Source organism: Paracoccus sediminicola, from assembly GCF_027912835.1.
Taxonomy (GTDB): Bacteria; Pseudomonadota; Alphaproteobacteria; order Rhodobacterales; family Rhodobacteraceae; genus Paracoccus; species Paracoccus sediminicola.
In genome coordinates this window covers 1,681,160-1,735,085 of record NZ_CP115768.1, presented here as the reverse complement: position 1 = coordinate 1,735,085, position 53,926 = coordinate 1,681,160, and the positions used below count along the sequence as shown (strand labels likewise).

At 65.0% G+C, this 53,926-nt stretch carries 58 protein-coding genes (2 of these 58 cut by a window edge); 25 read left to right on the top strand and 33 right to left on the bottom strand.

What is annotated here, in order from left to right; translation table 11 throughout:
- From PAF18_RS08580 to PAF18_RS08570, 3 genes are all read left to right on the top strand, one after another.
- On the top strand, positions 1–973 hold the 3' portion of the coding sequence (locus tag PAF18_RS08580) for an adenosine deaminase (RefSeq protein WP_271115343.1). Its footprint begins 8 nt before the window's first position; 973 of the gene's 981 nt are visible here — the last part of the coding sequence; the start codon falls outside the window, past its left edge; its stop codon occupies positions 971–973.
- 16 nt (positions 974–989) lie between these two features.
- Complete coding sequence (upp, locus tag PAF18_RS08575) at positions 990–1,625, top strand: uracil phosphoribosyltransferase (RefSeq protein WP_271115342.1); 636 nt, start codon at positions 990–992, stop codon at positions 1,623–1,625.
- 64 nt (positions 1,626–1,689) lie between these two features.
- Positions 1,690–2,784 (top strand): SPOR domain-containing protein, encoded by a 1,095-nt coding sequence (locus PAF18_RS08570; RefSeq protein ID WP_271115341.1) that lies wholly within the window; start codon positions 1,690–1,692, stop codon positions 2,782–2,784.
- A 90-nt stretch (positions 2,785–2,874) separates the two neighbouring features.
- Here PAF18_RS08570 and PAF18_RS08565 read toward each other — a convergent pair whose 3' ends face one another.
- The 3 genes from PAF18_RS08565 to PAF18_RS08555 form a co-directional block, all read right to left on the bottom strand.
- The gene (locus PAF18_RS08565) at positions 2,875–3,837 is read right to left on the bottom strand and encodes a hypothetical protein (RefSeq protein WP_271115340.1); all 963 of its coding nucleotides are present in this window, start codon (positions 3,835–3,837) and stop codon (positions 2,875–2,877) included.
- A 135-nt stretch (positions 3,838–3,972) separates the two neighbouring features.
- Entirely contained in the window at positions 3,973–4,878 is a 906-nt protein-coding gene (gene rpoH, locus PAF18_RS08560) for an RNA polymerase sigma factor RpoH (protein ID WP_271115339.1), read from the bottom strand.
- A 19-nt stretch (positions 4,879–4,897) separates the two neighbouring features.
- Complete coding sequence (locus tag PAF18_RS08555) at positions 4,898–5,941, bottom strand: RluA family pseudouridine synthase (RefSeq protein ID WP_434802208.1); 1,044 nt, start codon at positions 5,939–5,941, stop codon at positions 4,898–4,900.
- Between PAF18_RS08555 and PAF18_RS08550 the strand changes: the two genes are divergently transcribed.
- Complete coding sequence (locus PAF18_RS08550; protein WP_271115337.1) at positions 5,940–6,275, top strand: DUF6476 family protein; 336 nt, start codon at positions 5,940–5,942, stop codon at positions 6,273–6,275. The two genes, PAF18_RS08555 and PAF18_RS08550, sit on opposite strands and share 2 nt — an antisense overlap.
- Here the strand turns inward: PAF18_RS08550 and PAF18_RS08545 are convergent.
- Positions 6,272–6,541: an accessory factor UbiK family protein gene (locus tag PAF18_RS08545; RefSeq protein ID WP_271115336.1), complete on the bottom strand. Its 270-nt coding sequence runs from the start codon at positions 6,539–6,541 to the stop codon at positions 6,272–6,274. The genes PAF18_RS08550 and PAF18_RS08545 overlap by 4 nt on opposite strands.
- A 109-nt stretch (positions 6,542–6,650) precedes the next feature.
- On the opposite strand from PAF18_RS08545, the gene lgt reads away from it, so the two are divergent.
- Genes lgt through pgeF form a run of 3 tightly spaced genes read left to right on the top strand, consistent with a single transcriptional unit; the run spans position 6,651 to position 9,336 of the window.
- Entirely contained in the window at positions 6,651–7,514 is an 864-nt protein-coding gene (lgt, locus tag PAF18_RS08540; protein WP_271115335.1) for a prolipoprotein diacylglyceryl transferase, read from the top strand.
- The gene (locus PAF18_RS08535) at positions 7,511–8,575 is read left to right on the top strand and encodes a class I SAM-dependent methyltransferase (RefSeq protein ID WP_271115334.1); all 1,065 of its coding nucleotides are present in this window, start codon (positions 7,511–7,513) and stop codon (positions 8,573–8,575) included. Before lgt ends, PAF18_RS08535 begins: the two co-directional genes overlap by 4 nt.
- Positions 8,572–9,336: a peptidoglycan editing factor PgeF gene (gene pgeF, locus PAF18_RS08530; RefSeq protein WP_271115333.1), complete on the top strand. Its 765-nt coding sequence runs from the start codon at positions 8,572–8,574 to the stop codon at positions 9,334–9,336. The genes PAF18_RS08535 and pgeF overlap by 4 nt, the downstream gene beginning before the upstream one ends.
- A 171-nt stretch (positions 9,337–9,507) precedes the next feature.
- Here the strand turns inward: pgeF and PAF18_RS08525 are convergent, their stop codons facing one another.
- Positions 9,508–9,993, bottom strand: a complete 486-nt coding sequence (locus tag PAF18_RS08525) for an Lrp/AsnC family transcriptional regulator (RefSeq protein WP_271115332.1) — start codon at positions 9,991–9,993, stop codon at positions 9,508–9,510.
- A gap of 151 nt (positions 9,994–10,144) precedes the next feature.
- On the opposite strand from PAF18_RS08525, the gene trxB reads away from it, so the two are divergent.
- Positions 10,145–11,134, top strand: coding sequence for a thioredoxin-disulfide reductase (trxB, locus tag PAF18_RS08520; RefSeq protein ID WP_271115331.1), 990 nt, complete (start codon positions 10,145–10,147; stop codon positions 11,132–11,134).
- Positions 11,135–11,138: 4 nt separating this feature from the next.
- Complete coding sequence (locus tag PAF18_RS08515) at positions 11,139–11,642, top strand: hypothetical protein (RefSeq protein ID WP_271115330.1); 504 nt, start codon at positions 11,139–11,141, stop codon at positions 11,640–11,642.
- Between the two features lie 18 nt (positions 11,643–11,660).
- Here the strand turns inward: PAF18_RS08515 and PAF18_RS08510 are convergent, their stop codons facing one another.
- Both PAF18_RS08510 and PAF18_RS08505 read right to left on the bottom strand, forming a co-directional pair.
- On the bottom strand, positions 11,661–11,960 hold the full coding sequence (locus PAF18_RS08510; protein WP_271115329.1) for a hypothetical protein: 300 nt from the start codon (positions 11,958–11,960) through the stop codon (positions 11,661–11,663).
- The gene (locus tag PAF18_RS08505; protein WP_271115328.1) at positions 11,957–13,066 is read right to left on the bottom strand and encodes a zinc metalloprotease; all 1,110 of its coding nucleotides are present in this window, start codon (positions 13,064–13,066) and stop codon (positions 11,957–11,959) included. Before PAF18_RS08505 ends, PAF18_RS08510 begins: the two co-directional genes overlap by 4 nt.
- A gap of 346 nt (positions 13,067–13,412) precedes the next feature.
- Here PAF18_RS08505 and PAF18_RS08500 point away from each other — a divergent pair, with 346 nt between their 5' ends.
- From PAF18_RS08500 to PAF18_RS08490, 3 genes are all read left to right on the top strand, one after another.
- The gene (locus tag PAF18_RS08500) at positions 13,413–15,122 is read left to right on the top strand and encodes a bifunctional sulfate adenylyltransferase/adenylylsulfate kinase (RefSeq protein ID WP_271115327.1); all 1,710 of its coding nucleotides are present in this window, start codon (positions 13,413–13,415) and stop codon (positions 15,120–15,122) included.
- Positions 15,123–15,191: 69 nt separating this feature from the next.
- Positions 15,192–15,971: a hypothetical protein gene (locus tag PAF18_RS08495; protein WP_271115326.1), complete on the top strand. Its 780-nt coding sequence runs from the start codon at positions 15,192–15,194 to the stop codon at positions 15,969–15,971.
- Positions 15,968–16,783 (top strand): glycosyltransferase, encoded by an 816-nt coding sequence (locus PAF18_RS08490; RefSeq protein ID WP_271115325.1) that lies wholly within the window; start codon positions 15,968–15,970, stop codon positions 16,781–16,783. The genes PAF18_RS08495 and PAF18_RS08490 overlap by 4 nt, the downstream gene beginning before the upstream one ends.
- 60 nt (positions 16,784–16,843) lie before the next feature.
- Here PAF18_RS08490 and PAF18_RS08485 read toward each other — a convergent pair whose 3' ends face one another.
- Together PAF18_RS08485 and PAF18_RS08480 are read right to left on the bottom strand one after the other, a co-directional pair.
- Positions 16,844–17,071 carry a DUF1150 family protein gene (locus PAF18_RS08485; RefSeq protein WP_271115324.1) on the bottom strand — a complete coding sequence of 76 codons (228 nt, stop codon included), beginning with the start codon at positions 17,069–17,071 and terminating at the stop codon, positions 16,844–16,846.
- Positions 17,072–17,084: 13 nt separating this feature from the next.
- A complete protein-coding gene (locus tag PAF18_RS08480) occupies positions 17,085–17,495 on the bottom strand; it encodes an Hsp20 family protein (RefSeq protein WP_271115323.1) in 411 nt (136 codons plus the stop codon).
- 178 nt (positions 17,496–17,673) lie between these two features.
- Between PAF18_RS08480 and PAF18_RS08475 the strand changes: the two genes are divergently transcribed.
- From PAF18_RS08475 to PAF18_RS08460, 4 genes are all read left to right on the top strand, one after another.
- Positions 17,674–17,892: a YdcH family protein gene (locus PAF18_RS08475; protein ID WP_271115322.1), complete on the top strand. Its 219-nt coding sequence runs from the start codon at positions 17,674–17,676 to the stop codon at positions 17,890–17,892.
- Positions 17,893–17,983: 91 nt separating this feature from the next.
- Complete coding sequence (purE, locus tag PAF18_RS08470) at positions 17,984–18,487, top strand: 5-(carboxyamino)imidazole ribonucleotide mutase (RefSeq protein WP_271115321.1); 504 nt, start codon at positions 17,984–17,986, stop codon at positions 18,485–18,487.
- Positions 18,480–19,529 carry a 5-(carboxyamino)imidazole ribonucleotide synthase gene (locus tag PAF18_RS08465; RefSeq protein ID WP_271115320.1) on the top strand — a complete coding sequence of 350 codons (1,050 nt, stop codon included), beginning with the start codon at positions 18,480–18,482 and terminating at the stop codon, positions 19,527–19,529. The genes purE and PAF18_RS08465 overlap by 8 nt, the downstream gene beginning before the upstream one ends.
- Before the next feature lie 2 nt (positions 19,530–19,531).
- Complete coding sequence (locus PAF18_RS08460) at positions 19,532–19,981, top strand: NUDIX domain-containing protein (protein ID WP_271115319.1); 450 nt, start codon at positions 19,532–19,534, stop codon at positions 19,979–19,981.
- Between the two features lie 72 nt (positions 19,982–20,053).
- Here the strand turns inward: PAF18_RS08460 and PAF18_RS08455 are convergent, their stop codons facing one another.
- From PAF18_RS08455 to PAF18_RS08435, 5 genes are all read right to left on the bottom strand, one after another.
- Positions 20,054–21,229 carry a dipeptidase gene (locus tag PAF18_RS08455; protein WP_271115318.1) on the bottom strand — a complete coding sequence of 392 codons (1,176 nt, stop codon included), beginning with the start codon at positions 21,227–21,229 and terminating at the stop codon, positions 20,054–20,056.
- The gene (locus PAF18_RS08450) at positions 21,193–21,717 is read right to left on the bottom strand and encodes a GNAT family N-acetyltransferase (protein WP_271115317.1); all 525 of its coding nucleotides are present in this window, start codon (positions 21,715–21,717) and stop codon (positions 21,193–21,195) included. Before PAF18_RS08450 ends, PAF18_RS08455 begins: the two co-directional genes overlap by 37 nt.
- 68 nt (positions 21,718–21,785) lie before the next feature.
- Positions 21,786–23,612, bottom strand: a complete 1,827-nt coding sequence (locus tag PAF18_RS08445) for a M3 family oligoendopeptidase (protein ID WP_271115316.1) — start codon at positions 23,610–23,612, stop codon at positions 21,786–21,788.
- 50 nt (positions 23,613–23,662) lie between these two features.
- Entirely contained in the window at positions 23,663–24,667 is a 1,005-nt protein-coding gene (locus PAF18_RS08440) for an alpha/beta fold hydrolase (protein WP_271115315.1), read from the bottom strand.
- Positions 24,668–24,717: 50 nt separating this feature from the next.
- On the bottom strand, positions 24,718–25,011 hold the full coding sequence (locus PAF18_RS08435; protein ID WP_271115314.1) for an SCP2 sterol-binding domain-containing protein: 294 nt from the start codon (positions 25,009–25,011) through the stop codon (positions 24,718–24,720).
- A 57-nt stretch (positions 25,012–25,068) separates the two neighbouring features.
- On the opposite strand from PAF18_RS08435, the gene PAF18_RS08430 reads away from it, so the two are divergent.
- Positions 25,069–25,623 carry a tetratricopeptide repeat protein gene (locus tag PAF18_RS08430; RefSeq protein ID WP_271115313.1) on the top strand — a complete coding sequence of 185 codons (555 nt, stop codon included), beginning with the start codon at positions 25,069–25,071 and terminating at the stop codon, positions 25,621–25,623.
- A gap of 22 nt (positions 25,624–25,645) precedes the next feature.
- Entirely contained in the window at positions 25,646–28,543 is a 2,898-nt protein-coding gene (locus PAF18_RS08425) for a helicase-related protein (RefSeq protein WP_271115312.1), read from the top strand.
- Between the two features lie 192 nt (positions 28,544–28,735).
- Here the strand turns inward: PAF18_RS08425 and rpsD are convergent, their stop codons facing one another.
- Positions 28,736–29,356 (bottom strand): 30S ribosomal protein S4, encoded by a 621-nt coding sequence (gene rpsD / locus PAF18_RS08420; protein WP_271115311.1) that lies wholly within the window; start codon positions 29,354–29,356, stop codon positions 28,736–28,738.
- Between the two features lie 167 nt (positions 29,357–29,523).
- On the opposite strand from rpsD, the gene PAF18_RS08415 reads away from it, so the two are divergent.
- Complete coding sequence (locus tag PAF18_RS08415; RefSeq protein WP_271115310.1) at positions 29,524–30,321, top strand: glycosyl transferase; 798 nt, start codon at positions 29,524–29,526, stop codon at positions 30,319–30,321.
- A 1-nt stretch (position 30,322) separates the two neighbouring features.
- Here the strand turns inward: PAF18_RS08415 and PAF18_RS08410 are convergent, their stop codons facing one another.
- Positions 30,323–31,288: a glycosyltransferase family 8 protein gene (locus PAF18_RS08410; protein WP_271115309.1), complete on the bottom strand. Its 966-nt coding sequence runs from the start codon at positions 31,286–31,288 to the stop codon at positions 30,323–30,325.
- Between the two features lie 78 nt (positions 31,289–31,366).
- Here PAF18_RS08410 and PAF18_RS08405 point away from each other — a divergent pair, with 78 nt between their 5' ends.
- A complete protein-coding gene (locus tag PAF18_RS08405) occupies positions 31,367–31,738 on the top strand; it encodes a DUF4260 domain-containing protein (RefSeq protein WP_271115308.1) in 372 nt (123 codons plus the stop codon).
- A gap of 79 nt (positions 31,739–31,817) precedes the next feature.
- Positions 31,818–33,170, top strand: a complete 1,353-nt coding sequence (gene proS, locus PAF18_RS08400; RefSeq protein ID WP_271115307.1) for a proline--tRNA ligase — start codon at positions 31,818–31,820, stop codon at positions 33,168–33,170.
- A gap of 43 nt (positions 33,171–33,213) precedes the next feature.
- On the opposite strand, the gene hisG is transcribed toward proS, so the two are convergent.
- From hisG to hisS, 3 genes are read right to left on the bottom strand one after another with little or no spacing between them, the layout of a single operon-like run.
- Positions 33,214–33,900 carry an ATP phosphoribosyltransferase gene (gene hisG / locus PAF18_RS08395; RefSeq protein ID WP_271115306.1) on the bottom strand — a complete coding sequence of 229 codons (687 nt, stop codon included), beginning with the start codon at positions 33,898–33,900 and terminating at the stop codon, positions 33,214–33,216.
- A complete protein-coding gene (locus tag PAF18_RS08390) occupies positions 33,894–34,955 on the bottom strand; it encodes an ATP phosphoribosyltransferase regulatory subunit (protein ID WP_271115305.1) in 1,062 nt (353 codons plus the stop codon). The genes hisG and PAF18_RS08390 overlap by 7 nt, the downstream gene beginning before the upstream one ends.
- Complete coding sequence (gene hisS / locus PAF18_RS08385) at positions 34,949–36,439, bottom strand: histidine--tRNA ligase (protein WP_271115304.1); 1,491 nt, start codon at positions 36,437–36,439, stop codon at positions 34,949–34,951. Before hisS ends, PAF18_RS08390 begins: the two co-directional genes overlap by 7 nt.
- Before the next feature lie 46 nt (positions 36,440–36,485).
- On the opposite strand from hisS, the gene PAF18_RS08380 reads away from it, so the two are divergent.
- Positions 36,486–36,689 carry a SlyX family protein gene (locus PAF18_RS08380; protein WP_434802207.1) on the top strand — a complete coding sequence of 68 codons (204 nt, stop codon included), beginning with the start codon at positions 36,486–36,488 and terminating at the stop codon, positions 36,687–36,689.
- A gap of 67 nt (positions 36,690–36,756) precedes the next feature.
- Here the strand turns inward: PAF18_RS08380 and PAF18_RS08375 are convergent, their stop codons facing one another.
- Positions 36,757–37,113 carry an SUF system Fe-S cluster assembly protein gene (locus PAF18_RS08375; protein WP_271118084.1) on the bottom strand — a complete coding sequence of 119 codons (357 nt, stop codon included), beginning with the start codon at positions 37,111–37,113 and terminating at the stop codon, positions 36,757–36,759.
- Between the two features lie 81 nt (positions 37,114–37,194).
- On the opposite strand from PAF18_RS08375, the gene arsC reads away from it, so the two are divergent.
- Positions 37,195–37,542, top strand: coding sequence for an arsenate reductase (glutaredoxin) (gene arsC, locus PAF18_RS08370; protein WP_271115302.1), 348 nt, complete (start codon positions 37,195–37,197; stop codon positions 37,540–37,542).
- A gap of 214 nt (positions 37,543–37,756) precedes the next feature.
- Here the strand turns inward: arsC and PAF18_RS08365 are convergent, their stop codons facing one another.
- The 4 genes from PAF18_RS08365 to PAF18_RS08350 are packed head-to-tail and all read right to left on the bottom strand — an operon-like array spanning position 37,757 to position 42,237.
- Positions 37,757–39,112 (bottom strand): mechanosensitive ion channel family protein, encoded by a 1,356-nt coding sequence (locus PAF18_RS08365; RefSeq protein ID WP_271115301.1) that lies wholly within the window; start codon positions 39,110–39,112, stop codon positions 37,757–37,759.
- Positions 39,109–39,945: a 3-deoxy-8-phosphooctulonate synthase gene (gene kdsA, locus PAF18_RS08360; protein ID WP_271115300.1), complete on the bottom strand. Its 837-nt coding sequence runs from the start codon at positions 39,943–39,945 to the stop codon at positions 39,109–39,111. Before kdsA ends, PAF18_RS08365 begins: the two co-directional genes overlap by 4 nt.
- Positions 39,942–41,600, bottom strand: coding sequence for a KpsE/RkpR family capsule polysaccharide export protein (locus PAF18_RS08355; protein ID WP_271115299.1), 1,659 nt, complete (start codon positions 41,598–41,600; stop codon positions 39,942–39,944). Before PAF18_RS08355 ends, kdsA begins: the two co-directional genes overlap by 4 nt.
- Complete coding sequence (locus PAF18_RS08350; RefSeq protein ID WP_271115298.1) at positions 41,584–42,237, bottom strand: ABC transporter ATP-binding protein; 654 nt, start codon at positions 42,235–42,237, stop codon at positions 41,584–41,586. The genes PAF18_RS08355 and PAF18_RS08350 overlap by 17 nt, the downstream gene beginning before the upstream one ends.
- A 182-nt stretch (positions 42,238–42,419) precedes the next feature.
- Here PAF18_RS08350 and PAF18_RS08345 point away from each other — a divergent pair, with 182 nt between their 5' ends.
- Together PAF18_RS08345 and PAF18_RS08340 are read left to right on the top strand one after the other, a co-directional pair.
- The gene (locus tag PAF18_RS08345) at positions 42,420–43,019 is read left to right on the top strand and encodes a uracil-DNA glycosylase family protein (RefSeq protein ID WP_271115297.1); all 600 of its coding nucleotides are present in this window, start codon (positions 42,420–42,422) and stop codon (positions 43,017–43,019) included.
- Positions 43,006–43,770: an SseB family protein gene (locus tag PAF18_RS08340; protein WP_271115296.1), complete on the top strand. Its 765-nt coding sequence runs from the start codon at positions 43,006–43,008 to the stop codon at positions 43,768–43,770. The genes PAF18_RS08345 and PAF18_RS08340 overlap by 14 nt, the downstream gene beginning before the upstream one ends.
- Here PAF18_RS08340 and PAF18_RS08335 read toward each other — a convergent pair.
- From PAF18_RS08335 to PAF18_RS08295, 9 genes are all read right to left on the bottom strand, one after another.
- On the bottom strand, positions 43,767–44,669 hold the full coding sequence (locus PAF18_RS08335) for a 2-hydroxyacid dehydrogenase (protein ID WP_271115295.1): 903 nt from the start codon (positions 44,667–44,669) through the stop codon (positions 43,767–43,769). The genes PAF18_RS08340 and PAF18_RS08335 overlap by 4 nt on opposite strands.
- A gap of 87 nt (positions 44,670–44,756) precedes the next feature.
- Positions 44,757–45,896, bottom strand: a complete 1,140-nt coding sequence (rodA, locus tag PAF18_RS08330) for a rod shape-determining protein RodA (RefSeq protein WP_271115294.1) — start codon at positions 45,894–45,896, stop codon at positions 44,757–44,759.
- The gene (gene mrdA / locus PAF18_RS08325) at positions 45,896–47,842 is read right to left on the bottom strand and encodes a penicillin-binding protein 2 (RefSeq protein ID WP_271115293.1); all 1,947 of its coding nucleotides are present in this window, start codon (positions 47,840–47,842) and stop codon (positions 45,896–45,898) included. The genes rodA and mrdA overlap by 1 nt, the downstream gene beginning before the upstream one ends.
- Positions 47,842–48,372, bottom strand: coding sequence for a rod shape-determining protein MreD (locus PAF18_RS08320; protein ID WP_271115292.1), 531 nt, complete (start codon positions 48,370–48,372; stop codon positions 47,842–47,844). Before PAF18_RS08320 ends, mrdA begins: the two co-directional genes overlap by 1 nt.
- Positions 48,369–49,385, bottom strand: coding sequence for a rod shape-determining protein MreC (mreC, locus tag PAF18_RS08315; RefSeq protein ID WP_271115291.1), 1,017 nt, complete (start codon positions 49,383–49,385; stop codon positions 48,369–48,371). The genes PAF18_RS08320 and mreC overlap by 4 nt, the downstream gene beginning before the upstream one ends.
- A 15-nt stretch (positions 49,386–49,400) precedes the next feature.
- A complete protein-coding gene (locus PAF18_RS08310; protein ID WP_271115290.1) occupies positions 49,401–50,435 on the bottom strand; it encodes a rod shape-determining protein in 1,035 nt (344 codons plus the stop codon).
- 285 nt (positions 50,436–50,720) lie between these two features.
- On the bottom strand, positions 50,721–52,283 hold the full coding sequence (locus tag PAF18_RS08305) for a 2-isopropylmalate synthase (RefSeq protein WP_271115289.1): 1,563 nt from the start codon (positions 52,281–52,283) through the stop codon (positions 50,721–50,723).
- Positions 52,284–52,492: 209 nt separating this feature from the next.
- Positions 52,493–53,188 (bottom strand): DUF2062 domain-containing protein, encoded by a 696-nt coding sequence (locus PAF18_RS08300; RefSeq protein WP_271115288.1) that lies wholly within the window; start codon positions 53,186–53,188, stop codon positions 52,493–52,495.
- A 41-nt stretch (positions 53,189–53,229) separates the two neighbouring features.
- Positions 53,230–53,926 carry the final stretch of a RelA/SpoT family protein gene (locus PAF18_RS08295; RefSeq protein WP_271115287.1) on the bottom strand. Its footprint extends 1,430 nt past the window's final position, so the window shows 697 of its 2,127 coding nt (coding positions 1,431–2,127); the start codon falls outside the window, past its right edge; its stop codon occupies positions 53,230–53,232.

The following is a 53,926-nucleotide window of genomic DNA, read 5'->3' as shown; positions in this document are numbered from 1 at the left end:
GCTAAAGAAGATTGAACTTCACCTGCATCTCGAAGGTGCCGCGCCCCCCGGTTTCATCCGCGGTCTCGCCGCCGAGAAGCGGGTCGATCTGCCCGCCATCTTCGACGGGCGCGGGCACTATGATTATCGCGATTTCAAGGAATTCCTGAAGGTTTACGAAGCGGCGAGCTCTGTCATCCGCACGCCGCAGGATTACGCCCGGCTGCTGCGGGAAGTGTTGCAGAACTGCGCCGATCAGGGCGCGATCTATGCCGAACTCTTCGTATCTCCAGAATTCTGCGGCGGCGGAGACCTCGCGGCCTGGCGCGACTATCTTGCCGCCATGACCGAAACCGCCAGCGAGATGCGCAGCGCCGGGATAGACAGCCGCGCCATCGTCACTCCGATCCGCCATTTCGGCCCCGAGCGTGCCCGCGCCAGCGCCATCTGTGCCGCCGAAACCGGCAGCGCTGAAGGCTCGGGCTGGGTGACCGGGCTTGGGATGGGCGGTGCCGAGGATGTCGGTCGTGCACAGGATTTCGCCTGGAGCTTCGATTGCGCGCGCGAGGCCGGGCTCGGGCAGACCTGCCATGCCGGGGAATGGGGCGGACCGCAATCCATCCGCGATGCGCTGAGCCTCGGGGTCAGCCGCATCGGCCACGGCGTGCGCGCGACCGAAGACCCAGCATTGCTGAACGAACTCGCGCAGCGGGGCATCACGCTGGAAGTCTGTCCAGGCTCGAATATCGCGCTTGGCATCTATCCCGACTGGGCCGCCCATCCTATCGCGCGGATTGCCGATTCCGGCGTGAAAGTGACTATATCGACCGACGATCCGCCATTTTTCCACACCACGCTCAGCCACGAATATGAACGCCTTGCCGATGCGTTCGGCTGGGGAAAGGCGGAATTTGCGGCGCTGAATCTGAACGCCGCCGAGGCTGCCTTCTGCGACGATGCCACCCGCGCCCGGCTGCGCGAAAACTTCTCGTGACCCGAACGGAGCCTCCATGTCTGATCCGCATCTGACCGTCGTCGAGCACCCGCTGGTCCAGCACAAGCTGACCATCATGCGCGACAAGACCACTTCGACCGGCGCGTTCCGCCAGCTCCTGCGCGAGATCAGCCTGCTGCTTGCCTATGAGGTGACGCGCGAACTGCCGGTGACCACGCAGCGTATCGAGACGCCGATCCAGCCGATGGATGCGCCGGTGCTCGAGGGCAAGAAGCTGGCGCTCGTCTCGATCTTGCGGGCGGGGAACGGGCTGATGGACGGAATACTCGAACTGATCCCCTCGGCGCGCGTGGGGTTTGTCGGACTGTATCGCGACCCCGAGACGCTTCAGCCGGTTCAGTATTATGCCAAGCTGCCGAAGGGTCTGGATGCGCGGATGACCATCGTGGTCGATCCGATGCTGGCGACGGGGAATTCTTCGGCGGCGGCGATCGACCTCATCAAGGCCGAGGGGGCCACGAATATCCGGTTTCTCTGCCTTCTGGCCGCGCCGGAGGGGGTGGCGCGGATGAAGGAGGCGCATCCCGATGTGCCGATTGTCACGGCGGCGCTTGACGAACGGCTCGACGATCATGGCTATATCCTGCCGGGGCTGGGCGATGCCGGAGACCGGATGTTCGGCACAAAATAGCCAGATTAACCTGCCGCTAAGTAGAGCCGGATAGAAAGGTCGAAACGACTGATTCGGCGGGCAGATGCGGTTCTCGGCTTGGATTCTTCTTGCGCTGACATGCGCTTTGGCGGCGCGGGCCGGGACCATCGGCCCGGCGGAACTGCCGCCGGGGGATTTCTCGGGCGCGCAATATATCGACAGCAAAGGCTGTGTCTTCATCCGCGATGGCACGGTCTGGACGCCTCGTCTCGCGGATGACGGCACACCCTATTGCGGCTTTCCGCCGACCAATCCCGATTGGGCTGCCGCGCCTGTGCCGCTCGACCCGGCGGCGGTGGAACGCGACCTGATGATGCGCGTCGTGACAGAGGAGGGCGGGCAGGTGCAACTGGCGTCGCCTGAGACAGGGCAGCCCGGTGAGACCGCTCAGCGCAAAGGGGCCGCCGCGCCGGATATGGATGCGCGCCGCACCGGCCCGCAGCGTGAGCTGGCGCCGGATCGCAGCATCGGCGCACGCATCAAGCGTGAACTGGCAGTCGCCCCGGCGATGCTTTCGGCAGAGGTGCCGCTGCGCCGACGCGATGCGCAGATCTGCGCCCTCATCGGGATGCGGCCCGGTGCCGGCACGCCGAGCCCGGACGACCCGACCGGGGGGTTATGCCATGGCACGCCGTCCCGTGTGGGCATGGCGCGTTCCGGCGTTGACGCAGGGCGGCTCCGCAAGGATAGGGATGCGGAGAAGCCCGTAGATCATGACGACAAGCGGCATGCAGCGACCGGGGCAGATCCCATGCCTCGGGGAACCGTGGCGAAGGCAAAGCGCGCCGGCTCAGGGAAACCGATTGCTGGCAAGGGATCGAGCGGTACAGCCAAATCCGATGCTCAGAAAGGTGAGGCTGCAACCCCGACGGCTCGGCCCAGACAGCCACCCAAATCGCAGGAAGAGATGATCCCGGCCGGTGCCCGCTTCGTTCAGCTTGGCCGTTTCGATGCCGCCGAGGCAGAGGCGGTTATGGCGGCGCTCCGTGTGCTCGGCTATCCGGTCGCCCGCGAGCGCAAGGCCGAAGCCGATGCGCGGCGGCTCGTGCTGGCCGGACCGTTCTCCAGCCGTGAGCGGCTCGTGGCGGCGCTGAACCGGCTGCGCGAGGCGGGCTACACGAGTTCGGTTGCGCGCTGAGTCAGGCGATCTGGACATCTCGGTCCCCAGACGCTCGCGCTTGGCTTTGCTGAGCCGACGGGAGAGGCTCGGGCCGGCGATGCGGTGCGATCAACCCGGCGGCAGACAGATCTGTTGCAGTGAGACCCAGTCCCGCTCGCTCATGATCGGGGGGTAGGGCGCGCTGCGAAACGGATCAGACTCCGTCAGCGCCACCGGAGGCAGGGCGCGGTTCGGCAGGGATGTGGCGAAGGGCGTGGTCGGCACCCGCTTGTCGCGAAACCCGGACAGCAGCGCCTGATCGGCGGCGCGGGGCGGAGACGCGTCCAGAAGTGCCGCGCCATAGCCATCAAGCGCCTCGCGTGGCAGGCTGCCGCTGGTCAGCAGGCGCAATAACTCGGGGAAGCTGACGTAATCGATCACGTCGGCCAGCGGATCGGCCGCATCGGCGCGGATCCGCGCGGCCAGCACATGGCCCGCCAGCGGCTCGGGCCCGCTCTGTCCGGCGATCAGCCCTTCTGCGGCCACCGCAATCCTGCCGGGCAGCATCACCGCACCTTCCAGCCCTTGCGGCAAGATCTCGATGCGGCTGTCATCGGGCAGGCCAAGCCGCTGGGTCAGCCGCATAATCCCCTGCCGTCCCACCGGGTTCCGACAGGGCGCGCCGCCCGAGACAGCCGCCATCTCGGCCAGGATCGTCTCGCCGATCTCGGCCCGCTCGGCGGGCGGGGTAATGCGCACCGCATGGGCCCGCAGCGCAGGGGGCAGCCAGATCACCGCTGCCAGCAACATCGCCGCCAGAGCCGCGAGCGTCAGACCGCCGCGCACCCGGCCCGGGCGGCTGCGGCGCTGTTCGATGGCCAACTGCACCTTGCCGATGGCCTCGACCATCCACTCATCGTTGATTTCCAGTATGTCCAGCCGATCTTCGTCATCGGCACCGGCCGGCGAATAGCGCGCCGGGGTTTCTCCGGGGTTCAGCCGTTCGACGGCGGGCAGGGACCAATGCGCCAGCGGCGCGTCGGATTTCGGGTCGGTCAGCACCAGCGTCGCCTCGCCGATAGAGACGACCACGTCCCGACGCTGCGCGTCAGGCGCAGGGCGCCATCTGCCCGGCGCCTCAAGCCGTTGGAATTGCTTCAGCGCAGTCGAACGCATCTCAGCCTGCCGGTGTGCCCGGCATCAGCGTGACCCCGAAGGCGGACGAGATCAATCGTCATTCTCCACGGTCATGCCCTTTTCGCTGGCCAGATTCCGCATCCGCTCCTGAAGCTTTTCGAAGGCGCGGACCTCGATCTGGCGGATACGCTCGCGGCTGACATCATATCGGCCCGAGAGCTCTTCGAGGGTCAGCGGATCGTCGCGCAGGCGGCGCTCCATCAGGATGTCCTTCTCGCGGTCGTTCAGAACATCCATCGCCTTGACCAGCATCTCGCGGCGCAGGTTCAACTCATCCGCCTCGGCATAGGCTTCGGCCTGATTGGCGTCCTCGTCTTCCAGCCAGTCCTGCCACTGCGCCGTCGAATCGCCATCCGCCGAGCCGACCGTCGCGTTCAGCGACGCATCCGACCCCGCCATGCGGCGGTTCATGTCGATGACCTCTTGCTCGGTCACGTTCAGGTCATTGGCGATCTGGGCGACGTTTTCGGGGCGCAGATCGCCCTCCTCCATCGCGCCGATGCGGTTCTTGGCCTTGCGCAGGTTGAAGAACAGCTTTTTCTGGCCCGATGTCGTGCCCATCTTCACCAGCGACCACGACCGCAGGATATATTCCTGGATCGAGGCGCGGATCCACCACATCGCATAGGTCGCCAGCCGGAAACCGCGCTCGGGATCGAACCGCTTCACCGCCTGCATCAGCCCGACATTCGCCTCGGAGATCACCTCGGCCTGCGGCAGGCCATAGCCGCGATAGCCCATGGCGATCTTGGCCGCGAGGCGCAGGTGAGAGGTGACAAGCTTATGCGCTGCCTCGCTGTCCTCGTGATCGGTCCAGGCCTTGGCGAGCATGTATTCCTCTTCCGGTTCCAGAAGCGGGAACTTCCGGATTTCCTGAAGATAGCGGTTCATCCCCTGTTCGGGGCTCGGGGCGGGAAGATTCGTGTAATTTGCCATGTCCTGTCCTCTCGCCAGATCAACGCGGTTGTGAAATGCCGGTTCCGCGCAGGCTGGTCAGCAGAGCCTGCATATCGGCAGGCAGGTGTGAAGTGAATTCCAGATGGGCGCCGGTGAGCGGGTGGTCGAAGCCCAGCCGGGCCGCGTGAAGCGCCTGGCGCGGGAATTGCGCCGCCTTCTCTGCCGCCGCGCCGAGCGCCCGGGCCGAGGCCTTCCGCGCCCCGCCATAGACCGGATCGCCGATCAGCCCGAGCCCGGCATGGGCCATATGCACCCGGATCTGATGGGTGCGGCCGGTTTCCAGCCGGCATTCGACCAGCATCGCGGCGGGTGGAGTGCCGAAACGTTCCAGCATCTTCGCCCGCGTCACCGCGTGGCGGCCCCGTGCGCCGTCGAAGAACACCGCTTGTTTCTGCCGATCACTCGGGTGGCGGTCGAGGCGCGAGGTGATCTTCAGCACGCCCCCCGGCTCGAACCCGATCCCGCGCGTGCCGCGCAGCCGCGCATCGGCGGCGTCGATCACCCCGTGTGCGAGCGCGAGATAGGCACGGTCGGCGCTGTGGGCCTCGAACTGCGCAGCCAGCCCGTGATGGGCGCGATCCGATTTCGCAGCGACCAGCAGACCCGAGGTGTCCTTGTCGATCCGGTGCACGATGCCGGGCCGCGCCTCGCCGCCGATCCCGGAAAGGCTGCCAGCGCAGTGATGCAGCAACGCGTTGACCAGCGTGCCATCCGGGCTGCCGGGCGCGGGGTGGACGACCATCCCGGCGGGCTTGTCGATCACGATCAGATCGTCATCTTCATAGGCGATGTTCAGCGGGATGGCCTGCGGCAGCGTCTCGACCGGGGCGGGCTCGGGCAGGGCGATGACATAGCACTCGCCCGGCGCGACTTTCAGTTTCGGCGTCGAGACCAACCCACCGGGCCCGCTGACCGCGCCATCGGCGATCAGCTTCGACAGGCGAGAGCGTGACAGCGCCGCCTCCTCTGGCACAAGCTCGGCAAGCGCCTTATCAATGCGGTCGGCAACGCCGTCGGGAATGGTCAGGATCAGCTCAGGCATGACACGCGACATAAAGGATGCGCCCGCGCGGCGCGAGGACCAATCGCCGGAGCAGGATGCGGTGCCGCATCTGATGTTCCTCAAGGCGATGGTGGGCGGGCTGGCCGTTGCGATGGTGCTGGGGCTCGGCGTCATCGCCGCGATCCTGTGGATCCGGCTCAGCGCGCCGCCGCTGCCCGCACTGCCCGAGGCGGTGACGCTGCCAGAAGACGCCACCGCAGAGGCTGTGACCTTCGCCGATGACCGGTTGATCGTCGTCACCGATCAGGGCGAGGTGCTGGTCTATGACCCGGACGGAGCCCTGCGGCAGCGGGTGACGCTGGAGACGCCTTAACCGTTCTCGGGCGCGGCGCCGCCGCTGCGGCCCTTCTCCAGCTCGGCGATACGCGCCTTCAGCTCGGCATTCTCGGTCCGGGCCTTGATCGCCATGTCGCGCACCGCGTCGAACTCCTCGCGCGTGACCAGATTACGTTCGGCCAAAAACCGATCGACCCAGGATTTGACGGCATTCTCGGCCTCGTCCTTGGCACCCTGCGCGACACCCATGGCGTTCGTCATCATCTTCGACATGTCGTCGAAAAACTTGTTCTGCGTGGACATCATGTCCTCCTCAAAATTCTTTGAGCCTATATGGGACGGCCGCGGGCCGGGTTCAATATTGACACGCGGGGCCGGGTGGCTAGCGTGCGCGCGACAGTGAAGGACCACCATGATCCCGTTTCCCGACATCTCGCCCGAAATCTTCACCATCTCGCTGGGCAGCTTCCAGTTTTCGCTGCGCTGGTATGCGCTCGCCTATCTTGCCGGGCTGGTGCTGGGCGCCTGGGGCGTCTGGCGGCTGATGAAATCCGACCGGCTCTGGGGCGGCGCCGCGCCGATGGAGCCGGGTCGCGTCGAAGAACTGCTCACCTGGATCGTGGGCGGCGTGGTGATCGGCGGCCGGCTTGGCTTCGTGCTGTTCTATCAGCCGGGCTATTACCTCGCGAACCCGGTCGAGATCATCAAGGTCTGGCAGGGCGGCATGGCCTTTCATGGCGGCTTCGCGGGTGTGGTGATCGCCGCTTGGTGGTGGGCGCGGCGCAATGCGGTGCCTGCGCTGCGTCTGGCCGATGCGCTTGCCGTGGTCGCGCCTGCGGGGCTGTTCTTCGGGCGGATCGCGAATTTCATCAATGCCGAGCTTTGGGGCCGCCCGACCGATCTGCCCTGGGGGGTGATCTTCCCCGGCGAGGCGGCGCAGATCTGCCCCGGCATCGAGGGCCCCTGCGCCCGCCACCCCAGCCAGCTTTACGAGGCCGGGCTGGAGGGGCTGCTGCTGGGGCTGATCCTGCTGATCCTGGTCTGGCGCGGCGGGCTGCGCCGTCCGGGGCTGGCGCTTGGCGTGTTCCTCGCGGGCTATGCGGCGGCGCGGATCTTCGTCGAGTTCTTCCGCGTCGCTGACGCGCAATTCATCACCCCCGACAACCCGCTGGGCCGGGTGGCGTTGGGGATCAGCATGGGTCAGCTTCTGTCGCTGCCGATGCTGGCGCTCGGGCTGCTCTTCATCTTTCGCGCCATGTCGCGCCCGCCGGCGTGACGCCGCTGCATGATCTGATCGCGGATGAGATCCGCCGGTCGGGCCCGATCTCGGTCGCGCGCTATATGGAGCTGTGCCTGCTGCATCCCGAACATGGCTATTACGCGACACGGGATCCGTTCGGGGCGGCTGGCGATTTCATCACCGCGCCGGAAATCAGCCAGATCTTCGGCGAGCTGCTGGGGCTTTGGCTGGGTCAGTGCTGGCTGGATCAGGGCGCGCCGTCGCCTTTTACCCTGGCCGAGATCGGTCCGGGGCGCGGCACGCTGATGGCCGATGCGCGGCGCGCGATGCGGGTCGTGCCCGGCATGGGCGAAGCCGCGCTTCTGCATCTTATCGAAGCATCGCCGCATCTGCGCGCCATGCAGCGAAAGACGCTCGGCGATGTGACGCATCTGACGGATGTGTCGGCGCTGCCCGAGGCCCCGCTGTTTCTTGTCGCGAACGAGTTCTTCGACGCGCTGCCGATCCGGCAATTCCAGCGCGGCGCGAAAGGCTGGGCCGAGCGGTTGATCGGGTTGGAGGACGGCCGGCTTTCCTTCGGTCTCGGCCCGTTCATGGATCTGGACCTTCCCGGCGGGGAGGGCGAGGTCATCGAGCGCTGCCCGGCAGCATCCGCGATCATGGCCGAGCTGGCCCGCCGCATCGCCGCGCATGGCGGGGCGGCGCTGATCGTCGATTACGGCGGCTGGAACGGGCGCGGCGATACATTTCAGGCGCTTTCGGGGCATCGTCCCGTCGATCCGCTGGAGGCGCCGGGCGAGGCCGATCTGACCGCCCATGTCGATTTCGCTCCGCTTGCTGCAGTGGCCGACGCAGAGGGTTGTGCGGTCGGTTATATCACGCAGGGCCAGCTATTGCTGGGTCTGGGGATCGAGATGCGGGCAGAGAAATTGGCGGCATCGGGCGATGAGACGGCGATCGGTGCGGCACGACGCTTGACCCACGGCGATGAAATGGGTGAGTTGTTCAAGGCACTTGCAATCTGGCCACGAAACGCTCCGCCGCCGGCCGGATTCCAGCCCGCTCCGCGCGGAGCCGTTGCAGATACGGAACGATGAAATTGACCCTGGAAATACTGACGCATCCTCTGCTGGACGGGGTCCGGCATGGTTTCTTTACGCGCAAAGGCGGGGCGAGTTCGGGACTATATGCGGGGCTGAATTGCGCGCGGGGCTCGACGGATCAGCGAGATGCGGTGGCGACGAACCGGGCGCGGGTGGCCGAGGCGATGGGGGTTCCGGCGGCGCGGCTGGCCGGGGTCCATCAGGTGCATTCTGCGGATGTGGTGACCGTAACGGCGTCAGATGATCTGGAAAATATCAGGGAAACACATGCGGATGCGCTGGTGACCTCAATACCAGGGCTGGCATTGTCGGTGCTGACGGCAGACTGTCAGCCGGTGCTGTTTGCCGATCGCGAGGCCGGGGTGATCGGCGCGGCTCATGCCGGGTGGAAAGGCGCGCTGAACGGCGTGCTGGAGGCGACGACAGAGGCGATGCGCGCAATCGGGGCCAAGGATATCTGCGCCGTGATCGGGCCGACCATTTCGCAGCGCGCCTATGAGGTCGGCTGGGATTTCATGGAAAAATTCGTTGCGAAAGATCCTGACTATCAAAGATTTTTCTCCGGCGGACAAAATGACAAACCGATGTTCGATCTGCCTGGATACGGGCTGTTCCGGCTGCGCGGCGCCGGCGTCGAGGCGGAGTGGACCGGACATTGCACCTATTCGGACCCCGAGCGATTCTTCTCGTATCGGCGGAGCACTCATGAGAAGGAACCGGATTACGGGCGGCTGATCTCGGCCATCTCGCTTTAGGGTCCGGGCGGGCCGGAAAATGGCGGTGCCGGGCGTAGACAGGCTGTGCACCGGATACGCCGGGACCGTGTCGCTGCGATAACGCGCGTTGTCGCGCGGCGGCGCAGCTTAATCGCCTTCCCATGCCCGGATTTTCGTCCGCGAGGCTGACCGAGTGACGCGGGACGTCGCTCAGAGCGCCTCGACTTCCGAAAAAGGCACGCCGGGCTCGTCCTTGGCCACGCGGATGACCAGCGAGGTCTTGACCGATGCGACATTCGGGGCGGCGGTCAGCTGGTCGGTGAGAAAGCGCTGAAAGCTGGACAGATCGGCGGCGACGCATTTCAGGATAAAGTCGATCTCGCCATTCAGCATGTGGCATTCGCGGACCTGCGGCCAGGCGCGGGCACGTTCCTCAAACGCGGCGAGATCGCGCTCGGACTGGCTTTGCAGTCGGACCATGGCGAAGACCTTGACCTCGAAGCCAAGGGATCTGGCATCGACTGTGGCGTGATAGCCGCGAATATAGCCGGCTTCCTCGAGCACGCGGACACGGCGGAGGCAGGGCGGGGCCGAGATGCCGACACGGCGCGCAAGTTCCACATTGGTCATCCGCCCGTCGCCCTGTAACTCGGCCAGGATCTTGCGGTCGATCTCGTCGAGCTTTGTTCCCACCATGTACGGTCCCCGTCTGAATAATGCGTAAAGCTACAACCTGAGTGCTGTTTGAGCAATTATCTTTCGTGATAATCTGGCATGGCGCGGGGTGATTGAAGCGGCGGTGTTGCTGCACTAGCTGTAAGGCGAGCATAGACACAGGAGGCCCGGAATGGCCGAAGAACATCGCAAGCTTCTCATCATCGGTTCCGGCCCGGCAGGCTATACGGCGGGCGTCTATGGCGCGCGCGCCATGCTGGAGCCGCTGCTGATCCAGGGGATGCAGCCGGGCGGGCAGCTGACCATCACCACCGAAGTCGAGAACTGGCCGGGCGAGACCGAGATCCAGGGGCCGGATCTGATGGTGAAGATGGAAGAACATGCCAAGGCGATGGGCACCGAGATCAAGTTCGACACGGTGACGAAGCTGGATCTGGGCGTGCGCCCGTTCCGCGCCACCTGCGATTCGGGCGATGTTGTGACGGCGGATGCGGTGATCCTTGCCACCGGGGCGCAGGCGAAATGGCTGGGCCTGCCCAGCGAAGAGAAGTTCAAGGGCTTCGGCGTCTCGGCCTGCGCGACCTGCGACGGGTTTTTCTATCGCGGCAAGGAGGTGATCGTGGTCGGCGGCGGCAACACCGCCGTGGAAGAGGCGCTGTTCCTGACCAATTTCGCATCCAAGGTGACGCTGATCCATCGCCGCGACGAGCTGCGGGCCGAAAAGATCCTGCAACAGCGGCTGCTGAAGAATCCCAAGATCGAATGCGTCTGGGATCACGAGCTGGTCGAGGTTCTGGGCGAGGAGGATCCGCTGGGCGTGACCGGGGTGAGGATCCGCCATGTAAACACCGGCGAGGAGCGTGTGATCGACGCCTCCGGCGCCTTCATCGCCATCGGCCACGCCCCGGCTTCCGAGCTGGTCGCCGATCAGCTCGAGCTGCATAACGGCAAATATGTGAAGGTGAAGCCGGGCACGACGCTGACCTCGATCCCCGGTGTGTTCGCGGCGGGCGATCTGACCGACCATGTCTATCGCCAGGCCGTCACCAGCGCCGGGATGGGCTGCATGGCGGCGCTGGATGCGGAACGCTATCTGGCCGAGCGGGAGGATGCGGGCGAGCCCGCCCCCGACGCCGCCCAGATCGCCGAGCCGGCGGAATAGGGTCGTGGCGCGCCGGGTCGAGGTCGATGACAAGATGCAGCAGGGCTACAGCTATGAGCTGACGGCCCGCTCGGGTCAGGATTACGCTAAGGATTTCGCCCCGGATCTGACCCCGAAAGAGATGCTTGAGATGGGCGTTTTCGGCGGCTGCTACATGACCGATTGCCGGGATGAGTTCCCCAAATCCTGGTTCGAATCGGCCAAGCTTTCGCCGGGCAAGCCTGACAAGACGCTGAATTATTATGGCATCCATGCCAGCCAGCCTTTGTCGGAATGGCGCAAGAAGGGCTGGATCCACGAGGATGATCCGCGCGGCTGGTTCCAGTGGTATTGCCGTTATTACATGGGCCGCCGCCACGAGGATGACGCCCGCCAGATCGGCCGCTGGCGGGCCATGCGCCGCCATGTCGGGCAGGTCCGCAAGGGCTGCGACGAGGGCGACCTGTCCTGCCGCCCGCGCCAGCGTCAGGCGCTGCTGCACTGGGCCTATGACAGCCGGAAGCTGTAAGCGGGGCGCGCGCCGCGCTCATGGACAGTCGAAGTCGCCGGCGTCCCAGTTTTCGCCGTCACCGGCGCGGTCCTTGTCCTGACGCCGCGAGAACCAGGCATTCGCGAACAGGCTGTCACCGACCGAAAGCGCGGCGCGGATCTCTTGCAGATCCTCGGGCGAGCGGAGAATGCGCGCGCCTTCGGGATCGGTCAGGGTTTCGGGGGGCACAACGTAAAGATGCCCCCCAGACGACTGGTGCGCGGCGCTGATTGCCTGCCGCAGCGCCGGAGAGTCCGGCGTCGGGTCTGTGACATAGATCAGCACGTCATCGCTCATGAGGTCAGCGCCTGCGGCCGGCCCGGCAACCCCTCATAGCCGAGATGCAGGCGGGTATGGTCGCACATCGCCCAGTCATTCGACTGCATGATGCATTTCACCCCGCCGCCCGGCGCGCAGGCGGCGCAGTTGGCGTTGGGTTCGGCGAAATAGCCCCAGGCGCCGCCGCAATCGCAATTGGACTGGGCATATTCGTCAGGAGCATTGAAGATATGGCCGGTCTCATGGGCGAAGACACGGTCGATCTGGTCGGGTCCCCAGCCGTCATTGTCGAAATGCATCACCAGACGCGGTCCTCCGAGCCCGGCATAGGCAAAGTGCCAGAGCCGGTATTTGGTGAAAAACGCGATATAGGCCCAGTCCGTTCCGTGCCGGTCGCGCAGGGCGCGCGCGAGGGCGTCGCATCCGGCGATGCCCGGACCATGACCGAGCTGAGCGAGGGCCGCATCGCGCCACGGCGCTTCGAAATCATCGAAATGGCGCGCCTCCGGCCCGGCTTCGGGGGCGTTGACGGTCAGCACAGAAATGTCGTGCACGAAGGTGACATCCTTGCGCGGTGCCTCATTGGCGAGGAAGGACAGACCGTTCTGCACCTCGGACACGACCAGCGTCTGATCCTCGGTGCTGAATTGCAGCCGGGGGTCGGTGCCGCTGACGATGACCAGCCCAAGCGCCACGCGACCCGTGAGCCGCGCCGAGAGCGGGGCCTGCGCATCGGGCGACGGGGCGCGAAACAGGCCGGGGTCCACCGGCTGTGTCCAGGCCGCGCCATCGGGATGGAGCGGGGCCGGCCCGCCATTGCCCGATCCCTCCCATGACAGGCCCTGATGCGGGCGGTTCGCCTTGGCTGCCTGCATGTTTTCGGAATTCCGGCGCTGGAAGGCACGCTGGCCGAGCGTCTCGGTCAGGGACAGATCGGCCTCGGGCGTGGCTGCCGGCGCGCTGCCGGCAGGGGCGCTTTCAAACGCATCGCCATCGGCGATCTCGATCCGGCCATATTCGTGGAACACCGGCAGCGAGCGGCGCTGCGTGTTCATTTCCAGCCCGCGGGACTGGGTTTCATCGGAAAAGAGCATAAATTCCTTGGTATTGAGATCGGCGGTCATAACGTTCCTTCCTCGCTCGGAATAGAAGGACCATCTTAGCACGAACAAAAATGGAACATAAGCCGGGCTCATGCCCGGGGCGGGCGGCTCGGCGGGTTCCCGCACGACGAGGCAATGCAGGGCGGCGGTTGCTCTCCTGCGCCGCACGGGGCGGGCGGAGGGGACCCGGCGTGGCCATTCCGCAACCTTTGGAAGAAAGTGGAGATATTTCTCCGCTGCATGGCGGCCAACCGCATCATATTGTTGAAACCCGGCCCGTTTTGGCGCTAATGCGGCCCGAGCCTGCGTGCGATCCCTGCGACCGCGCGCGTTTCGCCGTTTTTGCAAATCCGACCGAGCACCCGATATGACCGAAGCCAACCAGTCCCCGATCCCCGAACTTTATGTCTCGCCCGATGCGGCGCAGAAACTCAAGGACGATGCCGGCAATATGCCGAGCTGGGATCTCACCCCGCGCCAGATCTGCGATCTGGAATTGCTGATGAATGGCGGGTTCAACCCGCTGAAGGGTTTCCTGACCGAAGCCGATTACGACAGCGTGGTGAACGAGATGCGGCTGGGCGACGGCTCGCTTTGGCCGATGCCGGTGACGCTCGACGTGTCCGAGAAATTCGCCGACGGGCTGGAGCCGGGCACCGATATCGCGCTGCGCGACCAGGAGGGCGTGATCCTCGCCGTCATGTCGGTCACGGATAAATGGGTGCCCAACAAGGCGCATGAGGCCGAGAAGGTCTTCGGCGCCGACGATCTGGCGCATCCGGCGGTGAACTATCTGCACAACGTGGCCGGCCCGGTCTATCTGGGCGGTCCGGTGAAGGGGCTGCAAGTCCCGACGCATTACGATTTCCGCGGTCGCCGCAACACCCCGAACGAGCTGCGCGCGCAGTTCAAGAAGCTGGGCTGGCGCAAGATCGTGGCGTTCCAGACCCGCAACCCGCTGCACCGCGCCCATCAGGAGCTGACCTTCCGCGCCGCGCGTGAGGCGCAGGCCAACCTGCTGATCCATCCTGTGGTCGGCATGACCAAGCCGGGCGATGTGGACCACTTCACCCGCGTGCGCTGCTATGAGGCGGTGCTGGACAAATACCCGTCCTCGACCACGGCGCTGTCGCTGCTGAACCTGGCCATGCGCATGGCAGGTCCGCGCGAGGCGGTGTGGCACGGGCTGATCCGCAAGAATCACGGCGTCACCCATTTCATCGTCGGCCGCGACCATGCCGGTCCCGGCAAGAACTCCGCCGGCGAGGATTTCTATGGCCCCTATGACGCGCAGGAGCTGTTCCGCAAGCACGAAGACGAAATCGGCGTGAAGATGGTCGATTTCAAGCATATGGTCTATGTGCAGGAGCGTGCCCAATACGAGCCCGCCGACGAAATCGAAGAGGGTGTGACCGTTCTGAACATTTCGGGCACCGAGCTTCGCCGCCGTCTGCGCGAGGGGCTGGAGATCCCGGAATGGTTCAGCTTCCCCGAGGTGGTCGAGCAGCTTCGCCGCACCTCGCCGCCGCGCGCGCAGCAGGGCTTTACCGTGTTCTTCACCGGGCTGTCGGGAAGCGGCAAATCCACCGTCGCCAACGCGCTGATGGTCAAGCTGATGGAGATGGGCGGCCGTCCGGTCACGCTTCTGGACGGCGATGTGGTCCGCAAGCATCTGTCGTCCGAGCTGGGCTTCAGCAAGGAGCATCGTGACATCAACATCAAGCGGATCGGCTATGTTGCCTCGGAAATCACGAAGAATGGCGGCATCGCCATCTGCGCGCCGATCGCGCCCTATACCGCGACCCGCCGTTCGGTCCGCGAGATGATCGAGCAATATGGCGCTTTCGCCGAGGTTCATGTCGCCACCCCGCTGGAAGAATGCGAGCGCCGCGACCGGAAGGGGCTCTACAAGCTGGCGCGCGAGGGCAAGATCCAGGAATTCACGGGCATCTCGGACCCTTACGAGGAACCGCAGGCGCCCGAGCTGCGGGTGGACACGACCGATATCGACGTGGACAACGCCGCCCATCAGGTGCTGCTGAAGCTGGAACAGATGGGGCTGATCGGGCTGCAATAAGCCCTCGATCTTGAACCAGATCATGCGCCGGGCCATAGTCGCCCGGCGTTTTTCATTGCGCGGGGCTGCATGACCGAGACCGTCAACATCATCTGCATGAAATGGGGCTCGGTCTATGGCGCCGAGGATGTGAACCGGCTGTATCGGCAGGTGCGGCGGCATCTGTCGCGGGCGCATCGCTTCGTTTGTTTTACCGATGATGCGGAAGGGATCGATCCGGGGGTCGATTGCCAGCCTCTGCCCGAGCTGGGGCTGCCCGAGGGGCACGGAGACACGCGCTGGCGCAAGCTGGCGTTGTTCCGGCGCGATCTGGGCGGGATGACCGGGCAGGTGGCGCTGTTTCTGGATCTGGATCTGGTGGTGGTTGACGATCTGTCGCCCTTCTTCGATCTGGAGGGCGATTTCTTCATCATCCGCGACGACGACCTGTTTCGCGCCAAGCCGCTGCGCAAGGTGAACCCGGAACGAGACCGTTTCCTGCATTCGGTGGGAAATTCGTCGGTCTTCCGCTTTATCGTCGGCGGTCACGCCTATATTCTGGACGCCTATCTGGCCGATCCGAAGGCGGCGACCTCGAATTACGAAATCAGCCAACAGTTCCAGTCCGCGCAACTGGCAAAGCATGGGCATCTGAATTACTGGCCCAAGGGCTGGGTGGTCAGCTTCAAGAATGATTGCGTCCCGCGGAATTTCCGCAGCTATTTCGCCGATCCGTCGCTGCCCGAAGGCGCGAAGATCGTGGCCTTTGCCGGCAATCCGAAAATGGAGGATGTTTTCGCCGGGCGGGGCGGCAAATGGTATCGGCGCATCGGCAATATCGACTGGCTGCGAAAGGCCTGGCAGGGATGATCGCGGATGTATTCCGGCGCTGGAAACACGCGCGCCGTATCGTGCGCGCGAAGGCCGAAATTGCCGGGCGTGACCCGCGTCCGGGCGCGCCGCACTGGCTGGATGCGCCGCTGATCGTCAGCCTGACCAGCTACGGCGCGCGGCTTGCGGCGGCTGAGCTGGTGCTGGCCTCGCTGCTGCGCCAGACGGTACGGGCGGATCGGGTGATCCTGTGGCTGGACGAGGAGGATCTGGACCGGCTGCCGGGCGGGATCCGCGACTCGGGTGCCGAGATCCGGGTCTGCCCGAACTGGAAATCCTACAAGAAGCTGGTGCCGACGCTTCTGGAGTCGCCCGAAGCCTATATCGTCACCGCCGATGACGATCTCTATTACGGCCCCGACTGGCTGGAGGGGCTGGTGGCAGCCGCGAAAGCCGGGGCGAAAGTGGCCTGCCATCGCGGGCATCGCGTGACGCTGGAGCAGGGGCTGCCGCAGAAATACGATAACTGGCAGCGTAATATTCCCCGGCCCGATGCCGGGAAGCTGATCTTTCCAACCGGGGTGGGCGGGGTGCTGTATGGACCTGGCGTGTTCCATCCCGACGCGACCGATGCCGGGAAATTCATGCGGCTTGCGCCCTCGGCGGATGATGTCTGGTTCTACTGGATGCACCGGCTGCGCGGATCGGAGCCGGAAAAGATCGGCGGGAATTTCCGCGTGATCGAATGGCCGGATTCACAGACGCAAAATCTGCGCGCGACGAATCTCGGGACCGGGGGAAATGATCGCGCGATTCAGGCGATGATCGACGCTTATGGCTGGCCGGGCTGAATATGGCCCGGATGTGATAGCGCCGCCCGTGGCATCCGGGGCGGCGCTTGCGGTCCGGTGTCAGTGGACGCTGACCGGGCTGAGATCGTTCTGGCGGGCCAGGAAGAACGCCATCTGGCGATCCTTCACCAGTGCAAGACGTTCGCCGTCGAGCCCGTGCACCGCATAGAGGCTGTCCACGCCCTTCACCTGTTCGCGCAGCTCCTGAGGAAGGCTCTCGGTTGCGACCTGGCGGATATAGACGGTGTTGCCGTCGATCTCGGGCAGTTCTTCGAATTTCGTGTTCATGTCGATCCCCTTTCTATTTGCGGCTGATCGGAATGGTCTGGACGATGTTCTGCTGGGGCTTGCGTTGCAGGGCGACGGTGAGCAGCCCGTTTTCAAGCCGTGCCGCGCCGACCTCGACCCCATCGGCAAGCACGAAGCTGCGCTGGAATGCGCGCGCAGCGATGCCCCGATGCAGGAAGACGCGGTCTTCGTCGGTTTCCGGCTGGCGGCCCTTGATGGTGAGTTGGCGGTTTTCCAGCGAGACGGTCAGATCGTCTTCTGCGAAACCGGCCACGGCGAGGGTGATGGTGAAACCGTCCGGCGCCTGGTGCTCGATATTATAGGGAGGATAGCCCTCGGCCCCCTTGGCAGCGCGTTCGGCAAGCCGCTCGATCTGGTCGAAGCCCAGAAGATGCGGATGCGTGGCCAATGTCAGTTTGGTCATGTCGTTCAAGCCCTTGTCAGCGACTCGTCATTTGGGAGAGGCCCCGTTTCGGCGACCTGTGGGGTTAATATGTGTTGCGCGGCCCGTCGGAACAAGGGGCAGAGGCCGCAAGCACGAAAGAGTTAACTTTTCCCGGTCGCGGCGTATAATCCGGCGAGGCCAGCAGAAAGACGCCAGAATGAACTATCACGCCGAGATGAGCCACGAGGATATTGCCCGCGCAAAGCTGGAGGTGCTGCGCCGCGAGCATCGCGATCTTGATGACGCGATTGCGGCGCTCGCGGCACAGCCCGGAGCGCCGACGCTGACCTTGCAGCGGCTCAAGCGGCAGAAACTGGCCCTGAAGGACCGGATCGCGCGGCTGGAAGATGAACTGCTGCCCGATATTATCGCCTGATTTCGTCGGGATAGCTTGCCGCCCGCCGCGCCCGCGATTGCGTCCCGCGACGGGGTGAATATAGTGCGGGCTTCCTTCAAGCGGGGGCATTATGGATCTGAGTGATCAAGCGGGCGTGCCGGTCGGCATCATCATGGGCAGCCAGTCGGACTGGCCGACCCTGCGCGAGGCGGCGGCGATACTGGATGAGCTTGGCGTGGGCTACGAGGCGCGGATCGTCAGCGCCCATCGCACCCCGGACCGGCTGTGGAATTACGGAAAGCGCGCGGCGGATCGCGGGCTGAAGGTGATTATCGCGGGCGCGGGCGGGGCGGCGCATCTGCCGGGCATGATGGCGTCCAAGACCCGTGTGCCGGTGGTTGGCGTGCCGGTGCAGACCCGTGCGCTGTCGGGGGTCGATTCGCTGTATTCCATCGTGCAGATGCCGAAAGGGTTTCCGGTTGCGACCATGGCGATCGGCGCGGCGGGGGCGGCGAATGCTGGGCTGATGGCGGCGGGTATCCTTGCCCTGTCGGATGCCGCGCTTGCCGAACGGCTGGATGGCTGGCGCGAACGGCTTTCGGCCTCGATCCCGGAGGAGCCGCGTGATGAGTGAGGCACTGCCGCAAGGCGCGGTGATCGGCATTCTGGGCGGCGGGCAGCTGGGTCGGATGCTGTCGGTGGCGGCGGCGCGGCTGGGCTATCGCAGCCATGTCTATGAACCCGGCGCGGCACCCGCGGGCGATGTGGCTCATGCGGTGACGCAGGCGGGATACGACGATGCCGAGGCGCTGCGCCGCTTTGCCGAATCGGTCGATGTCATTACCTATGAATTCGAGAACGTCCCGGCAGAGTCGCTCGACCTGCTGGAATCGATCCGGCCGATCCGTCCGAACCGGCGCGCGCTGGCTGTCTCGCAGGACCGGCTGACCGAAAAGGAGTTTCTGCATGGGCTGGGGCTGCGCACGGCACCTTTCGCCAATGTCGAGACCGAAGCCGATCTGCCTGCCGCGCTGGAGGCGATTGGCGCGCCCTCGATCCTGAAGACGCGGCGGCTGGGCTATGACGGCAAGGGGCAGATCCGGTTCAGCGATGCCACACAGCGCGACTGGACCGGGGCGGCGTCTGTGCTGGAGGGCTTCGTCGATTTCTCGGGCGAGATCAGCGTGATCGTGGCGCGCGGCGCGGATGGGGCGGTCGCCGCCTATGATCCGGGGCTGAATGTGCATGAGGGCGGCATCCTGCGAACGACCACCGTCCCGAGCGGGGCGGCCCGCGCGGTGGAGACCGATGCCGTGCTGCTGGCGGCCAAGATCGTGAATGCCCTAGATTATGTCGGGGTGATGGGGGTGGAGCTGTTCGTCACCGCCGGTGGGCTGGTGGTGAACGAGATCGCGCCGCGGGTCCATAATTCGGGCCACTGGACGCAGGCGGGCTGCACGGTCGATCAGTTCGAACAGCATATCCGCGCGGTGGCCGGGCTGCCTCTGGGCGACGGCAAGCGCTACGCCGATGTGGTGATGGAGAACCTGATCGGCGCGGATATGGACAGGGTACCCGAATTGCTGGCCGCGCCGGATGCGCAATTGCATCTATATGGCAAGGCAGAGGTCAGGGCCGGGCGCAAGATGGGTCATGTGAACCGGGTGCGTCGGTGAAGATGGCGCGGCCCCGTCTGGCGGTGCGGGCCGCGATCCTGAACGCCGACCGTTTGCTGGTGGTGAACGCCTATCCGCCGCATTACGGATCGGATCTGTGGTGCCTGCCCGGCGGCGGGGCCGAGGCGGGACAGTCCCTGCATGAAAACCTGATCCGCGAGGTCATGGAGGAAACCGGGCTGCGTGTCTCGGTCGGGGCGCTGATCCTGGTGAATGAATTCAAGGATTCCAAGGCCGGATTCCATCAGGTCGATCTGATCCACCGCGCCTCGCTGGTCGATTCCGATGGCGAGCGGATCGTGCTGGAAGATCCCGAAGGCGTCGTGAACCGCGCCCGATGGGTGACGCGGGCCGAGTTGGCAAAGCTGCATCACCGCCCGCGCATGCTGGGCCGCGCCGTGTGGTCCGATTACGCTGCGTGGTACGATCCGATGGAAGAGATCATCTGGTAAAGGGGGCGTTGCCCCCATCGCCTTGCGGCGATTCCCCCAAGGTATTTCAGCACCGAAGAGCGCCGGTGCGTTTCAGCCGTCCGGAAGCGTCTCCGCGAGATAGCGCATCATGTTGCCGCCCATGACCTTGGCGATCTGATCCTCGGTCAGGCCTGCATCCAGAAGGGCCTGGGTCAGCGCCGAAAGCCCCGCCGTGTCAAAGGGCGCATCGACCGAGCCGTCATAATCCGAGCCGAGCGTGACCTGATCCTCCCCGGTAAGGGCGATGGCGGCCTGGATCGAGGCGGCGATGTCGGCGGGGGTGTCGCCGCAATTCACGTCGCTCCAGTAGCCGATGCCGATGACGCCGCCCTTGGCTGCGATCTCTGACATGAGCTTGTCGGGGATGTTGCGTGGGGTTTCGCAATTGCCGCTGATCCCGGTATGCGAGACGATCGGGCGGGTGCCTTCGATGGCCAGCACATCGCGGGCCATTTGCGGGCTGGCATGGGCGAGGTCGATCACCATGTCGCGGTCCAGCAAACCGGCAACGACCTGACGGCCGAACTCTGTCAGCCCCTCGCCGCTTTGACCATGCAGCGAGCCGCCGAGTTCGTTGTCGAAGAAATGGGTCAGACCGACCACCCGAAACCCGGCCGCGTAGAGGCGGTCCAGATTGGCGATATCGCCCTCCAGCGGATGGGCGCCTTCGGTGCCGAGAATGCCGCCAATGGTCTTTTCGCCATTCGCGCGCGCGTCGAGATGGGCGGCGAGATCGGCATGGGTCAGGATCAGCCGCAGCGCCGCGGGGTCGCGCTCGGCCATGCGCGTCAGCCGGGCGGCCTGATCCAGCGCTCGTTCCAGCAGGCTGTTCCAGGTGCGGATCGGGCGAAGCTGGCCCATCACCAGCCGGGTGATGTTGTCGGGCGCGTCGGCGCTGTTTTCGCCGTAATTCAGACCCGAAGGGCTTTTCGTCACCGTGGTGAAGACCTGCACCGCGACATTCCCACGTTGCAGGCGGGGGATGTCGGTATGGCCACGCTCGACCTCGCGCAGCAGGTCACGATCCCAGAGCAGCGCGTCGGAATGCCAGTCACCGATGATCAGCCGGTCATGGAGGCTCTGCGCCGCTTCGCTGACCGGCCAGCCGGCCTCGGGCGTGTCGACCGGGTTCAGGTTCCGCTCGACCCAGGCCGGGGCGAGGGCGAAGAAGGCAATGGCAGCGATGGCGATCAGGCCGAGTGCGGCGAGGAGGATCTTGCGGAGCATGCCGGTTCTCGTGCTGGGGAGAGATCTGTCATGAGGATATGCTGAGGCCCGCGCGATCCGCCAGCATAGATCCCGCCCTCGTCGCGGAAACCGGCCTTGCAATAGACGCGATAGGCGGCAGGGTTCGACAGATTGACGGTCAGCACCAGCCGCCGCTTATCGGGGTAGAGCCCGGCGGCATAGCCGGGAATGGCGGCCATCGCGCGAGACCCCAGTCCGCGGCCTTGCAGGGACCTGTCGATCAGAACGCCGCGCAACCCCAGATCGCCCGGCTCGGCGAAAGGGTGGCGGTCGGGGTAAAGCGGGTCCAGCTTGAACATGCCGGCAAGCCGCTGGCCTTCATGAATGGCATGAAAGCTCAGCCCGACGGTGTCGTCGCGGATCATCACCGCGCCGTCATTGGCATATTGTCCGGGATGCTGAAGCAGCACCGCCAATTCGCGGAGCCTGCGGCGCGGCACCGGGCTGAGCGTGACTTCTGTCTCCATAAGCGCATGATATAACGCCGCGCATCGCAGCGCGACAGCGTTAAGGTGGAAACGCGCTTTGGCGGGTCTCAGCCCTCCATCGCCTCCAGCTCGTCGATGAAGCCTTCGATCATCGACAGCCCCTTGTCCCAGAAGGCGGGGTCCGAGGCGTCGAGCCCGAACGGGGCCTGCAGTTCCGAATGGTGCTTCGAGCCGCCCGCCGAGAGCATGTCGAAATATTTTTCCTGAAATCCTTCGGGCGCGTCCTCATAAGCGGCGTAAAGCGCGTTCACCAGCCCGTCGCCGAAGGCATAGGCATAGACATAGAAAGGCGAGTGGACGAAATGCGGGACATAGGACCAGAAGGTCTCATAGCCCTGCATGTACTCGAAGGCAGGACCCAGGCTTTCGCGGGTGACCTCCATCCAGATCGCGTTGATGTCGTCCGGGGTCAGCTCGCCCTCGGCGCGGGCGGCGTGCAGGCGGCATTCGAAGTCGTAGAAGGCGATCTGGCGGACGACCGTGTTGATCATGTCCTCGACCTTGCCGGCCAGAAGTGCCTTCTTCTGCGCCGGGTCAGTGGTTTCCGCCAGCAGCTTGCGGAATGTCAGCATCTCGCCGAAGACGCTGGCGGTCTCGGCCAGGGTCAACGGGGTCGCGGCCAGCAATTCGCCCTGCTGCGCGGCGAGGCGCTGATGGACACCGTGGCCGAGCTCATGGGCCAGCGTCATCACGTCGCGCGGCTTTCCGAGATAGTTCAGCATCACATAGGGATGCGCGGTCGCGACGGTCGGATGGGCAAAGGCGCCGGGCGCCTTGCCGGGTTTCACCGCCGCGTCGATCCAGCCATCGGTGAAGAAAGGCTGCGCCAGCTCGGCCAGACGCGGCGAGAATCCGGAATAGGCGTCGAGCACTGTCTCGCGCGCCTGATCCCAGCTGACGGTTTCCGGCGTTGCGGTGGGCAGAGGCGCATTGCGATCCCAGATCTGGAGCTTGTCCAGCCCGAGCCAACGCGCCTTCAGCGCATAATAGCGATGCGAAAGGCGGGGATAGGCGGATGTCACCGCGTTGCGCAGCGCCTCGACCACCTCGGGTTCGACATGGTTGGACAGGTGGCGCGCATGTTGCGGCGTCGGCAGCTGGCGCCATTTATCCTCGACGGATTTTTCCTTGGCGAGCGTGTTATGAATGCGTGCGAAAAGCTTGATATTGCTGCCGAATACCTTGGAAAGCGCGCGGGCCGCCGCTTCGCGCCGGTCGCGGTCGTGATCGGTCAGCAGGTTCAGCGTCGCTTCCAGTCCAAGCGTTTCGCCATTCACGTCGAATTCAAGCCCGGCCATGGTTTCGTCGAACAGACGGTTCCATGCCGCCGCGCCCACGACCGAGTTGTCGTGCAGGAATTTCTCCAGCTCATCGGAAAGCTGGTATGGGCGCATCGCCCGCATCCGGTCGAAGACGGGCTTATAGCGCGCGGGACCGCCCGGCGCGGTGAATACGGACTGATATGTCTCTTCCGGGATGCGGTTGAATTCGAGGCTGAAGAAGACCAGCGGGGTGGTGTCGTCCGTGATCCGCGCCTGAATATCCGAAAGCAGCTTTGCGCGGGCCGGATCGCTGGTGTTCTGGTAATAGCGCAGCCCGACATAGGACATGATGCGCCCGGCAACGATGTCGATCTGTTCATAGCGGTCGATGCAGTCCAGCATCGCGGCGGCGTCCAGATCGGCCAGACGTCCCTCGTAATCTGCCGCGAAGCTCGCGACCATCTTGCGCAGCTTGTCGAGATCCTCGGTCAGTTCCGGCGCATCGGGGGCGGGGTAGAGATCGGTGAGATCCCAGTCCGGCAAGTCACCGAATTCGGTGGTGGTGGTCGAGGCCGGTTCGGCGTCGCGGCAGAGTTCGCGGTCAAAGCGCATCAAAAGCATCCTTTCTGTTGCTCCTGATGTGCCGCCTGGGGCGGGGCGGTTCAACCCCCGATGGCGGCTTGGGCCTGTTGCGGCGCGGTTTCGCCGCGATGCTCGGCGGTGGGGAGGGACGCCCCGATATGGTCCAGAAACGCTGCGAAAAAGCGGGCCTGCCGCTCTGGCGTCTCGAACATCACCTCGTGATTGCCGCCCTCGATTTCCAGCAAGCGGCTGCCGGGCCAGGAGGCGGCGCGCTGACGGATGGCCTCGGGCGAGACGACGAGTTCATGCGAGCCGACGGAAACCAGCATCGGAATGTCGGGTGAGGCGTCGTCCGCCATGCGCTGGCATTCGTCGAGCGCAGTGCGCACCCAGCCATAGCTCGCCCCGCCGAGCGTCAGCTCGGGCCATTCGGCGGCTTCGCGCACCAGACGGGCCCAGGCATCCGCATCGCCGGTCAGCAGATTGTTGCGGAACGGCTCGTCCAGCACATAGGTGCCATCGCCGCCAGTGCCGAAGGCGGCGCGGCCACCCTGACCGATCCGTCCGGCGATTGACGCGAATGCCGCGGCGAACGCACGCGGCATCGGGGAATGGTTGATCCCCCACATCGGCGCAGAAAAGGTCGCGCTCTGGACCGGAAGGCCGTTCATCAGCGCCGCAAGCCCGATCCCGCCACCCATCGAATGCGCCAGCAGATGCCAGGGCTGGGGCAGGGACAGTTCGGTCGCGGTCTCGATCATGGCGATCACGTCGAGCTGGTAATGCGCGAATTCGAGCGCGTGACCGGGGCGAGGATTATCCTGCAACCGATCGGCGCAGCCCTGACCACGCCAGTCGATGGCCAGCACGTCGAGCCCCGCCGCATTCAGAAACAGCGCGACGGGGGCGTATTTCTCGACATATTCGGTCCGGCCCGGGAACAGCAGCACGGTGCCCTCTGCCGCCTCGGCCCGCCAGAGCGCGACGCGCAGCCGAACATCGTCATCCGTGCGCAGCCAATAGGCTTCGGCGGGAGGTTCCTGCGTGTCGGCGAACTGGTGAAACGGGGCAGGCGAGAGGGTCATGATGCTGGCTCGAAGGTCATCTGGGCTTTGCAGGGGCAGATTGCCGCCGATCAGGCGAGTGCCGAGCCAAGCTTCATCGCCAGGCCCATATTTCCGTCGACCTTCAGCTTGCCGGTCATGAAGGCGGTGGTCGGATTGACATCGCCGTTCAGCATTCCCTCGAAGGTTTCGCGGCTGGCGGTGAGCGTCACCTCGGATTCAGCGGCGTCATCGGCGGCGCGGGCGCCGTCGGAATCGATCATGATCGCGCCCTCATCCTCGATCACGAATTTCGCGGTGCCGTCATCGAAGCTGCCAAGCTTGGCATTCAGCGCGTCGACCGCGGCGTTGACTACATTGCTCATGATGTCCTCCGTAAAGTTGACTGGCAGAGCGCCAGCAAGTCGGGTTAGAACGCCTATATGAGAAGGCGCGTCCCGTATTTCCATCGTGCCGTCACGGCATTTGCCACCGCATTCGTCGCGGCGCAAGCAATTGCTGAACCTGTCGACCCCGCTTTGTTCGAAACCCTGGCCGCGGAGCGGGGCGATGCGTGGATGGAGGCCGAGACCCGCATCCTAGATGGCTGGGCCGATACCGGCTCGGAGGCGCTGAACATGATCCAGACGCGCGGCGAGACGGCGCTTGATGAGGGCGATGTGCCTGCCGCCATCGGCCATCTGACTGCGCTTGTCGATCACGCGCCGGATCACGCCATGGGCTATCAGCTGCGCGGGCTGGCCTATTGGCTGAACGGCGATGCGGGGCCTGCCGCCGCCGATCTGGCCCGCGCGCTCGAGATCGAGCCGAAGCAATATCTGGCGCTGAACCAGCTTGCCGCCATGCTGGAAGAGCTTGGCCGCACGGATGCCGCGATCGAGGCGCTGCGCCGCTCTCTCGAGATCCATCCGCACCAGCAGGATGCCATAGATGCCGCCGCCCGGCTTGACGCCGAGGATAATGGCACCAACATCTGACGGCTGAGACGGAAGGGCATTCATGTCACGCATCACGGCCGTGCTTGGCCCGACCAATACCGGCAAGACGCATTACGCGATCGAACGGATGCTTGCGCACCGGACCGGCGTGATCGGTCTGCCGCTGCGCCTGCTGGCGCGAGAGGTCTATGACCGGATCGTCGCGGCGCGCGGCCCCTCTGTCGTGGCTCTGGTGACCGGGGAAGAGCGGATCGTTCCGACCCGTGCGCAATACTGGGTCGCCACCACAGAAGCCATGCCCGAGATCGCCGCCGATTTCGTCGCGGTGGACGAGATCCAGCTTGCCGCAGATCCGCAGCGCGGCCATGTGTTCACCGACCGGCTGCTGCATGCGCGGGGCCATCACGAGACTCTGCTTCTGGGGTCTGACACGATGCGCCCGGCCATCGCGGCACTTCTGGACAGGGTGCAGTTCATGCGGCGCGACCGGTTCTCGACTCTGAGCTGGGCCGGGACGCGGAAGATCAGTCGGATGCCCGCGCGTTCGGCGATTGTCGGTTTCTCGGTCGATGACGTCTATGCCATTGCCGAGCTGCTGCGCCGCCAGAAGGGCGGTGCTGCGGTGGTGATGGGGGCGCTGTCGCCGCGGACGCGCAATGCGCAGGTGGCGATGTATCAATCGGGCGAGGTCGATCATCTCGTGGCGACGGATGCCATCGGCATGGGGCTCAATCTCGATATTCGCCATGTCGGCTTCGCCTCGACGGTCAAATTCGACGGGCGCCGGATGCGGCCGCTTTTCCCGCATGAGCTGGGCCAGATCGCGGGCCGCGCGGGGCGGCATACGGAACCCGGCACATTCGGCGTCACCGGCGAGGCCGGGCCTCTGGATGAGGGGCTGATCGACGCCATCGAGAATCATCGCTTTGCCCCGATCAGCCGGCTGATGTGGCGCAATCCGAGGCTGGAATTCGGCAGCATGGACCGGCTGGTTGCCAGTCTCGAGGCGTCGCCGGATCACGAATTGCTGGTTCGCGGACGCGAGGCGGATGACCTCTCGGCGCTGAAATCCCTGCGCGACCTGCCCGAGATCCGCGACCGCGTGACCACCGGGCCGGATGTGCGCCTGCTCTGGAATGTCTGCCGCATCCCCGATTTCCGCTCGATCTCGCCTGCGGAACACACCAGCCTGTTGCTGCGCATCTTCACCTTCCTGCAGGACGGGCCGATCCCCGATGACTGGCTGGCCCGTGCCATCGACCGAATCGACCGAACCCAGGGCGATATCGACGCGTTGTCGAAGCGCCTCGCTTTTATCCGGACCTGGACCTATGTGGCGCAGCGCAGCGGATGGGTCGCGGATGAATCGTATTGGCGCGAGGCGACGCGCACTGTAGAAGACCGCCTGTCGGACGCGCTGCACGCCGCGCTGACGCAACGATTTGTGGACCGGCGCACATCCGTGCTGATGCGCCGGCTCAAGCAGAAGGAGACCCTCGTGGCCGAGGTGAACGACAAGGGTGAAGTCAGCGTCGAGGGCGAATTCGCCGGTCGGCTGGAAGGATTCCGCTTCCGCGCGGACGAAACCCAGAATTCCGACGAGGCGCGGATGCTGAACCGCGCCGCCTATGAGGCGCTGCGGCCCGAATTCCATCTGCGCGCCGACCGTCTCTATAACGCGCCCGACACCGAGCTGGACTTTACCGAACAAGGCGGTCTGATGTGGGGCGACACCGCTGTCGGCAAGCTGGTCAAAGGCGCCGAGCCGATGAAGCCGGGTGTCGAGGCTTTCGTCGACGAGGAAGCTGGGCAGGATATCGCCGACAAGGTGCGCCGACGCCTTCAGCATTTCATCGACCGCAAGATCGCGTCGCTGTTCGAACCTCTTCAGGCGATGAGCCGGGACGAGACCCTGACCGGGCTGGCCCGTGGCTTTGCCTTCCGTCTGGTCGAGAATCTCGGTCTGATCCGCCGCGAAGAGGTCGCCGCCGAGGTCAAGGAACTCGATCAGGAGGCGCGGGGCAGCCTGCGCAAGCATGGCGTGCGCTTCGGTCAGTTCACCATCTTCATGCCTGCTTTGCTGAAGCCCGCCCCGACGCGGTTGCGGCTTGTGCTGTCGGGGCTTTGGGAAGGCTTGTCCGAATTCCCCGAAAGCCCGCCTCCGGGGTTGGTGACGATCCCGAACCTGCCCGAAGTTCCCGCGTCAGCCTATACGCTCTCGGGCTATCGTCCGGCGGGCGACCGGGCGATCCGCATCGACATGCTGGAACGGCTCGCCGATATGCTGCGCACCCAGGATACGCGCGGCGGGTTCGAGGCGAACGCCGACATGCTGTCGATCACCGGCATGACGCTGGACCAGTTCGCCGGGCTGATGGAAGGCCTGGGTTACGCCGCCGAAAAGGGCGAGAGGGTGAAGGTCAAGCCTGACACCGCGCCGCAGGCTGCGCCGGAACCGGCCACGGTGGCCGAGGCTGAGGGCGAGCATCCGATGACCGAAGAGGAATCGGTTCTCGCCGCGGAAACCCGGGCGAAATGGGAATCCGAACAGGCCGAGAAGAAAAAGGCGGAGGCCGCTGCCGCCGAGGCTGCCAGCTCTGACATGGCCACGGGCGAAACCGCTGCCGATGACAGCGCCACCGCCACCGGGGAAACCCCCGCCGAGACGGAGATGGAGGTTTTCTATACCTTCCGCTGGGTGCCCAAGCAGCGCGGCCCGCGCGGTCAGGGCGGTGCGCGTCGCCAGAATGCACGCGCCGATGGCGATCACCGTCAGGGCAAGCCGCGCGGCGACCGTCCCAAAGGTGGCGGCAAACCCAAAGGCGGCAAACCGGGACGCGGCAAGAATGACCGCGGCGACAAGCCGAAGAATTTCAGCGCCCGTCCGCCCCGCTCGGAAAAGCCTGTGGATCCGGACAATCCCTTCGCGGTGCTCGCCGCGCTGAAAGAGAAGAAGTAAGACAGAACTTCCCGGCGACAGCCTGATCCGCACGGGTGCAGATGCCGAACGCCGTCGCAGTTGCTTGCGGCGGCGCCTCTTCATCCTGACCGAAATATCCTGGGGTCCGGGGCAGCGCCCCGGTCCGGCCACACCAATAATGCAAAAAGGCCGCCCCGAAGGACGGCCCCTGCAAATCCGATGCGGCGAAGATCAGTTCTTTGCGTAGAATTCGACGACCAGGTTCGGCTCCATCTGCACGGCATAGGGCACGTCACCCAGAGCCGGCGTCCGCACGAAGCTCGCGGTCATCTTGTTGTGGTCGACTTCCAGATAATCCGGCACATCACGCTCGGGCAGTTGCACGGCTTCCAGCACGATGGCCAGCTGGCGCGAACGCTCGCGGACCGAAACCACATCGCCTTCCTTGACGCGATACGAGGCGATGTTGACCTTCTGGCCGTTCACTTCGATATGGCCGTGGTTCACGAACTGGCGCGCGGCGAAGATGGTCGGCACGAACTTGGCGCGATAGACGACAGCGTCCAGACGGCGCTCGAGCAGGCCGATCAGGTTTTCGCTGGTGTCGCCCTTGACCCGCTCGGCCTCGGCATAGATGCGGCGGAACTGCTTTTCGGTCAGGTCGCCGTAGTAACCCTTCAGCTTCTGCTTGGCGCGCAGCTGGGTGCCGAAATCGGACATCTTGCCCTTGCGGCGCTGACCGTGCTGGCCGGGGCCGTATTCGCGGCGGTTGACCGGGGACTTGGCGCGGCCCCAGATGTTTTCGCCCATGCGGCGGTCGATCTTATACTTGGCAGAGGTGCGTTTGCTCACCGCTGATCTCCTTTTGCTGTTTCAAAAGGGCGTTGTCCTTTCCCCGAAGGGCGACAGGCATCCTCTTGCGAGGGCCCCCAACACCAATGAAGCGGCGCTTATAGCGCGGTGGCGGGCAGAGTCAACAGCTCTTGCCGCATTGCCGAAACACCGGCAAAAGAAGAGCCATGAAACAGATCATCTGCATCAAATGGGGCGCGAAATACGGTCCCGACTATGCCAATCGCTTCTATAACATGGTGGCGAAGAATATCACCCCGCCGTTCCGGGTCATCTGCTTCACCGACAGCACCGAGGGGCTGAACCCCGCGATCGAGACCCGGCCTCTGCCCGATCCGGATTTCGTCATGCCGAGGAACACCCCCGGCAAATGGCCGAAATCGCAGCTCTGGGGCGATCTTGGCGATATCACCGGGACCGTGCTGTTCATGGATCTCGACGTGATCGTGACCGGCAGTCTCGACGCGTTCTTCGAGTATGGCGATCCTGCGGATACCATCACCGCGAAGAACCCCAACACCCCGCTTGAGCGTATGGCGCAGACCTCGATCTATCGGATGAAGGTCGGCAAGCTGGCACCGATGCGCGAGAAATTTCTTTCGGACCCGCAGGGCTTCGCCGACAAATACCGCTATGAGCAGCGCTTCGTGACCCATAACGCGCCGGGCGGGGTGAAGTTCTGGCCGCGCGGATGGGTAAGCCATTTCCGCATGCATTGCATCCCGCCATTTCCGCTGAACTATGTGCAGCCCCCGCGGATCCCGCGTGGCACGAAAGTGGTGATCTTCGCGGGCCATCTGAACCCGGATGATGCCGTGCTCGGCCAGTGGTCCAAGAACGATCCGCTGCGCAGCCCCGGCGACCATCTGAGGGCGACTTTTGACGGGCGGCGGCGTGAGAGCGTTTCAAAACATCTCCGCCATTACTACCTTCCGGCGAAATGGATCGCTGATAAATGGATCTAGTTCAGGGCTTTAGGAGCGTATATTCATCCGGGAAGCGGCCCAGATAGTCGAGCATCGCGCCAGACGAGCGCCACTGCTTGAACAGCGATTTCCCGAGATCGTGCCGCTCGGGCAAGTGGCGGCGCTCCAGCGCCGTGCCGCGCGGCGCATCTGGGAAATGCCGTGGCAGGATCGCAGCGTAATCGGCACGAAGCCGCATCGGGATGCGCCCATCCGCGCTGTCGAGCCAGGGCTTATGCGGCCCGATGAAATGCACGAGGCAGGGATCCGCCATCGACATCAGATGCGCCGAGGACCAGGTAAACTGCCAGTTCCACAAGGGGCTGATCTCGGCCCAGTCGCCGTGCAGCATCCCGTTCATCAGCGCCTGATCGCGGCCTAGCCTGTCCAGATGCGCATGCGCGAAGCTGGCGGCACGGGCGCTCAGATCCGCCTCTGCCCATCGCTCGGTGTCGATCATCACCACGCCCGCGTTGAAATAGGGCGCCGCCGGCAGGCCGAGCTGCCGGAACTCGCGCACCCGTCTCCGGGGCGAGCGCCATTGCCGGTTGTCACGGACCGCCGCAACGGCATGTCCGAGCATGTCGGCGCAGAGAAGCCGCCCCGGATCGCCGCGCTGAAAAATCACGTCGCTGTCGAGCACGAGGATCCGGCGATAGATCCCGCGCAGGGCCGAGGCGCAGAACAGCTCCATATAGGTCGCGATCGACCGCCGCGCATCGGTGGGCAGCGCATCGACGAGCGTTGCGTCCGCCGCCGCGACATGGCCTATCCCGGCCTCGCGCAACAGCGCCGGCAGCGCAAGCGGAACCGGTCCGCCGATCAGAAGATCGTAGTCGCGCTTGCCGCGGGCGAGCTGCAGTGCCGGGATCGCTGCATAGGCCAGATAGGCCGCATCGCAGGCCAGAATGATGGCAGTGTCGTTCTGCGGTTTGAAGTCGGCGGAAAATTGCGGAGTGGCGGTCATGGCGGAGCTTCCGCAGTATATGCTTCTCGTTGCAGAGGAATTAGACCGTGCGAAGCTGAAAGGCAAAAGGTTAAAGCGATGAACAGAGTCGTCATCTGGCAGCGCGTCGAGGGCGCGGTCGTCTTTTTCGCCGGGATCTGGATCTACAGCGCCCTCGGCGGCGGCTTTGCCTGGTGGCTGGCGCTGCTGCTGTTCTTTGCGCCGGATCTGGCCTTTGCGGGCTATGCCGGGGGGCCGAAGATCGGGGCGGCTGTCTATAACCTGGTGCATCTCTATGCGTTCGGACTGATGCTGCTGATGCTGGGCAGCGTCATCGGGAATGGGGGCATGATGGCCCTTGCTGCGCTCTGGCTGGGCCATGCGGGGTTCGACCGGATGCTGGGCTATGGCCTCAAGACCGATGCCGGGTTCGGACACACCCATCTGGGGCCGATTGGCCGCAATCGCTAGGCCGAACGCGGCCATCACCCTTGCCCCGCGCAGGGGCTTCCGCTAACCGTCGCGGAAACCCGTTACGGAAGGCCCGCCCATGCGTCTGTCGCGTTATTTCCTGCCCGTCCTCAAGGAAGACCCCAAGGAGGCGCAGATCGTCAGTCACCGGCTGATGCTGCGCGCCGGCATGATCAAGCAGCAGGCGGCGGGAATCTATTCCTGGCTGCCTCTGGGCCAGAAGGTGCTGCGCCGGATCGAGCAGATCGTGCATGAGGAACAGCAGCGCGCCGGGCATATCCCGGTGCTGATGCCGACGCTGCAATCGGCGGATCTGTGGCGCGAAAGCGGCCGCTATGATGCCTATGGCGAGGAGTTGCTGCGTATCACCGACCGCCACGGACGCGACATGCTGTATGGTCCGACCAATGAAGAGATGATCACCGACATCTTCCGCAGCCATGTGAACAGCTACAAGGATCTGCCGCTGACGCTGTATCACATCCAGTGGAAATTCCGCGACGAGGTCCGCCCGCGTTTCGGCGTCATGCGGGGCCGCGAGTTCCTGATGAAGGATGGCTATAATTTCGACCTCTCGCGCGAGGACGCGCTGCACGCCTATAACCGGCATCTGGTGACCTATCTGCGGACCTATGAACGCATGGGGCTTCAGGCGATCCCGATGCGCGCGGATAGCGGCCCGATCGGCGGGGATGACACGCATGAATTCCTCGTGCTGGCCGAGACTGGCGAGTCGGAGGTGTTCTATGACAGCGAAATCACCGAGCTGAAATTCGGCGACCGTGAGATCGACTATGACAGTGTCGAGCAATGCCAGGCGGTGCTGGAAGAATTCACCAGCCGTTACGCTCGCACCGACGAAACCCATGACGAGGCGAAGTTCAACGAGATCCCCGAGGAGCGCCGCCGCAGCGCACGCGGGATCGAGGTCGGCCAGATTTTCTATTTCGGCACCAAATATTCCGAACCGATGGGCGCCACCGTGGTCGGACCAGACGGGCAGCGCGTCCCGGTGCATATGGGCAGCCACGGCATCGGCGTCAGCCGCCTGGCCGGGGCGATCATCGAGGCCAGCCATGACGAGAAGGGCATTATCTGGCCCGAGGGCGTGACGCCGTTCCATGTCGGCATCGTCAATCTGAAACAGGGCGATTCCTCGGTGGATAGCGCCTGTGAGGCGCTGTATCGGGATCTGAAGGCAAAGGGGTTCGACGTGCTCTATGACGACCGCGACGAACGCGCAGGGGCGAAATTCGCCACGATGGACCTGATCGGGCTACCCTGGCGGGTGACGGTGGGGCCGCGCGGTCTGCAGAATAACAAGGTCGAGCTGACCTCGCGCAGGACAGGAGAATCGGAAGAGATCTCTCCGGCGGATGCGGTGGCGCGTCTGGAGAAGATCTACAAACCGGTGTTCGACGCGGCGAGGTAAGCGCCGGGGGCTGCGCGCCCCCGGACCCCGCGGGATATTTCCGTCAGGTTGAAGGCGCGTTTGCGTCGAGCTGCGCCGCGAGCCGGTCGATCCCGGCCTGATCGGCTTTCAGCGAGGCGAACAGCGTGGCCTGGCTCGCATGGATCAGCGCATCGGGCAACTGCTTCAGGTGGTTGGCCCGCAGCGTTGCGCCGCTGCTGGTGATGTCGGCAATCGCTTCTGCGGTGAGATTGGCGACGGTGCCCTCGGTCGCACCCTGACTGTCGACGAGCTGGTAATCGGCGATCTCGGCCTCGGACAGGAAGGCGCGGACGAGGCGATGATATTTCGTCGCGATGCGCAGGCGGAAGCCGTGGGTTTCGCGGAACTGGCGGGTGATGGCGGCGAAATCGTCGAGGGTTTCGCAGTCTCGCCAGCAGGTGGGCACGGCGAGGATCAGATCGGCATGGCCGAAGCCCATCGCGGTCAGCTCGCGCACATCGGAGCGCCAGCCGGCGAGTTTTTCGCGAACGAGGTCCGAGCCGGTGACGCCCAGATCGATCCGCCCCGCCGCGAGCTCTCGTGGAATTTCCCCGGCTGAGAGCAGCACGAGCGTCAGATCCGCCCCTTCGATCCGGCCCGCATATTCGCGATCCGAGCCGCTGCGGCTGAGCGTGATGCCGCGATCCGCGAACCAGCCGAACGTGTCTTCCATCAGCCGCCCCTTGGACGGCACGCCGAGCTTCAGCATGACGCCTCCAGTTCCGCGATCAGGCCGGGGCGGATGATGCCGCCGACTGCCGGAATGGCGCGGCCCTGTCCAAGCTGGGCGGTCAGCGCGTCATAGCGCCCGCCCGAGGCGACAGGGGGCCAGTCGGGATGATCGGCGGTGAAGGTGAAGGTCATGCCGTCGTAATATTCCATCGTCTCGCGCCCGTGGCTGGCGGCGAAACGGATCGTCGCGGGATCGACGCCGCGCGCCGCAATTTGGTTCAGGCGTTCGGCAAGGCGGTCCACCGCCTCGGCGATCTCGGGGATTTCGGCTGCGAGGCCGCGCAATTGGTCGAGCGACTCCGGGGCCGGGGCGTCCACGGCGAAAAGCCGGGTCAGCCGGTCGGCCCATGTCGCGGGCAGCGGGGGCTCGTCCGGTTCGGCGTTCAGCGTCGCAATGCGCGCTTCCATCTCGGGGCCGCTGCGCAGCCCGGTCCAGGGCGCGTCGGTTTCGGGCAGGTCGCGCGGCTGGGCCGGCGTGGAGAAGCGGGCCAGCAGCCGGGCGAAGCGGATCGGGCGCCAGACGTGATGCAGCAGCGCCGTGCGGCGCGGGGCCGAGACTGGCAGGGCGCGCACCGCATCCAGAAGAATATCCATGTCGCCCATCGTCGCCGTCAGCCCGTAGGGGGAAAGCAGCCTGTGAAACAGCGCAAAGATTTCGGCATCGGCTTCGCTGTCGCGGGCGAAGATCTCGAACCCGGCTTGCAGGTATTCGTTCTCGCGCGGGTTCTCGGGCCGGGTATCGCCGTGATCCTGCTTGCGGAAAACCTCGCCCAGATAGCAATAGCGCGCGGGCTCGGCACCGTCCTGCATATGCATCTGCACCACCGGGACGGTGAAGTCGGGACGCAGCACGACCTCGCCCCGGACGGGATCGGTGGTGACATAGGCGCGGGCGCGGATGTCTTCGCCGTAAAGGTCAAGCAGGGTGGCGGCATCCAGCAGGATATCCGGCGCGACCTCTGCCGCCCCGGCGTCGCGGAAGGCCGCAAGCAGGCGTTGGCCTGCCTGCTGCTTGGCCGATTTGCCTACCATCTGGCCAGCATCTCCTGCACCGCGGCGACCAGATCGCCACGCTTGGCCTCGGTCTGGGCGGGCTGGGATTTCCATTCCTCGTGGCTGGCCTCGGATGCCAGCATGGCGCCGAGGATCAGGTCCTTGATCTGGACGACTCCGCGTTCGGCCTCGTCCCCGCCCTGAATGATGGCGATGGGTGCGGCGCGCTTGTCGGCATATTTCAACTGGTTGCCGAAATTCTTCGGATTGCCCAGATAGACCTCGGCGCGGATGCCTGCGGCGCGCAGTTCGGCGGCCATGGCGTGATATTCGGCCATGCGGTCGCGATCCATGACGGTGACGATGACCGGCCCGCGCGCCGCATCGCCGGTCAGACCCTTGGCCCGCAGTGCGGCCAGCAGACGGTCGACGCCGATGCTGACCCCGGTGGCGGGAACCTTCTGGCCGGTGAAACGCTCGACCAGACCGTCATAACGCCCGCCGCCCGCGACCGAGCCGAATTGCCGCTTGCGGCCCTTTTCGTCGAGGATTTCAAAGGTCAGCTCGGCCTCGAAGACCGGGCCGGTGTAATAGCCGAGGCCGCGCACGACCGAAGGGTCGATGATGGCGCGATCCTCGCCCACGCCGAGCCCGCGTAGTAGCGCGGCGATCTGGGCCAGTTCCTCGACCCCTTCCGCGCCGATGGCCGAAGGGCCGACCGCCGTGCGCAGGTTCATCAGCGTCATGGCATTGTCCTTGCCACGCGAGGTCAGGAAGCGCAGCACCGGTTCGGCCTGTTCTTCCGTCAGACCGACACCGTCGATGAAGGCGCCCGAGTCGTCCTTGCGGCCTTTGGTCAGAAGCGCCAGCACGCCGTCTTCGCCGACCTTGTCGAACTTGTCGATCTGGCGCAGCACATCATCGGCCTTGTCGCCGCCCGCGACGCCTGCCGCTTCCAGCACCCCGTTCAGCACCTTGCGGTTGTTGATCCGCACGAGATAGTCGCCGCGCGCGATGCCGACGCCTTCCAACGCGTCCGCGAGCATGGCGCAGATTTCCGCATCCGCCGCGACCGAGGCGCTGCCAACCGTATCGGCATCGCATTGATAGAACTGCCGGAACCGGCCCGGACCCGGTTTTTCATTGCGCCAGACCGGACCCATCGCATAGCGGCGATAGGGGGTCGGCAGGTCGTTGCGATATTGCGCCGCAACCCGCGCGAGCGGCGCGGTCAGGTCATAGCGCAGCGCCAGCCAGTCACCCGACCCGCCGCCCGGAACCTCTTCCTCCTGCCAGGCGAAGACGCCGGCATTGGGCCGATCCACATCGGGGAGAAACTTGCCCAACGCCTCGACCGTCTCGACAGCCGAGCTTTCCAGGGGTTCGAAGCCGTGCAGATGGTAGATCTCGCCGATCCGGTCCAGCATCTGCTTGCGTTCGGTCACCTCAGCGCCGAAATAGTCGCGGAAGCCCTTGGGCGTCTGGGCCTTGGGGCGCGGTGATTTCTTCTTGTCCTGCGGCATGGAACCTGTCTCCGTCTCGCGGGTGGGCTTAGCGGAGATGGATGGAATGGACAAGTTGCAGAGGCTGGAAGAGGCGATCGCGCATCTCACACGCATGGTGGAGGAGCTGTCCGAGGTGGTGGCCCGGCAGGACCGCGAGATCGCACGGCTGCAGGCGCGGGTGGGGATGCTGTTGGATCGCGAGGCCGAGCGCGAAGCCGAGTCGGGATCTGGCATTCCGCTGGCCGATCAGCGGCCGCCGCATTGGTAATGCCGGTTGCTCGGCGCCGGAACTTAGCCCGTAAGCTATGCCTCAGCGCATCAACATGGCGAAGCCTTCAGATGAATCCGAGTTCCAGCCGGGCCTCTTCGGACATCATGTCCATGCCCCATTGCGGCTGGAAGGTCATTTCGACATCGACCTCACGCACACCCGGCACCGCCTCGACCGCATCCGCGACCCAGCCCGGCATCTCTCCGGCGACGGGGCAGCCCGGGGCGGTCAGCGTCATCACCACCCCGACCTTGCCGTCATCGGCGATATCGAGCGTGTAGATCAACCCGAGATCATAGATATTCACCGGGATTTCAGGGTCGTAAACCGTACGGCAGGCCTCGACGACCTGATCGTACAGCGGATGCTCGGTGGTTGAAGGCCGGATCAGCGGCTCGCCTTCCTGAAGATTGTCATCCATAAATACCATCCCGTTCTGCTGCCCCAGCATATAGGCAATGCTGCGCCCTGCTTCCACCCCCAGCCCATCCGGGAGCCCGTCATGACCGCGACGATTTACCATAACCCGAAATGCGCAACCTCGCGAAAGGTTCTTGCTGCGCTGCAAGAGGCAGGGATCGAGCCAGAAATCGTTCGCTATGTCACCGAGCCACCCAGCCGGGAGACGCTGCGCGCTCTGGCCCGCGATTCGGGGCTCGGCGTGCGTGGTCTGCTGCGGCGGCGGGGCACGCCCTATGACTCGCTGGGACTGGCCGATCCGGGGTTGAGCGACGCGGCGCTGTTGGATGCGATCCTCGCCCATCCGCAACTGCTGGAGCGGCCCTTCGTGGTGACCGACAAGGGCACCCGGCTTGTTCGCCCTGTCGAGCGGCTGCGCGAGATTCTCTGAAAGTGGGGTCCGTGGGAGAAACGCGGTCGCTCTGCGCCGCCGCCGCTGGCCCCGGAGCTTCGTGAAGGTTTCGCCTCTCCCCACAGAGAACAAAAACCTGCCGGCCCCGTATATGCCGCGATGCGCACATCTTACACGGCGGATGCAGCAGGCTCGACGTTAGAAGCGGAGGGGAGCGCCGCGCGTCCCGGCCCCGCACATCCCGACGGAGGTTTCATTCCTGCGGCGCATGCTCGGAAAGCAGGTTCTTCTCGCCGTCCCTTTTGCTCGCCTCGACCATGCGTTCGAAAGCCTTGTCGGGCTTGATGTCGGTCTGAGGCGGCGTGATCTCTCGCGCTTTGGGTTGCATGTCGTTGGGTTTCGGCGTCGTCTCGGTGATGGTCGCTGTCTCATCATCCGGATCCTGCGGTGTGATATCCTCCATCCGGACGCGATAGATCGGCTCTGGCAGTCCGTAACCCGCCGCTTCGAGCGTTTCTTTCAAGACCCGGATCGCCTCGCCGCGCGCCTTGTTGAACTCGGCCCCTTGTTGGGTGACCCAGCCCGAGAAACGCATGATGACATTGGAATCGCCGACCTCATGCACCCAGACGGCGGGTTCCGGCGCGGGCAGAACGAAGTCCAGGCTTTCCAGCGTGGTCAGCCCCAGCTCGCGCACCGCGGCGAGGTTCGATTCCGCATCGACACCGAGATCAAAGATAAAGCGCCGCTCGGGGTGACGCGTATAGTTGGTGATGACCGCCTTGAACACGGTGGAGTTCGGGATCCGGATATTGTTCCCGTCGAGCGACAGCAGTGTCGTGGCGCGACTGGTCAGGCGGATCACCCGGCCCTCATTGCCCTCGATCTCGACCAGATCATTGGGGCGGAAGGGTTGGCGCAGGGACAGCATGACCGAGGCGATGAAGTTTTCCACCGTATCGCGCACCGCGAAACCGAGCGCGATCCCGATGATCCCGGCAGCGCCGAGAAATGTGCCCAGCAGGGCCGAGGCGCCCAGTATGTCGAGCGCCATTACAACCGCCGCCAGCCAGAAGGCCAGGCGGATCGCGGTGCGCAGGATCTCGGCGATGAAGGGGTTGGGGGCCAGACGCTCCCACGGTTGGCGCAGCCGTGCGACGAGGCTTCCGACCCAGCCGATCAGCAGCGCCACCAGCACCGCCACCGCCAGAAGCGGCAGGAAGGCGACCGATTGCGCGAGACGGTCCCGGAACCGCTCGGCCACGGGTTCAAGACGGGCGCGAAGATCGGTGTTTTCCTGCACCCGGTTCTGGATCTCGACCACGCCATCGACGCGGGCCACGAGCCGGTCCAGACGATCCACTGCGGCGCCATCAAGCGCGGTGCCGTCAAGCGTCACGATGCCGGCTTCGACATCCACCGCCACATCGCCATATCCGTCCAGCTCGGACAGAATATCCTCGATCCGGTTTCGAATGGCGCTGTCGCTGGCATCGTCGGCGGCGACGGCGATGGTGCCTTCGGGGCGGCTGGCATCCTCCTGCGCGATGACGGCTATCGGCGCCAGCGTCAGGATCATCGCCAGAAGAAGCGCGACTGGGCGCGTCATTTCGCCATGACCGGGTCGGCTTTCGCCAGCCGGTCGAATTGCATCAGGCTCGACACAAGGGCGGGCATACGGTCCAGATGGATCATGTTCGGCCCATCGGAGGGCGCGTTATCGGGGTCTTCATGGGTCTCGATGAACACGCCCGCCACGCCGATCGCAACCGCGGCCCGTGCCATCACCGGGGCAAATTCGCGCTGCCCCCCGGACGAGCCGCCCTGACCGCCGGGTTGCTGCACCGAATGGGTGGCATCCATAATGACCGGATAGCCGGTGCGCGCCATGATCGGCAGAGCGCGCATATCGGCGACGAGCGTGTTATAGCCGAAGCTTGCCCCGCGCTCGGTCAGGAGGATCTTGTTGTTCCCGGTCGAGGCGACCTTGTCGACGACGTTCGGCATGTCCCAGGGGGCAAGAAACTGGCCCTTCTTGATGTTTACCACGGCACCGGTTTCGCCCGCCGCGATCAGCAGATCTGTCTGGCGTGACAGAAAGGCCGGGATCTGGATCACATCCGCCACCGCCCCGGCGGCGCGCGCCTGTTCGATGTCATGCACATCGGTCAGCACGGGACAACCGAGCCGGTCACGCAGATCCTCCAGCATGCGCAGCCCTTCATCCATCCCGACGCCCCGGCGGCCTTTAAGCGAGGTCCGGTTCGCCTTGTCATAGCTGGCCTTGAAGATGTAATTCGCGCCCGCATCTTCACAGGCCTTCGCCATCGTTTCGCCGATCATCAGCGCGTGGTCCAGGGTTTCCAGCTGGCAGGGCCCGGCGATGATGGTGAGCGGCAGATCGTTGCCGCAGTCGAAATTTCCGATGGTCACGCGCGTCATGTCGATACCTGTTCCCGCAGAATGGAGGCTGTCAGTGACAGCATCAGATAGATAGCGAGAAAGATCAGGAATGCCACGACCGTATTCGAAAAGGCCTTCGGATAGGTGGCATTTTGCGGGGCGACCGGGGCCACGGACAGGGAGAGATAGCGGACCTGTTTATTCGCCTCGACGCGCGCAATCTCAAGCTGTTCCGCCGCCGAGGCGAGCAGCGCCTGCCGGGTTTCCAGATCGGCCTCGGCAATGCGCAGCCGCCCGGTGACCTGGGCCAGAGAGCCGCGCGCATCGCTGCCCTCGGTCAGTTCGGACCGGGTTTCGGCGATCAGTTCACGCAGCCGGGCGATATCGCCCTCGACCCCTTGGACCCGACTGGGATTCGGCTGCGCGTTGGCCTGAAGCTGCGCCAGTTCCAGCTGCTTGCTGGTCAGCTCACCCTGAAGTTGGCCGATCCGGCTCATCACCAGCCCGCTTTCGGATTGCGGATCCAGCACGCCCATCTGTTCCTGCAGCGCCTGAACCTCGGCCTGGGCGTCGCGGACGCGCCGCTCTGCCTCTTCATAGTTTTCCTGCGCCCCGGCCATCTGATCGCTGCGCACGCGGGAGGTCATGTCGTCCACCATCCCCTCGGCATAACGGATCAGCGCGCGGGAATATTCCTCGCTCAGCGCCGGATCGGGGGCGATCACGTCCATGTCCAGAACGCCCTCTGTGGGGTCATAGCCGACCTTGAGCATATCGCTGTAGGTCTTGAAAGCGTCGTCATCGGTCGCATCGGGTGGCAGCCGCAGCAGCGGGTCGAGAGCCGGATCCTGGAAGGCGGACTTGAAGCCGATCTCGTCATCAAGACGCAGCATGGCGTTTTTCGAGGTCAGATAGCTTTGCACCGCCACCGAATCGGGATTCAGCTGGATGCCCGAAAGAATCGAGTTGCCGCTGCCCACCGAGGCGGTGTCAGCCTGCTGGATCAGGAATTGCGACCGCGTTTCGTAAAGCGGCGTCGCCACGACATAGTAATACCATCCGGCGATCGCGGTCGGGATGCCGACCAGCAACAGCAGGCGCACCGCCAGCCAGAACTGCTTGATCCGCCGCCTTCGGGCGATATCGCGCTGGATGCGCAGGATCTCTGCGGCGCGTCTCTGTTCGGTCAGCGCCTCTCGCGAGGGCAGGGCATCGCGATCCGCCGGGATCTGGGCAGGGGTGATCTGACCCAAGGGGCGGGTGGCGCCGGGCAGCCTCGGTTCGCGCAGCAATGCCAGCTGATTGCCCGTGCCTCGCGGGGGCTCCGATTCTCCAATCTGCGCGTCGGCGGCGCTCGTGCCAGCATTCGCAACGATCTTCGAGAGGGAAGAGCGATGGAACGGGTCGATGCCGCGATTGCGCAGCACCAGCACCGCCTCTTCGTCCGAGGCGACGTCGATTCCGTGCATCGCCGCGATTCGGCGGGCAAGACGAAGCTGTCGCCCGGTCAGGCCCTCAGCCCGGATCGCCGAGATTTGCTGTTCCTGATCGATGGGCGGCGCGGGTCCGGCGGCGGCGTTGTTTTCGGCGGCAGCGGCGGTTCGCGCGGCCTCGCGGCCGGCATCGCCCTGCACGCCGAGCACGGCGTCGCGGCGCTTGCTGCGATAGATGCGCACCCTAGGCGGTGTAGTCATAATATTGCCTGGCCTCGTCCAGCGTCTCGAAGATGTATAGCTTGCCATCGCGCAGCACCGCGGCCTCGCGACAGAATTTTTCCAGAATTTCCGGCTGATGCGACACGATGACCACGGTCGAGCTTTTCAGCCGTTCCTCCAGAACCTGCCCGGCCTTGCGGTTGAATTCGGCATCCGTCGCGGTCGGCATGCCCTCGTCGATAAGATAGATGTCGAATTCCAGCGCCAGCAGCAGCGAGAACACGAAACGCTGCCGCATCCCCGAAGAATAGGTGCCGACCGGCATATCGAAATATTCATCGATATCGGTCAGCCATCGCGCGAAGGCGGCGACATAATCTGGGTCGAGCCCGTAGATGCGGGCGATGAAACGGGCGTTTTCATTGGCGGAATGCTTGCCGACCACGCCGCCCATAAATCCGAGCGGGAACGATATCCGGCAATTGCGCCGGATCGTCCCCTCATCCGGTTGTTCGAGACCGCACATCATGTTGATGATCGTGGTCTTGCCGGTTCCGTTCGGGGCCAGAATACCCAGCGAGCGGCCCAGATCGACGCGAAACGATGCGCGGTCAAGGATCACCTTGCGCTGCGTTCCCGTCCAGAAGGATTTGGAGACATTGTCGAATTCCAGCATGGACCGCTTCCGTTGGCCGGCCGCAACCCGACCCGAACCGTTAAATCTCCCCCGAAGATGACATGACCGGGCCGGGGCAAGATAGGAAGGAAGCTGCGCGAAGTCCACCGATGGTTGAGCGCATGGTTTACAACCCTTCAGAAGTGCTTTCGCAGCCGCCGGCCTCGCGCTAGCCTGCGACGATGAACGCGACCCGCCAGCTTGCCGACGAAATCCGCCGCTGCCGGATCTGCGCCGACCGGTTTGCCGCCACCAAGACCGGGCACCATCCGCGCCCGGTGGTCTGGTTCGCGCCGGGCGCGCGATTGCTGATCGTCGGGCAGGCCCCCGGCGCGCGGGTTCATGCGAGTGGCAGGCCCTTCGACGATCGCTCTGGCGAAAGGTTGCGCGCGTGGATGGGAATCGACGAGCGGATATTCTATGACCAAGGCCGCATCGCGATCGTGCCGATGGCGTTCTGCTTTCCGGGTTACGACGCGAAGGGTTCCGACCTGCCGCCGCCGCCGATCTGCGCGGCGACATGGCGCGATGCCGTCATGGCACGGCTGCGGCCCCGGCTGATGCTGCTGATCGGCGGCCATGCGCAGCGCTGGCACCTCTGGACGAAGCGCAGCGTGACGGAAACCGTTGCCGGTTGGCGGCAGCATCTTCCCGGCGCGATCCCCTTGCCTCATCCGTCATGGCGCAATACCGGGTGGCTCAGGCGCAATCCGTGGTTCGCAGACGAGCTGCTGCCGGTTTTGCGCGCCCGTGTGCAAGAGGTGCTGAATGACCCCGCTTGATGCGCTGTGCCGCGTGCCGTTTCACGAATTGCCGGATGCCGCGCGGGCGAGGGTGCTGAACCGGCTCGCCGATACAGAGCTGTTCGTTGCGCTTGCCGCCGAGCCCGCGGGCAACAAGGTGACGCTGCGGCTCTTCGATCTCGGCGCAGCCCAGATGGCGGTCGCGGCGGATCTGGAAGAACGTCTCTCGGGATTCTTCGGCGAGCCGGTCGCCTATGCCGCGCTGCCGGGCCGGGCATTGGCGGCGATGCTCTCGGCCCAGCAAATCGGGCTGATGGTCAATTCCGGCGATCCGTCCGAGATGCTGCTCGACGCCGCGACGCTTGGCTGGCTGGCGCAGGCGCTTAATGCCGCGCCCGAAGAACAGGACGCAGCAGCTGCGCGCCTGTCCGCGCCCCGGCCCGAGATGGTCGCGGCGCTTTCCGAGCCGCTGGCCCAGCGTCTTACCGATATGGCGGGCCTGGCCGAGAGCGCGGCGCTTGTCGAGGCGCATTGGCCCGACGGCGCGTCCGGCCATCTGATCGCCGTGTCGGGCGCTTCGGAAGAAGAGCGCCCGCGCATCGCGAAGGCGCTGTCCGAGCTCATGGCCTTTCTGCCGCCACTGCCGGATCGCTGCGATGTCGCGTTCGATCTCGGACTACCCGCCGGCGCGCTGATCTTGAGGCTCGACGAGGCGGAGGCCCCGCCGCGCGGCACCGGTCCGGTGGCACCCGGCAGCGATCCCGACAAGCCGCCCAAGCTGCGCTTCTAATAGCCCCGGCTGCGATCCACGAGATGCAGCGGCGTCTCGCCGCGCATGGCGCGCCGGATATTCTCGGCGGCGACCGGCGCGCCGGTTTCCGGCCGTGTCGCGGCGGCGATATGCGGGGTGACGGTGATGTTGTCATGGGACCAGAACGGGTGATCCTCGGGTAACGGTTCGGTCCGAAACACGTCGAGCACCGCGTGGCGCAGATGACCGCGATCCAGCGCAGCGATCAGGGCCCCGTCGTCGATCAGCGTGCCGCGACCGGGATTGATCAACGCCGCGCCCTCCGGCATCCGCGCAATGGCCTCGGCGTCGAACAGATCGCGCGTGCCTGCGGTATCCGGCAGCAGCAGGATGGCGATGTCGGACCGCGCCAGAGCCGCGTCAAAATCCTGCCCCGCGAGCGCCGGAATGTCGCCCGTGCTCCGGCCCGATGCCGACCAGGTCGCAACATCGAAGCCCAGCCTGCGCAGCGCTTTCGCCACCGCCCCGCCAAGCGCGCCCGCGCCGAACACCGTGACCCGGCGCGCAGAGGCGAGCGGCGGCACGGCCTCGTTGCGCCACCGGCCGTCCTGCGCAAAGCGGTCCATCTCCAGATGCAGCCGCAGCGTCCACCCGGCGCAGAATTCGACCATCCCCTGTTCAAGTGACGGATCGACCATCCGGGCCAGGGGCTGGGTCAGCGTCTCATCGGGGGCGATACGCTCGACCCCGGCCCAGAGGCTCTGCACCAGCTTCGCAGAGGGATAGGCCGCGAAGTCGCAGCCGCCGCCATTCGGCGCATAGATGATCGCATCGACGCTGTCGGCTGCGGCGTCCTGCACCAGCTCCATCTCGGGGCAGGCCTCGCGCAGGGCAGGCGCCCAGACATCCCACCCGTCGGCGGCAAAGAGAACGCGCATCCGGTCTTCCTCCTGCGGTCGGTTGCTGATCCGCACCCTATCCCCGCCCGCGCCGGAGCGAAACCTCCCACCGTGCGGGGCGGGCGGTCAGCGCGGTCGGTGAGTATGGGCCGACTGGACCATGCCGAAGGCCATCAGCAGGATCATCATCGCCGTGCCGCCATAGCTCACCAGCGGCAGAGGCACGCCGACCACCGGCAGCAGCCCCATGACCATGCCCATATTGATCGCGAAGAACAGGAAGAAGGTTCCCGCGATGCCGATGGTCAGCAGGCTGGCAAAGCGGTCGCGATTGGTCAGCGCGGAATACAGGCAGAAGCCGACGATCAGCGCATAAAGCAGCAGAAGCGATCCCGCGCCGATGAAGCCGAACTCCTCGGCGAGCGTGGTGAAGATGAAATCGGTCTCTTTCTCGGGCAGGAAGTTCAGCCGGGATTGCGTGCCCTGCATGAAGCCGCGTCCCGACCATCCGCCGGAACCCAGCGCGATATGCGCCTGGGTGATGTTGTACCCCGCGCCGAGCGGGTCGGATGACGGATCGAGGAATGTGTCGATGCGGCGGAACTGGTAATCATGCAGAAGCTGCCAGCTTGTTCCGCGGCTTTCCAGCACAGTCCAGACCGCGCCGGCCCCGGCGGCGATGACGGCACCGAAATACCACAGGCTGACCCCCGCCGCGAACATCACGATGGCGCCGCCCATCAGCAGCAGAAGCGAGGTGCCCAGATCGGGCTGTTGCAGCACCAGCCCGGTGGGGATCAGGATCAGCACCACCGGCACCAGCACCCAGAACGGATGCGAGACCTTGGACAGGTCCAGCCAGTCGTAATAGGCGGCCAGCACAAGCACGAGCGCGATTTTCATCAGTTCCGAGGGTTGCAGCCTGATCGGACCGAGATCGATCCAGCGCTGCGCACCCATGCCGACATGGCCGAACAGATCCACCGCGATCAGCAAGGCGATACAGCCCAGATAGGCAAAAACGGAAATCCCGCGCCAGAACCATATCGGCACGAAAGCCAGAGCGATCATCGCGACCATGCCCACCGCAAAACGCTCCATCTGCGGGCGGGCCCAAGTGTCGATATCGCCGCCCGCCACCGAATACAGCATCAGGAACCCGACCGAGGCCACAGCCGTCAGCAGAAACACCAGCGGCCAGTTGAGGTAAAAGATCTTGCGCAGCCCGCGCGGCGTTTCGGCAACCTGATAATCGAGATAGCTCATCAGGCTCGCGTGCTCCCGCTGCTGCTTGTGGCGACCGGATTATAAAGCCGCATATTGCGGTGCATCTCTTCGATCCCCGCGCGCTGACCGTCTGGATAAGCGGTGAGCGGAGGCACACCGCCCGCCAGCGCATAAAGCAGAATGTCGCGCGCGATCGGTGCCGCCACAGCCGAGCCGCCACCGCCATGTTCGACCACGACCGACACCGCGTATTTCGGTGCGTCGTAAGGGGCAAAACAGACGAACAGCGCGTGGTCCCGGCGGTTCCACGGAAGCTGGTCGTTGCGGATGACGCCGCGGGCGCGCTCGGCGGCGGTGATGTTGCGGACCTGGCTGGTGCCGGTCTTGCCGGCCATGCGCCACTCCTCTGCCACGATCCGGGACGAACGCGCCGTGCCGCTGCTGCTGTTCATCACCGCATCCATGCCGCGCCGTGCGATGCCGAGGAAATTCTCGGGGATGCCGAGATCGGCGAATTCCGCAACCGGCTCGGGGATGCCATCCACCGCGCGCACGAGCCTTGGCCTGACCTCGCGCCCCGTCGCGACGCGGGCCGACATCACCGCCAGTTGCAGCGGAGAGGCCAGCACGAAGCCTTGACCGATCGAGGCGTTCAGGGAATCCCCGATCACCCAGGATGAGCCATAGCGCTCATGTTTCCAGGCCTTGTCGGGCGCGATGCCTGCGGCGACAGCCGACATGGGCAGCTCGTGCTCGACCCCCATACCCAAGCGGCGCGCCATCGCGGCGATACGGTCGATCCCGACCAGCCGCGCGGTTTCGTAATAGAACACGTCGCAAGAGCGTTGCAGGCTTTCGACCGGATCGACATGGCCATGGCCACCCCGGCTCCAGCAATGGAACTTGCGGCCCGCCACCTCGAGCGCGCCGTTGCAGAAGAAACGAGAGCCGCCATTGATGACCCCGGCCTCGAGCCCGGCCAGAAGCGTCGCCATCTTGAAGGTAGAGCCCGGCGGATAGACGCCCTGCACGGTCTTGTCGGCCAGCGGGCGGTGGTCATGTTCCATCAGCGCCCGGTAATCCGCCGACGAGATCCCGCGCACGAACAGGTTGGGATCGAAGACCGGTGCCGAGGCAATCGCCATGATGTCGCCATTGGTCACATCGATGACCACCGCGGCTGCAGATTCCTCTCCCAGCCGCTGCACGGCATAGTTCTGAAGCCCGGCATCCAGCGTCATCTGAACCGTGGCGCCCTGCTGACCCTCCTGCCGCGACAGCTCTCGCATTTCGCGCCCGGCGGCGTTGACCTCGACCTTCCGCGTGCCGGCCTTGCCGCGCAGGATCGGTTCCAGCTTGCTTTCCACGCCGACCTTGCCGAACTGAAACTCCGGCAGCATCAGCACGGGATCGGGGTCTTCCATCTTCGACAGGTCGTAATCCGACACCCGCCCGACATAGCCAAGCACATGCGCGAAATCGCCGCGCTGCGGATAGACGCGCGACAGCACCGATTCCGGCTGCACGCCAGGCAGGGCAGGGGCGTTCACCGCGATCGAGCTGAACTCGTCCCAGCTCAGATGTTCGCCAATGCTGACCGGGGTGATGGCGCTGCGCTTCGAGATCGTCTCCAGCAATTCGGCGGCTTCCTCGTCCGACATCGCCACCAGACGGCGCAGCTTGGCGACGACGCTGTCTACATCACCGGCCAGTTCGCGGGTGATGGTGGCGCGGTAATTCTGCTCGTTCCCGGCGATGACGCGGCCATTGCGGTCATGGATCAGCCCGCGCACCGGCGGCAGCAGCCGGATCTTGATCGAGTTGCCATCCGCCAGCAGCCGATATTCATCGGCATGCTCGATCTGCATCGAACGCATCCGCCAGGCCAGCGTGCCGATCACCGCTGCCTGCGCCGCGCCCAGCATCACCCCGCGGCGCGAGATCATCCGCGCGCTGTCGATCACATCCTTGGGCGATTTCCGCATTAACGCACCATCATCTCGATTTCTGCGGCGCTCAGCCGCCGCACGCCGATGACATGGATAAAGAGCACCATCACCGGATAGGCGGCCACCGTCGCCAGCCATTGTAGCATGACCGGCCCCAGACCCGGCACCGGCAGCAGGACCAGCATCATCATCAGCCGGTATCCAAGCATCATCAACCCCATCAACAATGCGATCCGCAGCCACTCGAACAAGAAGGCTTGATCGGACCATCTCTGGCTGCGGGGCCGCAGCATCTCGGTGCCGCAGAGCATCACGAAGCTCCACAACCCGAACGGGCGTGACAGCAGGAAATCCCCGGTCAGTGTCAGCGCCACGATGATGATCGCGGGAAGCTGGTCGGGGCGGCGCAGAAGCCAGGCGAAGGTCAGGCACAGCGCCAGATCCGGCCCCGGCAGCCCAGGATCACCGGGGCTGAGCGGCATGAGCCGGAAGAATAGAAAGGCCAGGCCGAGGCCGATATAGACCGAGATCCCGACGAATTTCCGCCGCCTGATCGCCGCGCTCATCGGTCTGCCGCGCCGCTGTCTTGCAGTTGCTGCTGTCGCTCATCGCTGTCACGCATGATGCTTTCGGCAGTGGCGTCCTCGTCGCTGCCTCCGTCGGTCGCGGCACTGGCGGCGGGACGCTCTGCCGGGGCGGCGGGGAATTGCGGGCCGATCATGCCCGGATCGGGCGGCAGGATCAGCGCGCCGCCATCCTCCAGCCGTTCGGCCGGGTGCGAGCGCAGCACGCGCAGGAATTCCAGCCTTCCGTAATCTGCGGCCATGCGCAGCCGCAGCCGGCCCTCGCCATCCTCGACCACCTGACCGACGAGAATATCGGGCGGGAACACACCGCCATCGCCGGAACTCACCACCCGGTCGCCGGGGCGGACATTCTCCGGCCGTTCGATGAAATCCAGCGTCGGCAGGATCGAGTTGTCGCCGTTCAGCAGCGCGTTCTCGTTCGAGGGCTGGATCTGCACCGGGATCCGCGATGAGGGATCGGTCAGCAGCACCACCCGGCTGGTCTGGCTGCCCACACCGGATATCCGCCCGACCAGCCCCAGCCCGTCCATTACGGCCCAGCCATCGACCACCCCGTCGCGGCGCCCGACATTCAGCAACACCGACTGCCTGAACGCGGTGCCGCTGTCGGTCAGCACCACTCCGGTGATCGAGGTCAGCGACGGGTCGAGCTGGACATTGTTCAGCGCCAGAAGCTTGTCATTTTCCTGATTGAGCTGGACGGCGGCTTCCTTCCAGCCCTCCATTTCGCGGAGTTCGCGGCGCAGCTCCTGGTTCTGTTCATAGATGCGGGCATAGCTTTGCAGGCTCGACACCATGCGGGTGATCCGCGTCACCGGCGTCATCGCCCATTCGAAACCCGGCACGAAACGATCCACGAAATCCGAACGCATCGCCTCGGCGCGGGGGCTGTCGATCCGCCAGAACAGGAATAGCAGCAGCAGGAAAAGGGCCAGCAGGCCGATCAGGATCCGGCGGACAGGCGTGGCAAAGTCGTAACCCTTGCGGGCCATCGCGCCGCCTCCGCCTTAGCTGTCGTAATCGATGACGTGGCGCAGCTGCTTTTCATATTCCAGAGCCTTGCCGGTGCCCAGCGCCACGCAGCTCATCGGCTGGTCGGCGATCGAGATCGACAGCCCCGTCTGCTCGCGCAGCGCCAGATCCAGATCGCCCAGCATCGCGCCGCCGCCGGTCAGCATCACGCCCCGGTCGACGATATCCGCCGCAAGATCGGGCGGCGTCGCCTCCAGCGCGACCATCACCGCTTCGCAGATCTGCTGGACGGGTTCGGCCAGGGCCTCGGCCACCATCGCCTGCGTAATCTCCAGCTCGCGCGGGACGCCATTCAGCAGATCGCGCCCGCGCACCGGCAGCGTCGCGCCGCGCCCGTCATCGGGCATCCGCGCGGTGCCGATCGAGGTCTTGACCCGCTCGGACGTCTGATCGCCGATCAGCAGGTTATGGTTGCGGCGCAGATAATTGATGATCGCGTCATCCATCCGGTCGCCGCCGATCCGGACCGAGCGTGCATAGACCACATCGCCCAGCGACAGCACCGCAACCTCGGTGGTGCCGCCGCCGATATCGACCACCATGCTGCCGGTGGGATCGGTGATGGGCATCCCCGCACCGATTGCCGCCGCGATGGGTTCCGCGATCAGCCCCGCCTTGCGGGCGCCCGCCGACAGCACCGACTGGCGGATCGCACGTTTTTCCACCGGAGTCGCGCCATGCGGCACACAGACGATGATCTTGGGCTTCGAGAAAGTGGTCCGCTTGAACACCTTCTTGATGAAATGCTTGATCATTTCTTCGGCGCTGTCGAAATCCGCGATGACGCCTTCGCGCATCGGCCGGATCGCCTCGATGCTGCCCGGGGTGCGGCCCAGCATCAGCTTGGCATCCTCGCCCACCGCCAGAACCTGACGCTTGCCGTCCTTGACGTGATAGGCCACCACCGAGGGCTCGTTCAGGATGATCCCCTTGCCCTTGACGTAGATCAGCGTGTTCGCCGTCCCGAGATCGATTGCAATATCCGTCGAAAACAGCCCGAAGAATGCCATATTGCCTTGTCCTTAATGCCGGGCTTCTCCCGGCCTGGTCTGGTCCGTGACTGCGGCACGAGTCACCCCGAAGCGCAGAATGACGCCTCGTATAGGCCAGCAGCCGCGAGCGCGAAACCCTATTCTTGATTGGCGCCGCAGGGTGCAGCCTCCGGCGGGCACAGCATCGCCGTCGCCGCCGGACGCGCAAGATTATACGGGGAAGCGGTCACGGGCATCGTCGCCCCGGAGGCCGCGAAAATCGCATGGAAGCACCGCCCCGAAGGAGGACGCTCCCATGGGATTTCAGTGCGAATACATGCTGACCTGCTTGGCGTCGGCGCCTTCACCGACCTGGCCGCGGCGGACCCGCAGCCGGTTCAGCGCGCCGACATAGGCCTTGACGCTGGCGAGGATCGTGTCGGTATCCGCCGACTGGCCGGTGGCGATGCGGCCCTCTTCCTCCATGCGCACGGAAACCGTCGCCTGCGCATCGGTTCCCTCCGTCACCGCATGAACCTGATAGAGCTGAAGCACCGCGTTATGCGGATAGATCTGCTTGACCGCGTTGAACACCGCATCCACCGGCCCGTCGCCGGTGGTCGAGGCGGTCTGTTCCTGCCCGTCCACGATCAGCGTCAGATCCGCCGTCTGCCCGTCCGAGCCGCAAACCACGCGCAAATGCTTGACCTGCAAAAAGTCGTCGCCGGTATTCGCGGCGCTGTCCTGCATCAGCGCGACGATGTCTTCGTCGAAGACCTCTTTCTTGCGGTCGGCCAGAGCCTTGAAGCGGACGAACACGTCTTTCAGCTGGTTGTCGCCGACCTCATATCCCAGATCTTTCAGCTTGGAGCGCAGCGCCGCCCGGCCGGAATGCTTGCCCATCGCGATATTGGCAGCATTCAGGCCGATATCGGCGGGTTTCATGATCTCGAATGTCTCGACATTCTTGAGCACGCCGTCCTGATGAATGCCGGATTCATGCAGGAACGCATTCTTGCCGACGATCGCCTTGTTGAACTGCACCGGAAAGCCCGAGACCTGGGCCACACGGCGCGACAGCCCCATGATCTTCGTGGTGTCGATCCCGGTCGAGAAGGGCATGATATCATTGCGCACCCGCATCGCCATCACGACCTCTTCCAGAGCGGTGTTGCCCGCGCGTTCGCCCAACCCGTTGATGGTGCATTCGATCTGTCGTGCACCCGCCTCGACGGCGGCCAGGCTGTTCGCCGTCGCCATGCCCAGATCGTTGTGGCAATGGGTCGCAAAGATCACCTCATCCGCGCCGGGGACCTTTTCGATAAGCATCCGGATCAGCTCGGCGCTTTCCCGCGGCGCGGTATAGCCGACCGTATCGGGAATATTGATCGTGGTGGCGCCGCATTTGATCGCGATTTCCACCACGCGGCACAGGTAATCATGCTCGGTCCGCGTGGCGTCCATCGGCGACCACTGCACATTGTCGCAGAGATTGCGGGCATGGGTCACGGTCTGCTCGATCCGCTCGGCCATCTGGTCCTGATCCAGATTGGGGATCGCGCGATGCAGCGGCGAGGTGCCGATGAAAGTGTGAATGCGCGGGCGCTTTGCGTGTTTCACCGCCTCCCAGCAACGGTCGATATCGGGCAGCTGCGCCCGCGCCAGCCCGCAGATGACGCTGTTCTGGCTTTGCCTGGCGATCTCGGAGACCGCCTTGAAATCGCCTTCCGAGGCGATGGGAAACCCGGCCTCGATGATATCGACATGCATCTCGTCGAGCATGGCGGCGATTTCCAGCTTTTCAGCATGGGACATGGTGGCGCCGGGCGATTGCTCGCCATCGCGCAGGGTGGTGTCGAAGATGAATACGCGGTTTTCGTCGGACATTTCGCTTCTCTGGCTTGAATGGGTCAGGTGCCGGGCACGGGACCGGCTGAGCGGCGGCCCGGCGGGACCCGCTCAGCGCAGCGTAAGAAGCAGCAGACCGCGGAGGTTCACGGCGAAACGCGCGCCATTCTGCGCGTCACGGCTGGGGGCGTTATGTCGCATCCGGGTCATAGCCGTGACTATACAAATGGTTGCGGCGATGAAAACCCCTATTCGTCGCGCCGGGTCGGTTCGGGGCGAGGCGGCAAGGGGGCAGGGCCGGCGCGATGAGATGCCGCCGCCGAGGACGAGGCCGCGTCACGCATCCGCTCGACCCGCTTTGCCAGAACCCGCGCCCGGCGGCGGTGATAGGCGCGGATCACCGGCACTGTCAGGTAATGGGTGGCGACCCCGGCGAGGATGCCAAGAATCGTGCCGCCCACCAGATAGGGCAGAAAGATATCGTCGAAGAAACTGTGCAGCCGGTCCCAATGCGCGCGCTCAGGTCCGAACATGGCATGGATATTGTTCCAGATCTGCGTCGAGGCGTCGGCGAATTCGTTCAGAATCATGCGCGGCGACAGGTTGCCGCGGGTGCCGAGAAGCTCGCGGCCGAGCCAGGTCGCGCTATAGGCGATGAAGGGAAAGGTGATCGGGTTGCCGACAAAGGTCGCCAGCAGCGCCGCCAGGACATTTCCGCCAAGCGCCCAGGCGATCCCCGCCGCGGCCAGGAAATGGAACCCGAATAGTGGGGTGAAGGATACGGCAACGCCCGCCGCCATGCCGCGGCCGATGCGATGCGGCTGATCCGGCAGGCGGCGCAGCCGGTGCAGCACATAGATCCCGGCCCGCCACCACCCGCCGCGCGGATAGATCATCTCGGTCGCCATTTGCGAATAGCTGCGGGGCTTGCGGCGCTTGAACATCTTATTGCCGTGGACTGCTCGTCAGCCGGCTAAACGCGGGGTCATGGGGCAAGTTCCGGGCGCAACAGCCGCGTCACCTGCGCCACGTCCGATTCCGCCTCAAGCGCGGTCAACAGCGCGTGAAGCTGATCCATGCCATGCAGCTCGACCTCGATCTGGAGCCGGTAGAAATCCGGCTTGCGGTCTATGAAGACCAGATCCGAGATATTCGCGCCCTGGCTGCCGATCAGCGTGCAGATCCGTCCCAGGACCCCGGCATCATGGCGGATCGTGGCCGTCAGCGTGACCGGATAGGCGGGCGGGTGGCGCCCCTCGCGCCATTGCAGATCCACCCAGCGTTTCAGGTCTTCCTCATTGTCGAGACCGGCCAGAACCGGGCAGTCGATGGAATGGATGATGACGCCGCGCCCGCGATAGGTGATGCCGACGATCCGCTCGCCCGGCAGGGGCTGGCAGCAGGTCGCGCGGCTCAGGGACTGATCCGCTTCCAGCCCTGCAACAGGGCGCTTGGGATCGACGGTTTCCTTACGTTCGCCCAGTTCGGGGTAAAGCGTGGCCAGAACCTCCTGCGCCGACAGTTCCGCGCAGCCGATCCGGGCCAGAAGCTCATCCGCATCGGGCAGGGCCAGCTTAGAGGCGGCAGTGCGCAGCGCCTTGTCGGTCACGCGCCGCCCGTGATGATCGAAGCTGATCCGCACCAGCTCGGCCCCCAGCCGGATCAGCCGGGCGCGGTCTTCC

What these genes read in the sequence shown, in the direction of transcription:
- PAF18_RS08465 (WP_271115320.1), top strand. Translation starts at nt 18,480, where the DNA reads ATGAGTGAGGCACTGCCGCAAGGCGCGGTGATCGGCATTCTGGGCGGC.
- PAF18_RS08490 (WP_271115325.1), top strand. Translation starts at nt 15,968, where the DNA reads ATGATCGCGGATGTATTCCGGCGCTGGAAACACGCGCGCCGTATCGTG.
- PAF18_RS08480 (WP_271115323.1), bottom strand. Translation starts at nt 17,495, where the DNA reads ATGACCAAACTGACATTGGCCACGCATCCGCATCTTCTGGGCTTCGAC.
- PAF18_RS08310 (WP_271115290.1), bottom strand. Translation starts at nt 50,435, where the DNA reads ATGGCATTCTTCGGGCTGTTTTCGACGGATATTGCAATCGATCTCGGG.
- PAF18_RS08510 (WP_271115329.1), bottom strand. Translation starts at nt 11,960, where the DNA reads ATGAGCGATGACGTGCTGATCTATGTCACAGACCCGACGCCGGACTCT.
- PAF18_RS08335 (WP_271115295.1), bottom strand. Translation starts at nt 44,669, where the DNA reads ATGCGCGTTCTCTTTGCCGCCGACGGGTGGGATGTCTGGGCGCCTGCC.
- PAF18_RS08525 (WP_271115332.1), bottom strand. Translation starts at nt 9,993, where the DNA reads ATGGTGGGAACAAAGCTCGACGAGATCGACCGCAAGATCCTGGCCGAG.
- hisG (WP_271115306.1), bottom strand. Translation starts at nt 33,900, where the DNA reads ATGCTGAAGCTCGGCGTGCCGTCCAAGGGGCGGCTGATGGAAGACACG.
- PAF18_RS08485 (WP_271115324.1), bottom strand. Translation starts at nt 17,071, where the DNA reads ATGAACACGAAATTCGAAGAACTGCCCGAGATCGACGGCAACACCGTC.
- PAF18_RS08475 (WP_271115322.1), top strand. Translation starts at nt 17,674, where the DNA reads ATGAACTATCACGCCGAGATGAGCCACGAGGATATTGCCCGCGCAAAG.
- PAF18_RS08380 (WP_434802207.1), top strand. Translation starts at nt 36,486, where the DNA reads ATGGACAAGTTGCAGAGGCTGGAAGAGGCGATCGCGCATCTCACACGC.
- trxB (WP_271115331.1), top strand. Translation starts at nt 10,145, where the DNA reads ATGGCCGAAGAACATCGCAAGCTTCTCATCATCGGTTCCGGCCCGGCA.
- mrdA (WP_271115293.1), bottom strand. Translation starts at nt 47,842, where the DNA reads ATGCGGAAATCGCCCAAGGATGTGATCGACAGCGCGCGGATGATCTCG.
- PAF18_RS08425 (WP_271115312.1), top strand. Translation starts at nt 25,646, where the DNA reads ATGTCACGCATCACGGCCGTGCTTGGCCCGACCAATACCGGCAAGACG.
- PAF18_RS08340 (WP_271115296.1), top strand. Translation starts at nt 43,006, where the DNA reads ATGACCCCGCTTGATGCGCTGTGCCGCGTGCCGTTTCACGAATTGCCG.
- pgeF (WP_271115333.1), top strand. Translation starts at nt 8,572, where the DNA reads ATGAAATTGACCCTGGAAATACTGACGCATCCTCTGCTGGACGGGGTC.
- PAF18_RS08415 (WP_271115310.1), top strand. Translation starts at nt 29,524, where the DNA reads ATGAAACAGATCATCTGCATCAAATGGGGCGCGAAATACGGTCCCGAC.
- PAF18_RS08345 (WP_271115297.1), top strand. Translation starts at nt 42,420, where the DNA reads ATGAACGCGACCCGCCAGCTTGCCGACGAAATCCGCCGCTGCCGGATC.
- arsC (WP_271115302.1), top strand. Translation starts at nt 37,195, where the DNA reads ATGACCGCGACGATTTACCATAACCCGAAATGCGCAACCTCGCGAAAG.
- PAF18_RS08555 (WP_434802208.1), bottom strand. Translation starts at nt 5,941, where the DNA reads ATGCCTGAGCTGATCCTGACCATTCCCGACGGCGTTGCCGACCGCATT.
- PAF18_RS08455 (WP_271115318.1), bottom strand. Translation starts at nt 21,229, where the DNA reads ATGCTCCGCAAGATCCTCCTCGCCGCACTCGGCCTGATCGCCATCGCT.
- PAF18_RS08570 (WP_271115341.1), top strand. Translation starts at nt 1,690, where the DNA reads ATGCGGTTCTCGGCTTGGATTCTTCTTGCGCTGACATGCGCTTTGGCG.
- lgt (WP_271115335.1), top strand. Translation starts at nt 6,651, where the DNA reads ATGATCCCGTTTCCCGACATCTCGCCCGAAATCTTCACCATCTCGCTG.
- PAF18_RS08545 (WP_271115336.1), bottom strand. Translation starts at nt 6,541, where the DNA reads ATGTCCACGCAGAACAAGTTTTTCGACGACATGTCGAAGATGATGACG.
- PAF18_RS08435 (WP_271115314.1), bottom strand. Translation starts at nt 25,011, where the DNA reads ATGAGCAATGTAGTCAACGCCGCGGTCGACGCGCTGAATGCCAAGCTT.
- PAF18_RS08430 (WP_271115313.1), top strand. Translation starts at nt 25,069, where the DNA reads ATGAGAAGGCGCGTCCCGTATTTCCATCGTGCCGTCACGGCATTTGCC.
- kdsA (WP_271115300.1), bottom strand. Translation starts at nt 39,945, where the DNA reads ATGACGCGCGTGACCATCGGAAATTTCGACTGCGGCAACGATCTGCCG.
- PAF18_RS08450 (WP_271115317.1), bottom strand. Translation starts at nt 21,717, where the DNA reads ATGGAGACAGAAGTCACGCTCAGCCCGGTGCCGCGCCGCAGGCTCCGC.
- rodA (WP_271115294.1), bottom strand. Translation starts at nt 45,896, where the DNA reads ATGAGCTATCTCGATTATCAGGTTGCCGAAACGCCGCGCGGGCTGCGC.
- PAF18_RS08550 (WP_271115337.1), top strand. Translation starts at nt 5,940, where the DNA reads ATGACACGCGACATAAAGGATGCGCCCGCGCGGCGCGAGGACCAATCG.
- PAF18_RS08440 (WP_271115315.1), bottom strand. Translation starts at nt 24,667, where the DNA reads ATGACCCTCTCGCCTGCCCCGTTTCACCAGTTCGCCGACACGCAGGAA.
- upp (WP_271115342.1), top strand. Translation starts at nt 990, where the DNA reads ATGTCTGATCCGCATCTGACCGTCGTCGAGCACCCGCTGGTCCAGCAC.
- PAF18_RS08460 (WP_271115319.1), top strand. Translation starts at nt 19,532, where the DNA reads ATGGCGCGGCCCCGTCTGGCGGTGCGGGCCGCGATCCTGAACGCCGAC.
- mreC (WP_271115291.1), bottom strand. Translation starts at nt 49,385, where the DNA reads ATGGCCCGCAAGGGTTACGACTTTGCCACGCCTGTCCGCCGGATCCTG.
- PAF18_RS08390 (WP_271115305.1), bottom strand. Translation starts at nt 34,955, where the DNA reads ATGGTAGGCAAATCGGCCAAGCAGCAGGCAGGCCAACGCCTGCTTGCG.
- purE (WP_271115321.1), top strand. Translation starts at nt 17,984, where the DNA reads ATGGATCTGAGTGATCAAGCGGGCGTGCCGGTCGGCATCATCATGGGC.
- PAF18_RS08375 (WP_271118084.1), bottom strand. Translation starts at nt 37,113, where the DNA reads ATGGATGACAATCTTCAGGAAGGCGAGCCGCTGATCCGGCCTTCAACC.
- PAF18_RS08320 (WP_271115292.1), bottom strand. Translation starts at nt 48,372, where the DNA reads ATGAGCGCGGCGATCAGGCGGCGGAAATTCGTCGGGATCTCGGTCTAT.
- rpoH (WP_271115339.1), bottom strand. Translation starts at nt 4,878, where the DNA reads ATGGCAAATTACACGAATCTTCCCGCCCCGAGCCCCGAACAGGGGATG.
- PAF18_RS08445 (WP_271115316.1), bottom strand. Translation starts at nt 23,612, where the DNA reads ATGCGCTTTGACCGCGAACTCTGCCGCGACGCCGAACCGGCCTCGACC.
- PAF18_RS08500 (WP_271115327.1), top strand. Translation starts at nt 13,413, where the DNA reads ATGACCGAAGCCAACCAGTCCCCGATCCCCGAACTTTATGTCTCGCCC.
- PAF18_RS08355 (WP_271115299.1), bottom strand. Translation starts at nt 41,600, where the DNA reads ATGACTACACCGCCTAGGGTGCGCATCTATCGCAGCAAGCGCCGCGAC.
- PAF18_RS08405 (WP_271115308.1), top strand. Translation starts at nt 31,367, where the DNA reads ATGAACAGAGTCGTCATCTGGCAGCGCGTCGAGGGCGCGGTCGTCTTT.
- PAF18_RS08365 (WP_271115301.1), bottom strand. Translation starts at nt 39,112, where the DNA reads ATGACGCGCCCAGTCGCGCTTCTTCTGGCGATGATCCTGACGCTGGCG.
- PAF18_RS08495 (WP_271115326.1), top strand. Translation starts at nt 15,192, where the DNA reads ATGACCGAGACCGTCAACATCATCTGCATGAAATGGGGCTCGGTCTAT.
- proS (WP_271115307.1), top strand. Translation starts at nt 31,818, where the DNA reads ATGCGTCTGTCGCGTTATTTCCTGCCCGTCCTCAAGGAAGACCCCAAG.
- PAF18_RS08505 (WP_271115328.1), bottom strand. Translation starts at nt 13,066, where the DNA reads ATGACCGCCGATCTCAATACCAAGGAATTTATGCTCTTTTCCGATGAA.
- PAF18_RS08305 (WP_271115289.1), bottom strand. Translation starts at nt 52,283, where the DNA reads ATGTCCGACGAAAACCGCGTATTCATCTTCGACACCACCCTGCGCGAT.
- PAF18_RS08350 (WP_271115298.1), bottom strand. Translation starts at nt 42,237, where the DNA reads ATGCTGGAATTCGACAATGTCTCCAAATCCTTCTGGACGGGAACGCAG.
- PAF18_RS08410 (WP_271115309.1), bottom strand. Translation starts at nt 31,288, where the DNA reads ATGACCGCCACTCCGCAATTTTCCGCCGACTTCAAACCGCAGAACGAC.
- PAF18_RS08300 (WP_271115288.1), bottom strand. Translation starts at nt 53,188, where the DNA reads ATGTTCAAGCGCCGCAAGCCCCGCAGCTATTCGCAAATGGCGACCGAG.
- hisS (WP_271115304.1), bottom strand. Translation starts at nt 36,439, where the DNA reads ATGCCGCAGGACAAGAAGAAATCACCGCGCCCCAAGGCCCAGACGCCC.